Source organism: Prauserella flavalba, from assembly GCF_003202235.1.
GTDB classification, from domain to species: domain Bacteria; phylum Actinomycetota; class Actinomycetes; order Mycobacteriales; family Pseudonocardiaceae; genus Prauserella_A; species Prauserella_A flavalba.
Genome location: NZ_MASU01000015.1, coordinates 115,343 through 172,122, shown reverse-complemented (window position 1 = coordinate 172,122; position 56,780 = coordinate 115,343). Strand labels below are relative to the sequence as shown.

Sequence of the window (56,780 nt, the reverse complement as noted above, 5' to 3'; positions counted from 1 at the left end):
GGGCAGCGGTTCCCTGGGCAGGTCCAGTGCGTCGAGCAGCAGCCAGCACGTCCTGCGCTCGGCGTCGGTCACCGGCACCCGGTGCCGCGCCAGCAGCTCGAGCGTGCCCCGCACGACGTCCGGTAGCCGTCCAGCACGCCGTGTTCCCGCGTGGACACCGGCGCGGCGAGTGCGGCCACCGCACCGGCGCCTCGACGCTCACGGACCACTCGGCAGTACCTCCTCGACCTCCAGCGCGCGGATGCTCTCGCCGCCCCGCATGATGAAGTCGGCCTTCCGGTCGGCGATCATGAGTGTTGCGTCCACGGCCAGGCCGAACCTAGGGTGCGATGTAAGACGTTACATTTTCCCTGGAGGTCGTGGTGGGCACGCGCGGACGGGTCACGAAGGTCAGCGTCGCCGACCTCGCCGCCGAGCTGGACGTGTCGACCGCGACGGTGTCGAGGGCGCTCAACGGCAGTCCCGCCGTGCGGCCCGAGCTCGCGCAGCGGATCCGGGAGCACGCCGAGGCGCGCGGCTACGTGGCGAACCGGATGGCGAGGGCGCTCAGCGCGAACGTGAGCCGAGCGTTCGTCGGCTTCGTCATCCCCTACGTCGACACACCCGCCTACTCGTCGGTCGCCGCCGAATGCGCGCGGCTGCTGTCCGCCGACGGCACGCAGCTGATCCTCACGATCACGGAGAACGACCCGGAGCGGGAGCTGCACCAGCTCAAGGACCTGGTCGCCAGCCGGGTCGCCGGGCTGATCATCTCGCCGAGCACCCACATCCTGGAGGCGAGCAAACAGCTGCTGTCGAACCTGCCCGTCGTGGAGTTCCACCGCGCGTGCGGGATCGCCGCCCCCGGTGTGTTCAGCGAGGACGAGCAGGCGATGTCCGAGGCCGTGCTGCACCTCGCGGCGCTCGGCCACACCAGGATCGGCTACCTCGGCACGCCGGAGGCGCTGTCGAACGGCGCCGCCCGGCTGCGCGGCCTGCACCGCGGGCTGGAGCTCGCCGGCCTGGACCGCGGAGCGGTCGCGATGCGGCTGCTGGAACCGACGACGGACAACGGCAAGCGTGGCGTGCGGGACCTGCTCGACGGCTCGCGCCCGCCCACGGCGCTGATCGTCGGCGGCGGCGCGCTCTCGATCGGCGCGGCACAGGCCGTGCACGAGAGCGGACGCCGGCTGCCCGACGAGCTGTCACTGGTGGTCTACGGGCATCCGAGCTGGTTCGCGTTGAGCGATCCCCCACTCACGCGGATCACCGTCGACTACCAGGACCTCGCCCTGCGCGCCGCCCGCCTCCTCAACACCGTGCTCGACAGCGGGCCCGCCCGTGGCGGCGAACCCGAGCCGCAGTTCGTCACGGCCCAGCTGCACCTCGCCGGATCGACCGGGCCTCCACCGAAGAGGGCTCACGCGAGCGACCGGAAGTCCCGCCGGTAGTAGACGGCGGGGGTGGCCGGGCGCAGGTGCGCGCGCTCGACCTCGCCGACCAGGATCGTGTGGTCGCCGCCCGGGTGACGTGCGTGCGTCGTGCAGTCCAGCCGGACGCAGGCCCGGTCGAGCGCGGGCAGCCCACGGTCGTCCACGGTGAACCCGGCGTCGGCGAACTTGTCCGCGCCCTTGCTCGCGAAGCGCAGCGCGAGGCCGGCGTCGGCGGGATCGATCACGTGCACCAGCCAGTGCGTGGCGCACTCGAAGACGGGATGGCACCGCGCCGACCGGGAGAGGCACACGAGCACGAGCGGCGGGTCCATCGACACCGAGCAGAAGGACGTCGCCGTGAAGCCCCACCACCGGCCGTCGCCGTCGGCGGTGGTCACGATGGTGACCCCGCTCGGGAAGCTCGCCATGGCCTCCCTGAACAACCGGGCAGGCTCACGTCGTCCCGGACTCGCGTCCACGCTCATGGCGTACGTCCCTTCGTCGGCTTGTCCGTCCTTTGTGGTCTTTCGAGGTAAGGTGTTTCAGCAACGCGATGTAATCGATTACATCCACGGCTCTGCTCGATGGAACACGACGGCCACCGGCGCCGTCAAGGGGCTTGACAGTGGGGCACCTCGTCGGGTTCGCTGAGGAACGAAGCCGATGTAATCGATTACATTCTTGATGTAAAGGATTACACAGCAGCCTGAGAAGGGACATCGATGTCCGCACGAGCACTGTCCGGTATCCGGGTCGTCGACGCGGCGACCCTCGCGGCCGGGCCGCTGGTGGCGACCTGGCTCGGCGAGTTCGGCGCCGAGGTGATCAAGGTCGAGCAACCCGGCGGCGGCGATCCGCTGCGCCAATGGGGCGCGCAACGAGACGGCGTCGGCCTGATGTGGAAAAGCCTGGGCCGCAACAAGAAGTCGGTGACCCTCGACCTACGGCAGGAGGCGGGGCGGGAGCTGCTGCGCGAGCTCGCCCGAGGAGCCGACGTGCTCGTGGTCAACTTCCGGCCCTCGACGCTGGCGAAGTGGAAGTTCGACTACGAGAGCCTCGCGGCCGAGAACCCGGGCCTGGTCCTGGTGCACGTCACCGGCTTCGGCGCGGGCGGGCCGAAGAGCGACCGGCCCGGCTTCGGCACGCTCGGCGAGGCCATGAGCGGGTTCGCGCACCTCACCGGCGAGCCGGACGGTCCGCCGACGCTGCCCTCGTTCATGCTCGCCGACGGCGTGGCGGCGCTCAACGCGACGTACGCGGTGATGATGGCGCTCTACCACCGGGACGTGCACGGCGGCGGCGGGCAGCTGATCGACGTCAACCTCATCGAACCGCTCGCGCGGCTCATCGAGCAGCCCGTGCTGACCTACGACCAGCTGGGCACCATCCCCGGCCGTACCGGCAACCGGTGGGAGATCAGCGCGCCACGCAACACCTACCGCACCAAGGACGGGCGCTGGCTCGCGATGTCGGGCAGCGCGCCGACGATCGCGAAGCGCGCGCTGCGGGCCATCGGCCGTCCCGAGCTCACCGAGGACCCCCGCTTCGCCGAGGCACAGCAACGGCTTCGCAACGCCGCGGAGATCGACCGGCTCATGGCCGAGTGGATCGCCGAGCGCACACTGGAGGACGCGATGGCGGTGTTCGAGCGGGCCGAGGTCGCCGCCGCGCCCGTGTACGACGCCGAACAGCTGCTCGCCGATCCGCAGCTGCGGGCCCGGGAGACCTATGTGGACGTTCCCGATCCCGACCTGGGCTCGATGCGGGTCCAGGGTCCGGTCCCCCGCATGTCGGCGACGCCGGGTCGCGTCGAGCATCTCGGCGCCGCGGTCGGCGAGCACAACGACGAGGTCTACGGCGAACTGCTCGGCCTGAGCGAGGACCGGCTCCGGCGGCTGCGCGCCGAGGGGGTGATCTGAGATGTCCCGTCCCGTCAGGGCCCGCCGTTCCGAGCTCGCGACGCCCGCCAGCAACGACTGGATGTTCGAGAAGGCCGCAAGGTCGGGTGCCGACCTCGTGTTCCTCGACCTGGAGGACGCGTGCGCGCCCGCCGAGCGCGAAGCGGCACGAGGCAAGGCGGTCACCGCGCTGCGCGAACTGGACTGGGGCCGCACCACCCGCGCGATCCGGATGAACGCGATCGACACGTGGTGGGCGCACGGCGACGTGATCGAGGTGGTGACCGGTGCGCGCGAGGCGCTCGACGTGATCATCGTGCCGAAGGTCCGCCGCGCACGCGACGTGTGGTGGGTCGACGTTCTCCTGACACAGCTGGAACAGCGGCTCGAGCTGGAGAGGCGGATCGGGCTGGAGGTGCTCATCGAGGAGGTCGAGGGCCTGCAGTACGTCGACGAGATCGCGCGCTCCAGCGACCGGCTCGAGGCGATCATCTTCGGCGCCGGGGACTTCTCGGCCTCGCAGGGCGCCCGCGTGGACACCAACTTCGATCCCGTCCTGCCCTACCCGGGCGACCTGTGGCACTACGCCCGCTCCCGGGTGGTGGTCGCCGCGCGCGCCGCCGGGATCGACGCGATCGACGCACCGTTCCCGAACTACCGCGCGCCGGAGGACTACCGCGTCGCCTGCGAGCGCGCGAGCGTCCTCGGCTACGTCGGGAAATGGGCCATCCACCCCAGCCAGGTCGAGATCGCCAACGACTGTTTCGCACCGACACCCAACGAGATCGCTCACGCCGAGAAGGTGGTCGCCGCCTATCGCGAGAGCGAAGCGGGCGGACGCGGCGCCACGGGCCTCGACGGGATGCTCGTCGACGCCGCCCACCTTCGCCACGCCGAGACGGTCGCCCGCAAGGCCGCCCTGCTTGGCATCAACGGACAGCACACCGAAAGGACACACCCATGACCCGTCAGATGACCCTCGTCGGCTTCATGCAGGCCGGCAACGTCACCGTCTACTCCGGATCGTGGCGCTACCCCTCCGCCGACCTCTCGTTCCTCACGATGGACTACTACCAGCGCATCGCGCGGACGCTGGAGCAGGGCAAGTTCGACCTCGTCTTCTTCGACGACCGGCTCGCGATGCCCGGGATCTACGGCGACTCCGTGGCTGAGGCGGTGCGGCGCGGCGCGCGGCCCATCAAGCTCGACCTCACCGCGGTGCTCGGCGGGATCATCGGCGCCACCAGCCGGATCGGGGTCGGCGCCACCTACTCGACGACCTACTACGAGCCGTTCCACGTCGCGCGGACGTTCGCCACGCTCGACCACCTCTCCGGCGGCAGGGCGGCGTGGAACGTCGTCACCTCGGTGAACGACTCGGAAGGGCAGAACTTCGGCCGCGACACCCACTTCGGACACGACGAGCGCTACGACCGGGCCCAGGAGTTCCTCGAAGCCACCACCGCCCTGTGGGACTCGTGGGACGACGACGCGCTGATCATGGACCAGGAGTCCGGCGAGTTCGCCGACCCGGCCAAGGTGCGCGAGATCAACTTCGAGGGCAAGTGGTTCAGGGTGCGGGGTCCGCTGACCGTGCCGCGCACGCCGCAGGGGCGGCCGACGATCCTGCAGGCGGGCTCGTCCGGCCGCGGCCGCGAGTTCGCCGCCGAATGGGCCGACCTCGTCTTCACCGCCGACCCCGGCCTTTCCGTGGCGCAGCAGCACTACGGCGACCAGAAGCAGCGCGTCGCCGACTTCGGGCGCGACCCCGACGACGTCAAGATCCTGCCGATGGCCTACGCGGTGGTCGGTGAGACCCAGTCGATCGCGGAGGAGAAGGAGCGGCTGTTCCTCGACGCCTACGTGCATCCGGCCGCCTCGCTGGCGCTGCTGTCCGAGGTGATGAACTACGACTTCGGCAAGCACGACCTCGACGACCCGGTCACCGCCGAGATGACCGAGGCCAGCTCGGGGATCCGCGGGCTCGCCGAAGGGGTCAAGCGGCACCTCAACCGCGATGACCTGACCGTGCGCGACCTCGCCGCGCACCGGGCGACCCTGCTGCAGGGTCCCCGGTTCGTCGGCACCCCCGAACGCGTCGCCGACCAGATGCAGGAGTGGTTCGAAAGCGGCGCCTGTGACGGGTTCGTGCTCGCGGCGACGCACCTGCCCGGCGCGTTCGAGGAGTTCGTGCGCATGGTGGTGCCGATCCTGCAGGAGCGCGGCCTGTTCCGGCGGGAGTACGAGGGCCCGACCCTGCGCGATCAGCTGGGCATCAAGCGCCCCGGCACCGTCCGCTGACGCGGCCGGACTGAACAACGTCGTTCAGCACTGGAGCACAAGGTGGTTTCCGGCCCATGACACTGCAGATCGTCTCGCTCGTCGTCCTCGTCGTCGCCTTCGTTCTCGGCACGACCCGTCCCCTCAACCTCGGCGTCATCGCCCTGGGTGCCACGTTCGCCGTGGGCATCCTCGCCGCAGGACTGTCCACTGAGGATGCGCTCGCCGGGTTCCCGGTGGAGCTGATGCTGATTCTGGTGGGCGTCACCTACCTGTTCAACGTGGCCAACGCCAACGGCACGGTCGACTGGCTGATCGCCAGCGCGGTGCGCATGGTCCGCGGCCGCACTGTGTTCATCCCGTGGATCATGTTCGGGGTGACCGCGCTGCTGTCGGCGATCGGCGCGGTGTTCTCCCCACCGATCGTCGCGCCGATCGCGCTGGCCTTCGCCGCGAGGAACCGCATCCCCCAGCCGATGATGGGCATCCTGGTCGTGCACGGCGCGGCCGCCGGGTCGCTGTCGCCGATCAGCGTCTACGGCGTCACCGTCGCGGGCGTGCTCGACCAGAGCGGCCTGCCGAGCGATCCGTGGGGACTGTTCGCTCTCGCCTTCGTCGCGAGCGTCATCCCGGCGATGATCGTCTTCGTGGCCTACGGCGGGTTGCGGCTCGGCCGCACCGGAACCGAGCCCGACGAGCCGACCGAGTCCGCCGAACCCGACGGCTCCGGCGGCGGGGTGCTGACGAGGACGCGGACCGCGGCGCCCGTGCTCACCCTGGACATCGCGCTCACGACGCTGGCGATCGCCGGGCTGTTCGTCGGCGCGGTGCTGGAACTGGACGTGGGACTGCTGGCGATCACGCTCGCCACGCTGCTCGGCCTGTACAAGCACCAGCACCACGCCGAGGCCGTGCGCAAGATCCCGTGGTCGGTGGTGCTGCTGGTCACCGGCACGATCACCTACATCGGGGTCATGCAGGAGATCGGGGCGATCGAGCTGCTGGGCGACGTCGCGCTCGGCGTGGGCGCGCCGATGCTCACGGTGCTGCTGCTCGGTTACGTGGCAGGCATCGTGTCGGCGTTCGCCAGCTCGGCGGGCACCATCGCGGCGCTTACCCCGCTCGCGGTGCCGTTGCTGCAGAACTCGACCATGTCGGTGCTCGCGGTGGTGGCGGTGATCGCGATCTCGGCGACGATCGTCGACGTGAGCCCCTTCTCCGGCAACGGAGCCGCCGTGATCGCCAACGCGACGGAGGACGCACGTGACCGCGTGTACCGCACGCAGCTCGTGTACGGCGGGATCGTGGTGCTGCTCGCGCCCGCCCTGCTGTGGCTGACGATCATCCTCCCGTCGTCGGGATGAGCCCCGCCCAACCGGCACGCGCGGAACCGGCCCGCCATTCCCGATCGGAGCGGCGGGCCGGCCGTCTCACGCCGCGGAACCGGCCCCGGCCCGCAGCCGCGCCAGCGCCTCGTCGGCGGTGAGGCACCCGGCGGTGGTGAGGTCGAGGTTCGCCAGCGAGGCCGCGTGCACCGTCTCGTCGGCCGCGGCCACGCAGTCGCTGACCACGTGCACGGTGAACCCGAGATCGGTGCCGTGGCGTGCCGTCTGCTCGACCGTGAGGTTGGTGGCGACGCCGGTGACGAACAGCGTGTCGATGCCGCGCCCGGTCAGCAGGGCGGCGAGCTCGTTGCCGGCCAGACCGGACAGCTTCTGGTTGTCGACGGTCCGCGCGCCGTCGGCCAGCTCGGGAACGAGCTGCGAGCCCGGCGCGTCCGGCCGGAACGCCTCCTGCGCCTCACCGACCGCGCGCATGAAGCCGGTGTTGCGCACCAGCCCGCCCTCGCCCTCGGGGATCGTGAACCGCGTGAAGAAGACCGGCACCTCGGCCGCCCGGTGAAAGGCAGCCGCCCGCTCGACCACGCCGCTGCGGGCCACCGGTTCACTCAGCATGCCTCCGAAGAAACCCTCCGGCTTGATCACGTTCACCTGCCAATGCAGGGCCAGCACGGCAGCGCGCCCTGAAGTGCTCGTCATTCCCCCACACTGCACCAGAAAACGCGCGGGCGTCCACCACGGTGCCGGTCCCGGCCCGTACCCGCTCACGGTCCGCGCAGCGCCGAGGGCGGCACGCCGAAGGTCCGGGTGAACGCCGCGGTGAACGCGGCCGGGGAGGCGTAGCCGAGGTCCCCGGCGACGCGGGCGATCGCGTGCTCGCGCAGCAGCGGCACGGCCGCGATGAGCCGGGCACGGACGCGCCAGGCCGAGGGGCTCGTGCCGAGCTCGGCACGGAAGCGGCGCACGAGCCCGCGTTCGCTCAGCGCCAGCCGCCGGGCCCAGTCCGCGTTGGTGACGCCCGGCTCCGGGTGCGCGAGGTAGTCCCGGCACAGCGCGGCGAGTTCCGGCTCCGAGGGCAGCCCGACGTGCAAAGGCAGCGGAGTCAGGGCCGCGATCTCGAACAGCAGCAGGCTCGCGATCGCGCCCTCGCGACCGGCGAGATCGTAGTTCGGTCCGAAGTCGACGGCCACCAGCAGCAGTTCGCGCAACAGCGGCGTGACCTCGACGACCGTGCACACCGCTGGCCACCACGGCACCGCGGCGGGCTCGAGGTAGAGGCTGCGCGTGCTCGCCTCCAGCATCCGGATGCGGTGCCGGGTTCCGGCGGGGATCAGCACGGCGCGCTCACTCGGGACCGTCCACGTGCCATCGTCGGTTTCGGCGATCATGCTCCCTGTGGCGCTGTAGAGGAACTGCGCCCTGCGGTGGGTGTGCCACTCCAGCACGTGCCCGGGCTCGTAGTCGGTGCCGATGGGCAGCACGTCACGCGGCACCCGGTCGTAACGCTCGTAGGGCACGTTCCGCACCCGGCGAGCATACTGGCCGGGTCTCGAAAGAACGTGGCGGATCATCGATTGTCGGCCAGCGCCGGACCGGCTGGAATGGACCCCCGTGGACGTGGCTCTCCTGCTGTTCGGCGTCGGGATCCTCACCGGAACGACGACCGTCCTGTTCGGCTTCGGCGGCGGGTTCGTGACGGTGCCCGTGATCGTCGGGGTGGACACGGCGCTCGGTGCCGACGCCGCGCACGTCGCCGTCGCCACGTCGAGCGTGGTCATGGTCGTCAACGCGCTGGTCGCCACCGCCGCGACCGACCGGGGCGTGCTCGGCCTGCTGCGGGGAAGGGCCGGGCTCGTCGGGCTGCTCGCCCTCGGCGGGGCGGCGGGCGCCGTCGCCGCGCACTTCGCGCCGTCGGCGCTGATCACCTGGGGCTTCGTCGGCTACGTCACGGGCACGATCGTCGACGTTCTCGCCCGGCCGGGGTTCCTGCGCCCGGCCGCCGCCGGGGCGGCACCGGGCCGGGCGACGGTCACGACCGGCGCGGGTCTGCCGATCGGTGCGGTGGCGTCGTTCCTCGGCGTCGGCGGCAGCGTGCTGACCGTCCCGCTGCTGCGCCGCGCCGGTCATCCGATGCGGGTCGCGACGTCGCTCGCCAACCCACTCACACTCGCGATCGCCACCCCGGCGCTGGCGGTGTTTCTCGCGCAGCACACCGCGATCGGCGGTGCAGGAGGCGTCGCGCTTGTCGGCGCGGTCGACGTCGGCGCCGCCGCGGCCCTGCTCACCGGTGCCCTGCCGGTGATCGTGGCCCTGCGCCGACGCCCGCCACGGCTTCCCGACCACGGGTACGCGTGGACCTACGTGGGTCTGCTCGCGCTCGTCGCCGTCGCGATGGTCGTGACCACGGTGTGAATGCGATTGCGCCAATTTCCGCCCCGGAAGTCGCCAGGAGCGGAGACGACGAACATGCGGCAGCACACGGCGCGGCCCGGAATCCGGCCGTGGTGAGCGCTGTCGCGCGCCTGTCGAGCGGCAGCCGCGGCCGCCGCCCATCGGGAACCGATCCGGGCGGCTTTCGCCACTTGGCACACCGGGTTTGCCGACAGCTGAACCGCATCCTGGCGGGAAACACGATCACGGAGGGCTGGCCGAGTCGGCCGCGGCGGCGGCACGGGTTCACTCCAGCCGCAGCGGACCCGCCCCGTGGAGCTGGATCTCGGGAACGAAGCAGGCGGCCGAAGTACGGAGCAGGAATCGCACGGTCTCGGCGACGTCCTCCGCGGGGAGTTTGCCGTCGGACTCCGCCCAGGACGCACCCGGAGTGTCGACGAGGGCGGGACAGATGGCGGTGAACTGGACGCCGTGCTGGGCGCACTCGCGATGGGCGCCGGCACAGAAGGCGCGCTGGGCCGCCTTGGTCATGCCGTAGGGCACCACGCCCGGCTGCGGCTCCACGCCGACCAGGGAGGAGATCACGGCCACGAGGGCCTTCCCGTGTTCCCGCCCCGCCTTCTCGAGGTGCGGCACGGCGGGCGAGACCAACCGGGTGAGCGCACGGACGTTGAGGTCGATCTGCAGGTCGAGCTGCCGCCCGGTCTGCTCGCCGACCGCACCGAAGAGGCCCACGCCCGCGCTGTGCACGAGGACGTCGAGCCTGCCGTGGCGTTCGAGGTGAGCCTCGAGGACGGCGTGCGCCGCGCCGTCCTCGGCGAGGTCCGCGGGAGCGGCGTGGGTTCGGTGCGTGCCGAGCGTGTCGCGGGCGACGGCGATCCGGTCGGGGTCGCGTGCCACGAGGGTGAGGTCGTAGCCGAGTTCGGCGAGTGCGGTGGCGACGGCGAGACCAATCCCGCTGCTGGCACCGGTGACGAGGGCTGCTCGAGAGTCGCCGGTCACGGCGCGGTCACCTCCGGTGAGTTCGGCGGGGCGGCCTCGTTGGCGGTTCGAGCGCGCCGCGCCCGGGGCACGAGCGTCACGAGCACGGCTCCGAGCAGCGCCGGGGCGGCGAACGCGTAGAACAGCCAGGCGGTGGGCAACTGGGCGGAGAGCAGCATGCCGCCGTAGAGCGGACCGAGGATGCCCCCGAGGCGCCCCACCGAGAGGGCCGTGCCGATCGCGGTGGCTCGCACGTGGACCGGATACCGGCTCGCGACGAACACGTTGATCAGGATCTGGGTTCCCACGGTCCCGACGCCGGCCAGCACGACCGCGGCGTACAGGAGCACGATCGGCAGTGGAGAGCTGAGGACGACGATCCCCGCAACGGCGAGCAGGAACGAGCCTGCGATGGCGCGCTGCGACCCGATGCGATCGGCGAGACGTCCCACGAACAGCGGCCCCACCGCGGTGCCGAGGTTGAGCACGATGAGGAACGTCAGCGCGGATCCGAGCTCGTAGCCGGCGGACCGCATGAGTTGCGGAAGCCACGTGTACAGCCCGAACAGGACCAGCAGCGACGCGAACGTCGTCAGGCAGAACAGCACGGTGGCCACGGCGTGGTCGCGGGAGAAGAGCACGGAGAGCCGCCCGGCCCCCGTGGCGGGTTCGTCCGAGGCCTTCGCCGGGGCCACCACGCCCGCATCGAGCCGCAGCCGCGTGGTCCAGCGGCGAAGGGCGTCGTGGCGGCCGGTGGCGTGCAGGAAGACCAGCGACTCGGGCAGGTAGCGCACCGCGAGGGGTAGCACGACCAGTGCGGCGAGCCCGCCGATCAGGTACTCGGCCCGGAAACCGGCCGCGGGAACGACGACGGCGGCGACCACCGCGGCCAGCGCGCCTCCGGTGCCGACGCCGGCGAACGCCAGCGCCGTGTTGAGGTTGCGCCGCCGCGGCGGGGAGAACTCGTAGACCAGTGCCGCGATGGAGGGCAGCACGCCGCCGACGCCGAGCCCCACGAGGATCCTCCCCAGCGCGAACAGCGGGACACCGGGCGCGAGAGCACACAGCAGCATCGCCGCCGAGAACACCGTGACACTGGCGATGATGAGCCTGCGGCGGCCGACGAGGTCGGTCAGCAGTCCGACGAGGATCGCACCGGCGAGCATTCCGATCGGGGTGAGAGTGCCGAGCAGACTCGCCTGCGCGACGGTGAGCTGCCAGGAACCGTCGGCGAGCATGAAGGGCAGGGCCGCACCATAGGCGATGACGTCATAGCCTTCGAGGGTCATGCAGGCGAGGCACAGCAGGAGCACGCTCCGTGGTGTGCGGGCGATTCCGGACGGGGGCGGGGACACGAACATGGCGACGTTGCCTTTCGAACGGTCCTGAAGGGATCTTTTCCGGCCCGGACGTCCTCGCGGAGCGAGGTCGGCCGGGCGTTGCCGCGCAACGGGTTCAGGGCCGCGCGAGCTCGTAACGCTCTGCCAGCCAGCCCGCGATCTCGGCGGCGGCCAGTTCGTTGCCGGTGGGCTGTCCCTCGGCGATGGCGCCGCCGAAGTGCAGCCCGCGCACGGCGGTGGTGGTGAGGTCGTCGGCACCGAGCGCGCCGATCATCCGGCGGGAGTCGGCGGGGAAAGCCGCCTGGTCACCGGTCAGTTCGAGGAACAGGGTGGGAACGGTGACGCCGGGAGCGCAGCGGACGAAGTCGGCGTTGGAGGACAGTCCCGACCACGTCGACAGCCACGCTTCCGGAGTCGTCAGCCTGCCGAAGCCCACCTGGCCGTAGTTGATGAGATCGGGGCGCTTGCCGAACAGGGATCCGTACGGGCGTTCGCTCGGGTCGAGCGAAAGGTCGACGGTGCGGGGGTCGGCGTCGGTGCGGTACACGGTGATGATCCGTGGCGCGAGCGACCGGCGGCGGTCCTCGGCCCGGCCGCCTGCCTTGAACGCCGCGCGTGCCTCGGCGGTGCGGGCGAGGTGCCCGCGGGCGACCGCGTCGATGCGGGCGACGCGGTCGCGCTGGGCCGCTCGGTACCGCGGGAGGAACTCCTCGCTGTAGGACGAGCTGGCCGGTGGCTCGGCGAATCCGTTGGCGGGGTTGAACGGATCCAGCTCTGCCACGACGGAGAGCGGGTCGGACTCGTCGGCGACCGAGGGGTCGATGCAGGCCAGCAGGAGCTGGCCCTGCCCGGGGTGCGGGGCGAGAAAGACGGCGCCGTCGGCGAGCGGCATGTCCGCGTCGGCGAGCCTGGTGGGGCGGCCGCCGGGAGTGGTGACGATGCGCGCGCCCGGTTCGCGTGCCGCCTGTTCGAGGTAGAAGGCGTAGAGAGTGCCGCCGCCGGAGTGTCCGAGTAGGACGATCGAGTCGAATCCGCGTTCCCGCAGGAAGACCAGGCCCGCGGCGACGTCGTGCAGCGCCTGCTCGTGAACCAGGGTGAGGTCGTTGTTGACGGAGCGGGTGTGCTGGGTCCACACCGCGGTTCCGGCTCGCAGCAATAGCGGCACGAGTGGGTGGTGCGTGACGTCCTGCCGCGGATGCATGAGACAGACGACGGTGCGCGCGCCCGGTACCGTCGCGAGAATTCCGCGCACGGTGGCGCCGTCCGCGGTGGTCAGCTCGTGCACCGTGGTGACTGTCGAGGCGGGCCGTTCCCCCTCTGCGAGGTAGCGGTCCGCACCGAGCCGGGCCGTCGAGTCGTTGCCGGTCACGCCGGTTCCACCCGCAGTGCGTCCTTGTCGTGCTGGGTGATGTGGCTGTCGCGGGCGACCCCGCCGACGGCGGAGTACCAGACGGCGTGGCGGCAGCCGGTGGCGCGGCGGTCGATCACGATGGGGCCGGCCGCGCTGATCTCGAAGTAGGGGCCGACGCGGCCGACGGTCACCTCGGGGTCCTCGCCGGCGACCTTGGCCAGCGGGGTGTTCTCCGGAACGTCGAGAACGTAGAGGGTGGTCACCGCCCCGCCTCCTGCTCGCTGCGGGTCAGCTCCCAGTCGGCGGCCCGCTCCACGATCAGCTCCGCCTTCCGGGCCAGCAGCTTGCCGAACGTCGGCTCGGGCTCGCTCACGACGTCGAGCAGTGCGTCGATGGTGAGGTTCGCGTCCAGGTCCTCCTGTGGCGTCACCGGTCGCATCGCGCGCGTGATCTCGAACATGTAGCCGTTGGGGTCGTGGGTGTAGATCGACTCGATGGTCTCGTGCTGGATCTGCATCTCCACCGGCCAGTCGCTGGCGTCGAGGCGGCGCCGGTACTCCAGCAGGTCCTCGTCGCTGTCGACGTGGATCGCGAGGTGGCGCGACCGCACGAAGAACTCCGGTACCTCCGCGCCGAAGCGGGCGTAGACGTCGCCCTTCGCGCCGGGTGCGCCGCCGATCTCCGTGCCGGTGCCGAAGTAGTAGAAGAAGGCGATCCGGTCGCCGTTGCCGATGTCGAAGAAGAAGTGGATGAAGTCCGGGTGGTCCTCCGGTCCCCAGCCCGCCGCGCAGATCGAGTGCACGACCGGGAAGCCCAGCACGTCCCGGTAGAAGCGCACCGTGGCGGCGGGGTCGAACGTCGGGAAGGCGACGTGGTCGACCCCCTGTACCCGGTGGTCCAACTCCGTCATGGCCAACCTCCTGCAGACAAGGATTTGCGACTTGTTCCGCCAACGGTACGCGTCAGTCTACGAGTGAGTCAACAGTTTGACGCGAGCGACGATTCGGTGGGCGGGTCCGACGAAAAAAGCCGGGCCCGAACGGTGCGGGCCCGGCTGTGACGGTCGGGGGTCAGTTCTTGAGGATGCGTTCGAGGTGGTCGAGGTCCTGGCGCAGCATCTTCAGCGCGGCCTCCGGCCCCTCGCCGTCGAGGGTGTGGTGGTCGGCTCGCCGCAGTGCGGCGATCGCCATGTCGGCGAGCTGTTCGGTCACGTCGTCCGCGTTGTCGCGGCCGTCGGGGTGGAACCACCACGCCACCCAGTTGCACATGCCCAGCACGCCCAGCGCGGCCACCCGGGCGTCGACCGGCCGGAACAGCCCCGCCCTGATGCCGTCCTCGATGACCTCGGCGATCGTCTTGAGCACGGCGCGGCGGCTGTCGTCGTAGGCCGAAGTCAGCTCCTCCGGCAACTCGGCCTCCGAGCGGATGAGCAGCCGGAACCTCGCGGGCTGCGTCGCGCGGCGCCGCACGATGATCTCCACGATGGCGCGAAGCTGCGCCACCGGGTCGAGGTCACCTCCCGCGATCAGCTTCCTCAGCTCGTCCAGCGGGCCGTTGGTGACCTCCGTGACGAGCTTGGCGAGCAGTTCGTCCTTGCTTTTGACGTAGTAGTACAGAGCCGGGCGGGTGATGCCGATCGCGTCGGCGATGTCCTGCAGGCTGGTTCCGGCGAAACCGCGCTCGGCGAAGAGCCGGGTGGCCTGTTCGTACATCTCGTTCTCGACGAGCTCGCGGCGAGCGGTGGTGGCGCGCGCCGGCTTCTCGCCGCCGCGCTCACCGTTGCCGTCCGCGCGTGCGGCCGGCGCCTCGGCCTTCTTCCGCGCGGACGTCCGCCGTGAGCTACTGGTCATGGCGTCATCTTAGGGGAGACAGGGCGGCCGTCCGTGTCATCGTGCCGCCGAAGCCGGTTGCGGGGCCGCCAGCAGCGTGCCCGCGCCGGGCAGCACGGTCGGCAGGCCGAGGTGCCGCAGCAGGGTGAACGCACCGGCCGTGGCGGCGGAGAGGACGGGGATCCCGAACTCCGCCTCGGCCGGTTCGACCAGGTCCAGCGACGGCATCTGCACGCACGCTGAGATGACGAGGGCATCGGCGCCGGAGAGATCCAACGCGCGCGCGGCGTCCAGGACCCGGTCGCCGGGAATGCAGCCGACCTCGGCGTTGTCGCCCACCTCGAGCGCGGCCCAGTCGAGTACCTCGAGCCCCTCGGCCTCCAGATAGGCGACCACCTGCTCGGCGAGGGGGCGCAGATAGGGCGTGACCAGCGCGATGCGGCGAGCACCGAGCGCGGCGAGACCCTCGACCAGTGCCCCGGCACTGGAGAGCACCGCCGGCCGCTGCCCGCCTGCCGCGAGCTGCTCGGTGACCGCCGCCTCGGTGCGCCGGTGTTCCCCCGGCCCCTGCGCCATGAGGGCCACCAGGCAGGCGTACAGCACGGCGTCCACACCCGCGTCGGCCAGTTCGCTCACGCACCGCTCCCGCTGCGCGTTCATCGCCCGCAGCTCCTCCGGGGAGACCTGGTGCATCCTCATCCGGCTGGAGTGGAAGGAGAACCGTGCCTCGGCATGGCGACCGAGCAACGCGGGGACCTCGGTTTCGACGGTGACGTTGGAGCTGGGCACGACGAGCCCGATCCGGCGGGTGGTCACAGGTTTCGTCCTGAGGTTGTCGCGGGCGCCGTGCCGACGGGATCAGCGCCCGCGGCGAGTTCAGCGTCGACCTTCCTGGTGATGTCGGCGTGCAGGCGCTTCTTGTCCATCTTTCCGACGAGGGTGCGCGGGATCTCCGGGATGTGCTCGACGCGTTCCGGCCATTTGAACTTGGCCACCTGGAGGTCCGCGAAGTGCTGCTGGATCTCCGGCAGGCTCAGCGGTTCGCCCTGCACGACGACGTAGGCGCAGGTGCGCTCGCCGAGCCGGGGGTCGGGCATGGCGACCACGGCCGCTCCGGTGATCCGAGGGTGCCGGAGCAGCAGCGACTCCACCTCCTCGGCGTTGATCTTCTCCCCGCCCCGGTTGATGAGGTCCTTGATCCGCCCCTCGATCGTGATGTACCGCTCTCCGCCGATCTCCCGGATCGAGGCGAGGTCGCCGGTCCGGTAGAAACCGTCGGAGGTGAACGCGGTCGCGTTGTGCGGCGCGGCGTCGAAGTACCCGCGCAGCGTGTACGGACCCCGGCAGCAGAGCTCCCCGATCTCCCCGTCGGCGACCTCGGTCTCGGTACCAGGACTCAGAATCCGAACTTCGTCCATTGGGGACAGTGGGGTTCCGACGGTGGTCGCGCGCGCCTCCCGTGGGGAGCCCGGCCGGGTGGTGATGAACAGCCCCTCCCCCATCCCGAACAACTGTCCCGACCAGAGCCCGAGTCGCTCCAGTTCCTCGAAGAGAGCGACCGGCACCTTCGTTCCCGACAGCACCACTTCCCTGGCCGACCTGGTGGCCTCACGGAAACCGGGAGCCCCGACCGCCTTGAAGTGCCCGTGGCCGAGCAGCACGTGTGTGGCGCCCTCCGTGGCCAGCAAGGGCAGCGAGGCGTCGAGGTCCGCGGTCCCGAGGACGAGGCACGCTCCCACACTGTGCGGACCGTGGACAGCGCACACGATGCCCGCGTTGTGGATGATCGGAATCAGGTGGGCCACGCGGGTGTCCGGGCTCCAGCCCCACGACCGCGCGTACTCCAGCGCGTTGTACCAGTACTCGGCGTGCAGCCGCGGAATCACCTTGGGCACACCGGTGGTGCCGCCGGAGAGCTGGAAGGCCGCGACGTCATCGGGATCGATGCCACGCTGGATGTCCTCGACGGTCTCGCGCGCGGTTCGCGGTTCCAGATCGGCGCCCAGCGACTCGATCGGCACGCCCGCGGTGTTCCCGGTCCCGCCCACCACCAGCACGTGGCGCAGCGTCGGGTGGTCCCGCCGCTGTTCGACGGCGAAGGCGACCAGGTCGAAGCCGCGCGTGCCCGCCTCCACCAGGTGGGCGACGGCGCCGACCCTGCGGCTGATCTCGCCGATCTCGTGGCCACGATGGGCGGCCAGGGTGCACACGGGCACCAGACCGGCCTTGAGCACGCCGTACCAGGCGAGGATCGCCCCGAGCCGGTTCGTGACCTGGAACAGCACCGGGTCACCGGGCACCAGCCCGAGCCCGGCGAGACCGGCCGCGAGGAGATCCGTCCGCTCGTCGAGTTCGCGGAAGGTCAGCCGCCCGTCGAGCGCGACGACGGCGTCGCGGTCAGGGTGGGCGAGCGCCACGGCGTGCAGTTCCTGCGCGATCGTGCGCGTACCCCACAGGCCCGCTTCCCGGTACCGGCGCGCCATCTCGCCGGGATAGGTGACGAGCCGTTCGCCCCACCGTCCTGTCCTCATGCCTCCTCCTCGGTGAACGAGACCAGGTCACAGCGCGCGCTGACCAGGCCCGCGGCGAGGTCGGCACGCAGCTCTGCGGGGCCCTCCACGACGATAAGCCCGCCCACTTCGGCACGAACCCGTTCGGCCAGGTCGAGTCTGGTCAGCACGGCCGGGCGATCGTCGGGGCCGGCGAACCGGAAGCCGTCCGCGCCCTCCTGCCGGGCCCGGCGAGCCCGCTCGACGACGGCGTCTCCGGCCCCGCCCCAGGGGTCGGAGACGGCATCGGTGAACGTCGGCATCGCGAGCCCGTCGGGACGGCTCGCGAGAACCCGGCGGGGGAACGTCGTGTCCCCGTGCCGCAACGGCTGCTCCAGCACCCAGTCGACGAGGTCGCGTCCCGGGGGTGTCGCGTGCGCGTACTGCTCGGCCGCGGCGGTGACGACCTCAGGGCTGGTGGCGGCGAAGCGGGCGAGAGGGACGTTGCCCGCCCTGGTCATGTAGGCGACCATCAGGCGCTCGACGGGGAGGTCGAGCCGGGAAGGGAAGGACTCCCACCACAGCTGGCTCCGCCGGGCGAGTTCCTGCAGCCGTTCGACGGCCGGGCGGCGGGTCGCCTCGTACCGCGCGAACGCGGCGTTCGCGTCCGGCTCCCCGGCCAGGGCTTCGACCAGGCTGATGGCGTCCTCCATCGCGAGCTTCGTGCCCGAGCCGACGGAGAAATGGGCGGTGTGCGCGGCGTCGCCGAGCAGCACGGTCCGTCCCGAGGACCAGCGCTCGCACCGCACGGTCCTGAACCGGGTCCAGCGAGTCCGGTTGCCGATCAGCGGATGTCCCCGCAGCCGCTCCGCGAACACCGTCTCCAGGTAGCGCAGCGAGGTGATGTCGGAGTCATCTGGCGGCGTCGCGTCAGTGGATGCGTCGAACCCGGCGCGTCGCCACGTCTCCTCGTCCGTTTCGATCAGGAACGTGCTGCGCCCGCCCGAGTACGGGTAGGCGTGGGTCACGAAGACCCCGTGCTCGGTCTCCACGGGTGCGAACACCGCGTCCGGCAACGCGAACCCCGCGCCACACCACAGATAAAGCCCACGCCCTACTTCGATGTGCTCGCCGAAGTCGCCTGCGCTCCGGGTGGCGCTGCTGACCCCGTCGGCGGCGACCACGAGGTCGGCGTCGAGCTCGTCGGCCGCGCGCCGGGTGCCGTACTCGATGCGCACCCCGGCCTTCTCGGCGTGCCGTTGCAGTACGGCGAGCAGTTCCGTCCGGGCCACCCCGATCAGCCGGTCGTTGCGGACCCGGACGCTCCGGTTCCCCACGCTCATGGTCATGTCGTGCCGGCATCCCGCGGCCACGAGGTCGCGCAGCGTGTCCGCGTCGGCGGCCTCGAGCTTGCGTTGCGTCCCGGCCGCCAGCCCGACCCCGAAACCGAACGTCGTGTCCGGGTCACCCTGCTCGTGGACCACCACGTCGCACGACGGCTGCGCCAGCTTCAGCAGGCGTGCGGCATAGAGGCCACCCGGGCCCCCGCCGAGCACCGCGGCGCGGCGTATTTGCATCCCGACCTCCAGGTTGACGGCGGATCCGCCCGTTGACTTGAACGTAGAGTATTCGACGCTAACGACGACAAGTCAAGGGTGACTCTCTTGACTACCGACATGAGCGTTTAATAGTCTACGTATTCGTAACCAGTCGTGGAGCCTGGGCGTGCCCACCTCGTTGGTGCCCCTGCGGCCTCCTTCCACGCAAAGGAGCGTGAGTCATGGCGTATGTCATCGGCGTGGACGTGGGCGGCACGTTCACCGACGCCGTTCTCGACGACGACGCGGGGACCGTTCTCGCGGCCAAGTCGCCGTCAACCCCGCCTGACTACTCCCGGGGTGTCCTGGACGTGCTGGAGCTGCTCGCCGAGCAACTCGGCAAGCCGCTGCCGGACATGCTCGCCGAAACGCACCACATCGCGCACGGCACGACGTCCTCGCTCAACGCGCTCGTGATGGGCAACGTGCCTCCGGTCGGCTTCCTGACCACCAAGGGCCACCGCGACTCGATCTTCATCATGAACGTGGAGGGCCGCTATCTCGGCCGCTCACCGCACGAACTGCAGAACGTGCTCGGCCAGGCCAAGGACCACGGCCTGCTGCCCAAACGCCACGCGCTCGAGGTGACCGAGCGGATCGACCGCGACGGCAACGTGGTCGTCGGCCTGGACGAGGACGAGGCGCGCGCCGCGATCCGCGCGCTACTCGACGACGGGGTGCGCGCGATCGCGGTGTCACTGCTGTGGTCCTTCCGCAACCCCGTCCACGAACGCAGGCTGCGCGAGCTGGTCGCCGAGCAGGACCCGGACGTCTTCGTCGCGCTCTCCAGCGAGGTCAGCCCGCGCATCCGCGAGTTCGCCCGCAACGCCACCACGATCATGAGCACCCAGATCGGACCGGGGCTGCGCGACTACCTGAACACGCTGGAGGAAACGCTCCGCCAGGACAAGCTCGCCGGCCCGTTGCTCGTGATGCAGAGCAACGGCGGCGCCGTGGCCGCCAAGGAGGCACCGGCATCGGCGATCAGCACGGTCGGCTCCGTCCTCACCGGCGGTGTCGTCGGCTCGGTCGCGCTGGGCCGCCAGCTCGGCCACCGCAACATCATCTCGACCGACGTCGGCGGAACCACGTTCCTCGCCGGGCTCGTCGTCGACGGCGAACCGGTCCGCGACACGACGACGGTGATCAACCACCACCCGATCAACGTGCCCACCCTGCGGGTCGACGCGATCGGGTCCGGCGGGGGCGCGATCGCCTGGCTCGACGCGGGCGGGAACCTGCGCATCGGCCCACGCAGCGCACAGGCCGTGCCCGGCCCCGCCTGCTACGGCAACGGCGGCACCGAGCCGACCAACACCGACGCCAACCTCGTGCTCGGCATCCTGCCCGAGCGCGGCCTGCTCGGCGGCCGCAAGCCGCTGTCCGTCGAGCTGGCGCGGCAGGCCATCGACACCCAGATCGCCAAGCCGCTCGGGCTGACGGTCGAGGAAGCCGCCGCCGCGATCTACACCGTGCAGAACGCGCAGACCGGTGACCTGCTGCGCAAGACCGTCGTCGAGGCCGGACACGATCCGCGCGACTTCGTGCTCTACGCCTTCGGCGGTGCCGGACCCGCGCACTGCGCGGGATACGCCGCCGAAGTCGGGGTCGACGAGGTGGTGGTTCCGCTCGGGCCGGTCGCCTCCGCGTTCTCCGCGTTCGGCCTCGCCTCCTCCGACATCGCGCTGGCGGCCGAACTGTCGGACCCCACCCTCGTTCCCTTCGACCCGGCACGCGCCGAGCGGAACTTCCACGAGCTCGAGCGGCGGGTTCGCGAAGGGCTCGACCGGCAGGGCGTGCGATTCGAGACCGTCGAGCTGCACCGCGAGGTGGACATGCGCTACAGCATGCAGCTCGCGGAGGTGACCGCCCCGGTGGTGAGCGGCCCGCTCGACCAGGCGGCGATCGACGAAGCGGCCGCGGCGTTCGAGGAGCGTTACGCCGCGCTGTACGGCAAGGACGCGGGTTTCCGGGAGGCGGGCATCCAGGCCATCACCTTCCGCGTCCGCGGAATCGGGGTGCTGCCGTTCTCGCCCGAACTGCCCGGGGTTGCGGCCGCCGGGTCGGCGGACCCGGCGGAGGCCCGGTCAGGCAGCCGTCCGGTGTGCCTCGACGCCACGAACGGTTACGTCGACACCTCGGTCTACGACTACCGGAAGCTGCGCGCCGGGCACGTGCTCGATGGCCCGGCCATCATCGAAGTTCCCACGACGACCGTCGTCGTCCCGGGCGGCACCACCGGCACGGTGGACGCGCTCGGCAACGTGACCATCCGCCGCACCGCCGCTAGGAGTGCCTCATGAGCATGCCAATCCTCGGATCCGAGGTCTTCTCGAGCCGTCCGGTCAATCCGGACGAGCTGCAGCGCTCACTACCGTCCACAGTGGAAACCCACACCGTGACCCAGGAGCAGATCGACCGGCTCGACCCGCTCACCTACGAGGTGGTGCGCCATCGCCTGTGGTCGGTCACCGACGAGATGGGCGAGGCGCTCAAGCGCATGTCCGGCTCGCCCATCGTGACCGACGCCAACGACTTCGACTTCGCGATCTCCGACGAGCTGGGCCAGGAGGTGCAGGTCGGCCTCTACAACACGATGCTCGTCGGCGCGGTCGACCTCGCCATCTACTGGACGCTGCGCCACCGCGCGGTCAATCCCGGCATCGCCGAAGGGGACATGTTCCTCACCAACGATCCCTGGGTCGGCGGAGGGCTGCACCAGAACGACGTCATGGTCTACCAACCCGTCTTCCACGACGGGAAGCTGTTCGGCTGGACCAGCGCGCTGTGCCACGAACCGGACCTCGGCGGTGTCGGGCTCGGGTCCTTCTCCCCCGCGGCGGAGGACGTCTTCTCCGAGTCACTGCCCACCCCGCCGGTGAAGGTCGTACGGGACTTCCAACTGCAGCGCGACGTCGCCGACGTGTGGATCCGGCGCTCCCGGGTGCCGATGCTCGTCGGTCTCGACCTGCGCGCCAAGATCGGCGCCAACAACGTCGGCCGGGAACGGCTGCTCGCCCTGATCGAGCAGTACGGGGCCGACACGGTCAAGGCCGTGATGAAGCGGATGATGTCCGACGCCGAGTCCCGGCTGCGGGCCAAGCTGTCGAGCCTGCCCGACGGCAGCTGGTCGGCCACCGGCTACCAGGACCAGTCCCACGAGGGCGACCGGAACCTCCACAAGATCACCGTCACCACCACGAAGACCGGCGACCACCTGACGTTCGACTTCACCGGCACCGACCCGCAGTCAGGCGTCATCAACTGCACCTACGCCGGCATGCGCGGTGGGGTCATGCTCGCCCTCCTGCCGATACTGGCCGGCGACATCCCCTGGTCGGCAGGCGGGCTCATGCGCTGCTTCGACCTCGTCACCGAGGAGGGCACGCTCAACAACGCCACCTACCCCGCCGCCGTCGGCCGCGGCCCGATCGGACCCGCGTGGCTCACCGGCAGCCTGATCGCCGAATGCCTGTCGCAGATGCTCGACCGCGACCTCGAACTGGGCAAGAACGTGCAGGCGACCTGTTGCGGCACCTGGGACACGGCGGTGATGGCCGGGCTCGACGAGCGCGGCGAGCAACCCGCACCGTTCCTCAACATCATCATGGAGCCGATGGCCGGCGGATACGGCGCGCGGCCGCACGCCGACGGCATCGACACCGGCGGGCTGTTCTGCATTCCCATGGGCCGCGTGCCCGACGTCGAGATGACCGAGTTCCTCTACCCGGTGCTCGCGCTGTGGCGGCGGGAGGTACCCGACTCGGGCGGGCCGGGCCGACACCGCGGCGGGCTCGGTGCGTCAATAGCCATCACCCCGCACGGCACGAGTGTCCCGATGGGACTCGTGCTCGCCTCGGCGGGCAAGGCCGTCGCGCAGAACGCCGGGCTCGCGGGCGGCCATCCGGGCAACAGCGGCCTGGACGTGCTCGCCCGGCGCAGCCGCGTCGCCGACCTGCTCGCGTCCGGCCGCATCCCCAGCGAACTGGAGGAGCTCAGCGACACCCTGGAGCCCGGCCAGAACTACGCCTCCAGCTACCTGGCTCCCGGCGAGGTGTTCGTGATGACCTGGCAGGGCGGCGGAGGTTACGGCGATCCGCTGACAAGGGATCCCGAGGCGGTCGCCAGGGATCTTCGGGAACAGAAGATCTCCGCCGACAGCGCTCGGGCCGTGTACGGAGTGATCGTCGAGAACGGCGTGGTGAACCGACCCGCGACCACCGCCGAACGGGAGCGGCAGCGCTCCGTGCGCCGGGACCGCTCCCGCGTCCTGCGGCCGACCACGGGCCGCCGGATCAACCCCGACTCCGCCAGGCGACTCGACGACAACCTCGTCGAAGGCACGGACGCCGGAACGGCGGTCGTGGCGTGCCGCCATTGCGGCGACGTCCTCGGTGAGACCGGAGTGCCAGCTGCCGAACTCTCACTCGCCGCCTACGAGGGCTCCCCTGCCGAGGCGGGACCACAGATCATCGCCGACGCGGCCGACTACGTCGACGCGCCCGTGGTCTTCCGACAGTATTGCTGCCCGACCTGCTGGACGGCGCTCTACTCGGCGGTCGTACCCGCCGACCACCCGATGCCTCCGCTCGCAGGGCTGGCCGCGACCTCGGCAGTGTGAGCGGTTCGGCCGGGTGGGCGGGCGGCGCCGTCCACCCGGCCAGGCCCGCGGGGCGGTCGACCGCAGATCCGGCGGGGCGGCGCTCGTCGCCGTCGCGATGGTCGTCCGTCGCACTGCCTGAACCCCGATAGAGGGGTTCGTCACAGAAGAACGCGGAACGCGCAGACGGAGCCGACCGTCGCAAAGGCGACAAAGACGATCACCGACACCGGTGCCGACCAAAGGCAAGAACCTATGCGCAGACCACGTATCGCGATCGCGACCGTTGCGGCCACACTGGGGCTCACTCTCGCCGCGTGCGGCGGCGAGGAGGACACCACCGGGGACGCGGCGGCCCAAACCCCCTCGTCCTCGTCGTCCGAGCAGTCCGCTCCCAGCGAGACCGCGAGCTCCTCACCCGCCGCCGACGACGCCGCCTCCGCCGAGGTCACTCCACCCGGGACAGAGCTCAGCGTGGGTGAGACCGCTACCGTCCCGTTCACCTACGGGACCGAGAAGAGCGGGACGATCGCGATCACCGTCACGGCGATCGAGCAGGGCGATCCCGCCGACCTCGCGGCGTTCGGAGAACGCGCGAACGGCCTCGTTCCGTACTTCATCCGGATCAAGGTCGAGAACGTCGGCGGCACCGACCTCTCCTACAGTTCGGTGAGTCTGCGAGCGCTCGGCGAGGACGGCCGGGGCACCGGCGTGGTGATCACCGGTGACGTCGAGGGCAAGTGCGAGAGCACCAGTGCGGACGACACCTTCTCCGCCGCGGGTGCCACGTTCGAATCGTGCACCCTGCAGGCGGCTCAGGAAGGCGTGGCCGTGACCGGCGCCGAGTTCGGCGACTCAGAGGAGTACTCCGACAACCCGATCGTCTGGACGGCCTGATCCGGCAGGGTGTCCGGGACCACGAGCCTTCGAGCCCGGTCCCGGATACCGAACCGGAGGGACTCCCCGGCCCGGCCTGCGGCCCCGCACCGTTCCCGGTGCGGGGCCGCGGGCCGTGACCGGTCACCACACCTGGTCGAGCACCCGCAGGATGTTGCCGCCGAGGACCTTCGCGATCTCGTCGTCGGAGTAGTCGTGGGCGACGAGCCAGCCGGTGATGTGGTGGAACTCCTCGGCCAGGTTCTCGATGCCGTCCACGTACTCGACCTTGGTGAACTCGGGGCCGTCGTGCGCGGCCGAGATCGACAGGTGCTTGGCGAACGTGTCGTGCAGCCCCACGTGATCGCCGAAGAGGGTGTCCGGGCCGAACGCCACGTGGTCGATGCCCACCAGCTCGACGCAGTAGGTGAAGTGCTCCATGAACGCGTCGAGGTTGTGGGCCGGGTGGTTGGGGCTCATCGTGGTGTGCGGTGCGGCCTCGATGCCGATCACCCCGCCCCGCTCGGCACAGGCGATGATCACGTCGTCCGGCTTCATCCGCTTGGTGGGCCACACCGAGCGCGCACCCGCGTGCGTGATGAAGATCGGCTTCTCGGACGCCTTGATCGTGTCCATGCTCGTGCGGTCACCGGAGTGCGAGACGTCGATGGCGATGCCGAGCTTGTTCATCCGGCGCACCGCCTTCTCCCCGAAGTAGGTCAGGCCGCCGTCGTGGCGCTCCCGCAGTCCGGAACCCAGCGTGTTCGACTCGCTGTAGGCGATGCCCAGCTGCCGGACCCCGAAGCCGTACAGCACGTCGATCCGGTCGACCTCGTTCTGGATCGGGGTGGACGCCTCCAGCGCGGGCACCAGCGCGATCTGGCCGTTCGCGCGGGCGTTCGCGATGTCGGCGACGCTCTCCGCGCGGATCACGAAATCCTGCTTGGCGATGTCGGAGTAACGCATCCCGAGGTCGACGAGGACGTCCTCCCACTTCCACCCCATCTGGGAGGTGATGCAGCAGGTGCCGTCCATGAAGTTCTCGAAGACCGCGTCGATGCCGGACAGCGAGAGCCCCTCGTAGCCGGTGTGGTGGCGGCCGGTGCGGTTGTAGTCGAAGGTCTCGGTGATGTCCTCGGGGAAGATACTGGTGTGATCGTGCAACGAGATCACCGTGTTGTCGGCGAGCAGCTTGTTCACCCTCGCCCGCTGCACGTCGGTCAGCTCCGGCCCCCGCGAAGGCACCCTGCCGATCTCCTTGGCCAGTGCGAACTCGACGTAGTCCTCACCGGCCTCGAGCGCGTCGAAGGAGCGGTATCCCTGGTAGCGCAACGGCTGCGCGCCGGTCTTCTGTGTCATGGTCGGCACTCTTTCCTTTCTCTGCGGTCGTCTCAGGACGCGGCGGGGGCGGGTTCGGTCGCGGCCCCGGCCTGCCGGGTGCGCGGGGTGAAGAACAGGGTCAGCTCCTCCGGCGGCATCGGACGGCTGAACAGCGAGCCGATGATCATCCCGGCGAACCCGGCCAGCACCCCGGGCACGACGGGCTCCACCAGTGGACCATCGAGCGCGTACCACAGCAGGCACACGCCGAAGCCCGCGATCATCGAGCACACCGCGCCGATCTTGGTCGCCCGCCGCCAGTACAGGCCGAGCAGCACGGGCGCGGTGATCGTGCTGCCGAGCAGCGCGGCGTAGCTGAGCACCACGAACTGCACGATGTCCAGTTCCTGCAGCGTGAGCAGCACTGGCAGGACACCGATCACGAGCGTCGCCCACCGGTTGAGCCGGGTCCGCGTGCGTTCCGTGCTGTCCGGCCGGATCAGCGACGCGTAGAGGTCGTGCGAGATGGCGGGTCCCGCGACCAGCAGCACCGAGTCCACTGTGCTCAGTACCGCCATGATGATCGCCGTCAGCAGCAGTGCGCCCACGAACGGCGGCAGCACCTCGGAGGCCAGGATGGTCGAGGCGGCGTCGGACACCGACAGGTTCGGGTAGAGCACGCGCATCACCATGCCGGCCACACCGATGCAGATCCCCGTCAGCAGCACGAAGAACATCGCGACACCGGAGGCCCGGCGGCATGTGCGGTCGTCGGGCATCGCGTAGAAGCGCAGCAGCAGGTAGGGCGCGCAGAGCGCGGCGAACCCGAAGCCGAGCCAGAAGCCGCTGATCTCCGACCAGCCGAAGCCCCAGCCGACGAAGTGCGGCGCGATCTCCGGCAGTGACTGGGCCAGGGACGAGAGCCCGCCGGCGTGGCTGATCAGCAGCGGCAGCCCGATCACCACGCCGAGCGCCATCGCGATCTGCTGCAGGAAGTCGGTGCGGATCACCGCGGTCATGCCGCCGATCACCGTGTAGCCGACCACGAGCACCATCAGGATCACCGCGCCCCAGAAGAAGGGGATGCCGAACGCGGCCTCCAGGATCACGCCGCCCGCCTGGTACTGCGCCGACATGAACACCAGGTACGACAGCACGAGCAGCACCGAGATGACCGCGCGCGGAACCTTGCCGCCGAAGCGGTCGGCGATGAAGTCGGGGAAGGTCAGCGCGTTGCGCTCGTGCGCGTAACGCCGCAGCCGGGGCGCGATCACGTAGGCGGCGATGAGGAACGCCACCCAGATCCCGGCCCAGCCCCACATGAACGAGGCCCCGGTGAGGTAGTGGATGCCGACGGTGCCGACGAACGTTCCCGCGCTCATCTGGGTCGCGGCGATGCTCGCGCCACCCGCCCACGCGCCGACCTTGCGGCCAGCCACGAAGTAATCCTCTTCGCCGCTGTTGCTCTTGTAGGAGCGCCAGCCCTCGAAGACCAGCACGATGAGGAAGCCGCCCAGCAGCAACAGGAACATGGTCTGGAAGTTCACCACTGCTCACCGCTTTCCGGCTCGGCCTCGGAGCGGTCCTTCCGCCCGGCGAGCACAATGGACAGTACGGTCAGGACGAGACCGGCGAGCACGGCCGTGTCGAAGGGAAGCCCGAACGGGGTGATCATGCGCGGGGACGCTCCTTCCGGAGAGAGGTGACCAGCCACACGGCCACGACGGCGACGATGAGCACCAGGCCGGTGTAGGACGTCACGGTGCCGAGCGACGCCGAGGACGTCGTCCCGTACTCGGCGACCACCATCGAGGGCAGCGACCGGCTGTCGTGCCGGAGCACCACGCGGTCGCCTTCCTGGTGCTGCTGCTCGAAGACCGGCATGCTGTCGCCGACGAGCCGCTGGCCCTCGGGAAGCGTCACGGTGATCGCCACCCGCAGGCCCCGGTCGGCGGCGAGGTCGGGCACCGCGAGGGGAACGCCCCGTGCCTCGCCGGTGCGCTGGATCCGTTGCTCCACCGTGTATTCCGTGGTGCCCTCGGGCAGCGTCGCGGCGGCGCGGATGCCGCGCACCGGGCCGATGCCGGTGATGCCGGAGACGGCGGTGAGCTCGGTGACCTCCGTGCCCGCGCGGGGTGCGACCAGCAGCCGCACCGATACCGGGGCGGTGGTGGGCTCGGTGAGCCGGTAGGTGGCGCGCACCAGGTCCTCGCCGGATTCGTCGAGGGTGATCGCGACATCGGCGTGGGCGAGCACCGGGTCGGCGGCCTCCTGGGCCGTGGCGGTCGGTGCCGGTCCGCCCAGGACCACGGCGGCCAGCACGCCGGTGACCGTCAGCATCCCCTTCACGGCGTGACCTCCAGCGGGCCGGACGCGTGGTGCAGGAGCGCCGCGTCGTCGGCACCCCTGGCGATCGCGGTGGGCACGGGGTAGGCGCGACGGCTGTGGCACAGGCCCATGCGGTGCAGGGCCTGCGCGTGGTGCAGGGCCGCGCGGATGGGGTTGACCACCGGCACGCCCAGTTCCGCGGTGAGCCGTTCGGCGGCGCCGAGAAAGCCCATGCTCATGCAGCCGAGCACGAGCGTGTCGGCCGTGCCGTCGGCGAGCGCCGCCTCGCACTCGCCGCGCAACGCGACGTAGGCCGCGTCGTGGTCGGTGTTGATGGCGAGTACCGACAGCTCCACCGAGCGCACCTCGTGCAGCGCCTGGAGAACGCCGGTCTCCCAGGCGATGCGGCGCAGCAGCGGCCGCACGCCCGCGGTGACGGTGACGACCGAGAACCGGTGGCCGAGCGTCACGGCCAACGCCATCGCCGCCGCGGCAGGCCCGACCACCGGCCTGGTGGCGATCTCGCGCAGGCCGTCGAGGCCGGGGTCGCCGAAGCAGCCCAGGATCGTCGCGTCGGTCCCGGCCCGCTCGGCGGCACGCAACCCCGTGCCCATCGCCGGGATCGCGAGGTACTCCTCGAAGGCGGACTCGATCGAGGCCGGGCCCCGGTCCACCGCGGTGACAGTGATCTCGGTGTCCGGATCGGACCATTCGCCGAGCAGGCCGGCACGGCGGCGCATCTCGGTCTCGCCGAGCGCCGTGACGTGCATCGGCGCGGGCAGCAGGTAGGTCAGGCGCATGGGCTCTCCGTGTGGGGTGAGGGGGCTACTCGGCGAGGTGGAAGGGCCGGTAGGCGCGCTTGTGGTTCTCCAGCTCCAGTCCGATGTCGACGGAGCGGACACCGGGCAGCGCGCCGAGGACCCTGGTGGTGAAGGCGTAGATGTCCGAGGCGTCGGGCAGGATCACCTCGCACACCAGGTCCGCGGAGCCCGCGGTGGCCGAGACGTAACGGACCTCGGGGCGTCCCGCGAGCAGGTGCGCGATCTCGTCGAGCCTGCCGAGGTCGACCTTGAGCCACGCCAGCAGCTCCACGTGGAATCCGAGCGCGGCCGGGGTCACCAGCGTGCTGAACACCAGTGCGCGCGCGGCGACCAGCCGCTCCACCCGCCTGCGCACCCCGGTCTCGCCGAGCGTCAGGTGCTTGGCGACGTCGCGGTACGGGCGCCTGCCGTCGTCGGCCAGCGCGGCCAGCAGGTGCTGGTCGTTCTCGTCGAGGGTGATGCGGGCCGGTGGGCTCGGCCGCACCGGTGGCCGCTGCACCGCGTCGCCCAGCAGCCGCCTGCTCCAGTCGTGCCGCATGGTGAACGTCTTGGTGATCAGCGCCGACGACGAGCTGTGCACGCCAGGCAGCGCGCCGAGATCGTCCACGAGCGCGCTCGTCAGCTGGCGCTGCGACGGCACGATGATCTCGGTGATGACGTCCCACGTGCCGGTGCTCAGTGTGAGGAACCGGGTGTCGGGCCTGGCCGCGAGCACGTCGATGACCTTCCGCACCGAGCCCGGCGCACAGCCCAGCTGTACGAGCACCGGCTGGCCGAGACCGCAGATCAGCGGATCGGCGACGCCGATGACCCGCACCGTCCCGTCCTCGAGGAGCCTGCCGCCGCGCCGCGACGCCGTGCTCTCCGTGGTGCCCGCGAGCCGGGCGACCTCGGACCACGAGCTGCGCCCGTCGAGTTGCAGGGCCGCGACGATGCGGCGGTCCAGGTCACTGAGTTCGTGCACGTTCGGTCCCTCGCGAATGACATCCTGTGACGCCCGTGTTGAGCGAATCAGGCTTGAGTTCCCGGAAATCTACGTGGGAGAGGCGAAGATGTATAGATACTTGCATGAAATCGGCCGAGTCCTGGTAACAGCGCTGTTGCCGCTGTTACCTGTGGATCAACACCCCGGGGACGGGGAGGATCGGAGGCAGCCGTGATCGTCACGTTCGACCTGTTCAGTGCGCTGACCGATTCGCGCGGGGGCGGCTCGGCCGTTTTCGCCCGGATCGCCGCGGAACGCGGCTGGCCCTTCACCGGGACACTGCTGTACGACGAGTGGGACCGGCGCAACAAGCAGGCCCAGCAGCGGGTCGATCTCACGGGCGGCTGGACGAGCTTCCGGGAGCTCTCGCGGAGCGCGCTCGCGGACACGTACACCGCGCTCGGACTAACGGCGGACGCCGACGCCGACCTCACCCGCGTCCAGGACGGCGTCGGCGGCTGGCCGCTGTGGCCGGACGTCCCCGGCGGGTTGCCCGCCGTGGCGGAGCACGCCCGGCTCGGGATCCTCTCGAACGTCGACGACGACCTCGCCGCCGCGACGCTCGCCTACCCGCTCGTGGAACCGGATCTGGTGCTCACCTCACAGCGGCTCGGCGCCTACAAGCCAGATCCCGCCCTCTACCTGCGCGCCCGCGAGCTGCTCGGCGAGGACTTCGTCCACGTGGCCGCGTCGGCCCGCGACGTGCGGGGCGCGCTCGAGGCCGGAATCCGCACCGTGCGCATCGTCCGGCCGGGCCACCACCTCGACCCGCACGGTCCGGCGCCGACGGTGTCGATCCACGCCGTGCCGGAGCTGGTCAGCGCGCTGGGAGGGTAGCCGCGTCAGTCGCCCGGCGGGGCGTGCCGGTGTCCTTCGATGGCGATGCGCGCGGCGGCGACGGACTTGCGGATCACCTGCTCCGGCGTGTAGCCGTGGCGGGCGAAGACGCCGTCGAGCCAGAACATGCCGTAGCCGTGTGCCTGGGTGAACAGCTGCTCCATGAGTTCGAGTGCGTTCTCGGGCCGGTCGGACACGGTGAGGCACAGCATCAGGAACTGGTCGCTCATGCGGCGGGTCTGCTCGTGCAGCTCGGTGTCGTCGCGGCCCTGGAGCCCGTCGGCGTAGACGACGTTCATGCCCGCGCGCCGTTCGATGAGGTACCCGGTGTAGGCCCCGCAGGCGGCGGCGAGCGCCTCCACGGGGTCGGGCAGGCCCTCCGCGGCGGCGCGGACGCGGTCGGCGAGCTGGCTCGCGACCGTGGCCGCGACGGCCGCGAGCAGGCTCTCGCGCTCGGGGAAGTGCCGGTAGGGCGCGCCGGGGCTGACCTTGGCGCGCCGGGCGACCTCGGCGACCGAGAACGCGCCGAGGCCCTGCTCGGCGATCAGGTCCAGGGAGACGCGCACGAGCTCGGCTCGCAGGTTGCCGTGATGGTACTTCTCGCCCATGGCCTGGATCACATCTCTCGATCGGAATAGGTAAGAGCCTTCTTACGTCGCTATGTGAGAGCCCCCTTACATCGGGGCTCGCGATCCATCATCCCAGGAGGTCTGATGAGCACGACGACGCACGCCATCGCAGCGCCCGCACCCGGCGCCCCGCTCGAGCAGACCACGATCCAGCGGCGCGACCTGCGCCCTGACGACGTACTGATCGACATCGCCTACGCCGGCATCTGCCACAGCGACATCCACCAGGCGCAGGAGGACTGGGGCACCGCCATCTTCCCGATGGTCCCCGGCCACGAGATCGCCGGCGTGGTCGCCGCGGTCGGCTCGAACGTGACCAGGTACCAGGTGGGCGACCGCGTCGGCGTCGGCTGCATGGTCGACTCGTGCGGCGAGTGCGAGTACTGCCTGGCCGGAACCGAGCAGTTCTGCGTCAAGGGCAACGTCCAGACGTACAACGGCGTGGGCTTCGACGGCGAGAACACCTACGGCGGCTACAGCCGCCAGATCGTGGTGAAGGACGCCTTCGTGTGCCGCATCCCGGAGGGCATCGAGCTCGACGTCGCCGCTCCCCTGCTCTGCGCCGGCATCACGACGTACTCGCCGCTGCGCCAGTGGGGCGCCGGCCCCGGCAAGAAGGTCGCGGTCGTCGGCCTCGGCGGCCTCGGCCACATGGCCGTGAAGCTGGCCGTCGCGATGGGCGCCGAGGTGACGGTGCTGAGCCAGAGCCTCAAGAAGCAGGAGGACGGCAAGCGGCTCGGCGCCACCCACTACTACGCCACCGGCGACGAGTCGACCTTCGACGTGCTGCGCGGCCGCTTCGACCTGATCCTCAACACCGTGTCGGCGAAGCTGCCGGTGGACGCCTACCTCGGCCTGCTGCGCGTCGGCGGGGCGATGGTCAACGTCGGCGCGCCCGGCGAACCGCTGTCGTACAACGCGTTCTCCCTCATCGGGGGCAACAAGACGCTGGCGGGCTCCATGATCGGCGGCATCGCGGAAACCCAGGAGATGCTGGACTTCTGCGCCGAGCACGGCATCGGCGCCGAGATCGAGACGATCTCCGCCGATCAGGTCAACACCGCCTACGAGCGCGTGGCCAACAGCGACGTCCGCTACCGCTTCGTCATCGACACGGCGACGATCGGTTCCTGACGACGCACCCGAGGGCCTGGCGACCACGACCGGCCGCCAGGCCCTCGCGCGGGGCGCCCGCACGACACATCGGATCCCCGCATCAGCACGGTCACCGCAAGGATCACCGCGCGGCGGCGTTCGCGTTCAGCGGGCTTCTTCTTCCGTCGCGGCGAAGAGGCCGCGGGGTCCCTTCAGCGCGTTGAGCGCGGCGAGTATGTGGGCGCGGGTGATCGACTCCGCCCAGTCGCCGTCGCCGGCCTCGAGCGCGGCGATGATCGTGTGGTGTTCCTGGCAGGTGGAGGCGACCTGTTCCGGGGTGAACGCCGTGAAGACGCGGTGCAGGAGAGGAATGTGGACCACCGTGGTGAGGGTGGCCACGAGCCGGTCGCTGCCCGCGGACGACCGCACGGCCTCGTGGAACTCGATGTTGAGCTCGGCGATGCGCTCGTGATCCAGCGGTTCGGCCTTCGCCAGCTCTGACATCTCGTCGGCCAGCGCGCGCAGTCGCGGCAGGTCGAGCAGATCCGGTCGCCCCGCGGCGAGCCGGGCGGCCCAGGCCTCCAGGTTGGCCCGGAGCCGGTAGGTGTCCTCGAGATCGCGCCGCGTCCATCGGGACACCTCGACGCCGCGGCGTCCGCGCGGTTCGATCAGGCCGTCGGCACGGAGCCGCTGTATGGCATGGCTGACCGGGGTGCGCGAGACACCGAACTCGGCTGCGATCTGGACCTCGCGCAGCGCGGTGCCGGGAGGAAGCTGCCACGTCATGATCTGTCGACGGAGTTCGTCGTAGACGCGTGTGGCGGCGGGGTTTCCCTCGCTCAACGTGTCCTCCTCACGATCATTCTCGCTGCCGGCGACGGCCAGACTAGGCCACGCCGGCCGCTCGAGGGCGGCCGGCGTGGAGTGCCGTCGTGTCGCATCAGGTGCCGCTGACGGCGTCGCGTTCGGACACGCCCAGGTCGTGTCTGACAATCCTCTGCCGTGTGAGCGGGGATCAGCGTGGTGGCTCGCAAGACATCCCAGGAGCTTGAATGTCAAGCGGCGATGTTGTTGGCGTGGTGCGACCAGGCGGTGGTCTCGTTGTAGAGGGTGCGGGTTTTCAGGCAGCCGTGCAGGATGCCGACGAGCCGGTTGGCCAGTTGGCGCAGCGCGGGGTTGTGCCCGACACCGCGGGCTCGTTGCTGGTCGTAGTAGGTTCGCGCACCGGGTGAGGTGTTGAGCGCGGCGAAGGCCTGGGTCATCAACGCGTCGATCAGCCGGTCGTTGTGCACGAAGCGGGCCAGTACGACCTTCTTCTTGCCCGAGGCGCGGGTGATCGGACTGGTCGCCGCGTAGTTCTTGCGTGCTTTCGCGCTGGCGTAACGGTTGGGGTCGTCGCCGAACTCGGCCAGCACCCGGGCGCCCAGGATCGGTCCCAGCCCAGGCTGGGACAGCACGATCTCAGCGTCCGGGTGCTGGCCAAAAAACGTCTCGACCTGGCCCTGCAGGGTGCTGACCTGCGCGCGCAGGGTGGCCAGCACCGTGACCGCGGCGCGGGTGGTGGCTGCATAGGCCGCGGTGACCACCGCGGGCTGCCCCAGCTGCTGGGCGCGCAGCAGCGACTGGATCCGGGTGGCTTTGCCCTCGATGTCGCGGCGGCGAGCACGTCGCAGCGCGGCCCGGATCTGGCTCAGCGACAGCCGCGCTGCGCTGTCCGGGTCGGGTGCCTTCCCCAGCAGTTCCAGCGCCTCGGGTGCATCCAGGTCCTCGAATGCCTCCAGTGCGGCGGGGAAGTACTCGCGCAGGCTGTGGCGCAGCCGCTGGGTGTGGCGGGTGCGTTCCCAAATCAACGTCTTGTGCGCCCGGGTGATGACCTTGACCGCCTCGGCCTCGGGGCTGTCACCGGCGATCGGGCGCAACTCGTGGGCGTCGGTACGTACCATGTTGGCCAGCATGTGCGCGTCCGCAGCGTCGCTTTTCGCCCCGGACACACCATGCCGCCGCCGGTATCCGACCGCCTGCAACGGGTTGACCGCGAACACGGCGTACCCCGCGGCGACCAGGGCAGCCACCCAGGGCCCGCGATCGGTCTCGATCCCGATCACCACCCGCGCCTGATCGGGATCGGTGTCCGGGCCCAGGTGCTCGGCGATCATCGCGTGCAACCGGGCGATCCCAGCCACCCCCTCCGGCAGCCGGGCTCTCGCCAGCCGCCGGCCCGCCGTGTCCATCAACTCGACATCGTGATGGTCTTCGGCCCAGTCATCTCCCACGAACAGCACCGTGTCCGTCTCCCTCCACAACGCTCGTCATACCCCGGTCACGCGCGGGAGAACACTCAGCGGCCTAATGAACCAGTGCTCACACCACACTCGGTGGGCACGACATCCCATCAGCGATCCGTTCTCCCGGGCTACCGGCAGGGGCACGATCTTGCGACAGAACTCCCCACACAAGGGGTTCAGGCGGAGAGAGTGCTCACCCACCGATGGTCACCGACCACGAGTCTGCCCAATGACCAACCCGCAACTCTCATTAGGCGGAGGGAAGCCCTCGTACCGGGTCGTACTCGGGCCTTCCGCCAACGCATGCCCCGGGCGCGGGTGCCCCGCACGAACCGAGCGCCGCGTTGGCCCCGCGCAGCCGGCAATGGGATTGTCAGACGCGGCCTAGCCGCTGTCCCTCCACGATCTCGTCGCCGTGGATGTCGCCGGAGCGCAGGAAGAGCGCCGCGACGAGGCCGATGAGCGCTGTCCCGAGGAGGTACATGGCGGGCGCGACGGTCCAGCCGGTCAGGTCGATGAGGTACGTCGCCACGAACGGCGCACCGCCCCCGAACACCGCCGCCGGGATGTTGAAGCCGACGGCGACGCCGGTGGAGCGGACCGATGCGGGGAACAGTTCCGGCATCGCGGCGGCCGAGGCGGACAGGTAGGTCGCGGTGAGGACGCCGAGAGCGACCTGGCTTGCCATCGCGAGTGCCGGGTTGCCGACGGTGATGCCACCGAAGACCGGGAACACGAGCGCCGCGAACCCGAGTGCTCCGGCGATCAGCACGGGACGGCGGCCGACACGGTCCGACACTGTCGCGAGCACCGGTAGCACGATCATCGTGACGGCGGCGGAGACCAGCGTCGAGATGAGCGCGAACGTCGCGCCGTAGGAGTTGACCGTGCCGATGTAGGTCGGCATGTAGGTGAACACCGCGTAGAAGCACGTCGCGTGCATGGCGCCGATCCCGACGATCAGTGCGAGGCCGCGCTTGCGTTTGACGACCTCGCGGACCGGTGCCGCGCTGATCTGCTCGGTGCGGGCGAGCGCCTGGAACTCGGGGGTGTCCTCGATCTTCGCGCGGATGTAGAGGGCGATCGCCGCGAGGGGGGCGGCCATGAGGAACGGGATGCGCCAGCCCCACTCGGCCATGTCGTCCTCGCTCAGGACCGCCGTGACGCCGGTGACGGTGAGCAGGCCCGCGGTGAGGCCGACCGTGGTGCCGAACGTCAGCCAGCTGACGCCGAACGCGCGCCGGCCCGGTCCGGCGAACTCGAGCAGGAACGCGGAACCGGAGCTGTACTCACCACCGGCGGAGAACCCCTGGAGCAGCCGCAGGAACACCAGGATGACCGGCGCGGCGATGCCCCAGCTCTCGTAGGTCGGCAGGAGGCCGATCAGCAGGGAGCAACCGGACATCAGGCTGAGCACCAGAACCAGGACCTGCTTCCGCCCGATCCGGTCGGCGAGCGGTCCGAAGATGAGCCCGCCGAGCGGTCGCGCGAAGAAGGCCAGCCCGAAGACCGCGAAGCTGCTCAGCAGTTCGGCCGTCGGGTCTCCGGACGGGAAGAAGTTGTGGCCTATGTGGACGGCCAGGAAGCCGAACACGGTGAAGTCGAAGAACTCGATGGCGTGGCCGGCGGTCGCGCCCGTGATGGCGCGGGCCCGGCCCATCGGGGCCGACGCCGCCCCCGTGGGTGTGGTGGTCATGTTCGTCCTCTCGAGCCGACGCTGGCCCGGCGGTTCGCTGAGGCTCGCCGGCTGACGAGCCCTGTGATCGGCCCACAGGGTCACTACTGCATGCAGTGATTGTCAAGCCGCTTCGCCGACGGCCGTAGATGCACAACGCCGCACGGGAGAAGCCCGGACCAGAGGTGCCGGTCTCGGCATCGATGCTGTTCATGGCGGGTTTCCACGACTTCCACCGTCGACGGCCCGAGACAACCTCTCACTCTGATTGCATGCCGTAATGGGGTCGTTGTTCACAACTTCCAGGCAAAATATCGAGACATGCGCATTTTCTGCACACATTCGACAGCGAACGACGGTTGACACCAACGCCCCCGGATCGCAATATTGCATGCACTAATCGCCGACGACGACGAGGAACGCGATGCCAGACGATGCGAAACCCGGTGTGCTTCCCGGACCTCCGGCCCTGCGGACCACAGCCTGGCCGCTCCCCCTCGTCGTGGGCGGTCACGCCATCCTGGACGGCCCCGTCACGCACGTGGCGTCGCCGGCGTCGCGGACGGGCGGCCGCGGCGCGGTTCACGCCGACGCGGCGGTCGTGGCGGAGGCGGCCTCGGCCGCGGACGGTGCGCGCGGCGCGTGCGCGGCGATGTCACGGCGTGAGCGCGCACAGGTCCTGCGCGGCGCGGCCGGGTACCTCGGGACGCACCTCGAGGAACTCGCGATGTCGCTCTCGCTGGAGGTCGGGAAGTCGCTGCGGGACAGCCGCGGTGAGGTGGAGCGCTGTGTCGCGACGCTGGAGACCGCGGCGGATGCCGTCGCCGAGCTCGGCGGTCACGAGGTGCCCGTGGACGCGGTGCCCGCCGGCGCGGGGCGGCTCGCGTTCACCGTGTGGGAGCCGGTCGGGGTCGTGGCCGCGATCGCCGGCTTCAACTTCCCGCTCCTGCTGGCCGTGCACAAGGTCGCGGCCGCCGTCGGAGCGGGCTGCCCGGTGCTGCTCAAGCCCAGCGAGCGGACGCCGTTCACCACACTCGTGCTCGCCGAGGCCGTCGTCGCGAGCGGCTGGCCGCCCGCCGCGATCAGCATCCTCAACGGCGGCCCCGACGTCGCGATCGCCCTGTGCGAGGACCCCCGGGTGCGCCTGGTGAGCTTCACCGGGAGCTCGGCGGTCGGCGCGAAGATCGCCGAGCGAGCGGGGCGGCACCTCAAGCGCGTGGTGCTGGAGCTGGGTTCCAACGCGGCGACGATCGTCGCCCCCGACGGCGACCTCGCTCTCGCGGCACGGGCCTGCGCGGCCGGCGGCATGGCATCGACCGGGCAGTCGTGCATCTCCGTGCAGCGGGTCATCGCCCACCGCTCCATCGCGGACGACCTCGCCCGCCGCATCGGCACGGAGGTCGAGGCACTGACCACAGGTGACCCGCTCGACCCCGGCACCGCCGTCGGCACCCTGGTCGCCCCCGAGGAGACCCGCCGGGTCGCCGCACTCGTGGAGGACGCCGTCGCACACGGCGCCGAGGTGATCACCGGAGGTGTCACGGGCGGTGAGCTCCGGCCGACCGTGCTGCTCGACGTCCGGGAACCGGCGCGGCTCTGCCAGGAGGAGGCTTTCGGACCGGTCGTCACCGTCCTGCCCTACGACGACCTCGACGAGGCCGTCGACCTCGCCAACTCCACCCCGTACGGCCTGATGGCCGGTGTGTTCACCGCCTCGATCGACACCGCCCTGCGCGTCGCGCGCGGCGTCGAGAGCGGCGGGGTGCACGTCAACGACACGTCGAACTTCCGCGCCGACAACATGCCGTACGGCGGGGTGAAGGCCAGCGGCATCGGCAAGGAGGGGCCCGCCTCCGCGATGCGTGAGATGTCCGTCGAGAAGGTCATCACCTTCCGGCTCCCCGGCTGAGCCGACCACACAAGGGAAACGAACCAGATGAGCACCGACCAGGCCGATGTGGTGATCGTCGGCGCAGGCCTCGCGGGAGGCATCACCGCTGCCACGCTGACCGCGGCAGGACTTCACGTTGTCTGTCTCGAACAGGGCGGCTGGCCCGACTACGACAAGGCCCGCGCCGACTTCCCCGACTACGAGGTCACCGCCGACCGCTACTGGGCGCGCGATCCGAACACCCGCCGCGCGGAAGCCGACTACCCGGTCGACGACACCGACTCCGACATCTCCGCCCTGATGTGGAACGGCGTCGGCGGAGGGACGGTACTGTACTCGGCGAAGTGGCACCGGATGACGCCCGGCGACTTCCGGGTGCGCAGCCATGACGGGGTCGCCGACGACTGGCCACTATCCTATGAGGACCTCGAACCGTACTATGTGGAGGCCGAACGGCAGCTGGGCGTTTCCGGGCTCGCGGGCAACCCCGCCTATCCCGCAGGAGAGGGACCGCCCAACCCGCCGGTCCCCATCCGCGCCGCAGGGCGCCGCATGGCGAAGGCCCTCAACGAGCTCGGCTGGCACTGGTGGCCGGGCGGCAACGCGATCTCCACCCGCGACTACCGCATGCTGAGCCCCTGCCGCCAGCACGGCACCTGCATGTCCGGATGCCCCGAAGGCGCCAAGGCCTCCACCGATCTCACCCACTGGCCGGCGGCCATCGACCGTGGCGCGGACCTGCGCACGGGCGCCAGGGTCACCAGGGTGCTCGTCCGGGGCGACCGGGCCACCGGCGTGGAGTACGTCGACCGCGAGGGCAGGCTGCACAAGGTCGAGGCGCGCGCCGTGATCATGTGCGCCAACGGGATCGGCACCCCGCGCATCCTGCTCCTGTCCGCGACCTCCGAGCACCCCGACGGGCTGGCCAACTCCTCCGGGCTGCTCGGCAAGCGGCTGATGATGCATCCCTTCGGCGCCGTCGCCGGTATCTTCGACGAGGACCTGGCCACCCATTCCGGGTCCTGGGGCCAGCAGATCCAGACCATGCACTTCTACGAGTCCGACCCCGCACGCGGCTTCGTGCGCGGCGCCAAATGGGGGCTCCAGCCCACCGGCGGCCCGCTCGGCCTCACCCGCTCCTACCCGTGGGGCCAGTCACCGGAACCGATGTGGTTCGAGAACTTCCACGACACGCTCGCGAGCCGCCTCGGGCACGCTCCGATGTGGAGCCTCATCGCCGAGGACCTCCCCCACGAGCACAACACCGTCACGCTGTCGTCCGACCTCGCCGACTCCGACGGCCTGCCGGGCGCCCGGCTCGCCTACACGGTCGACGAGAACAGCAAGCGCCTCATGGACTTCCACGTCGCCCGTGCGGTCGAGTCCTTCGAGGTCGCCGGAGCCAGGGAGACGATCGTCGGTCCGCACGTGCGTGCCAGCGGCTGGCACCTCATGGGCACCGCGGTGATGGGCGACGACCCCGCCCGCTCCGTGACCGACCGCTTCGGCCGCGCGCACGACATCCCCAACCTGTTCATCTTCGACTCCAGCACCTGGGTCACCTCCGGTGGCGTGAACCCGGCCGCGACACAGGCGGCACTGGCCCTGTGGTCCAGCGACGCCTTCCTGCGCCAGGGGCAGCTCTCCAGGCGCGACCTGCGGACAGGAGCCGCCGCATGACCACCTCGCCAGAGTCCAGCGGACTCGACCAGACCGTCCTCACCGACGAGGAACGCGAGGCCGTCTACCTCATCGGGGAGACCCTGATCCCCGAGGGCGGGTCCGGCCCCTCCGCCGACCAGGCGGCCGTCGCGACCCAGTTCATCGACCGGTTCTTCGAACTCCGGCCCGACCTGCACAGCGGTTTCCGCGAGCTGCTCGCCGAGGCCGACCTGAAACGTCCCCGGGAGTGGTGCGAGCGACTGGAACGACAGCGGCCGGCGGACTTCTCCACGCTGACGTTCGTGATCGCCGGCGCCTACCTCCTCAGCCCCAAGGCGCGCGGCTGGCTCAAGTACGAGGGGCAGGTGGGCGAGTACCAGGACGGCTCCCCTCAGCCCGAGTACGCCGAAGGCGGCCTGCTCGACCCGGTCATCGCCCGCGGCCCGATCTACCGCGCCACCACGTGGACCCGGGACGGCACGGGCGGGGCGGCGGCCACCGGGTGACTCATCGCGGGCAGAATGACACGCCATGCGGACCGTCGGGGTCGACCTCGCGGCGGAGCCCCCGTCCACGGCGGTGGCCGTGCTCGACTGGGGTCCAGGCGGCGCGCGCGTGACCGACACGGAGCTGCCCGCCGACGACGACGCGGTACTGCGCCACGCCGAGCACGCCGACAAGGTGGGGATCGACTGCCCGCTCGGCTGGCCGGACACCTTCGCCGGCTTCCTCCAGGCACAGCGGGAGGACCCCGCCGGACTCGACTGCGGGCCGCCGGGTGCGGCGTGGCGCCGGTCGCTGGCCTACCGGCACACCGACGAACGGGTACGCGAGCTGACCGGGCTCGTCCCGCTCAGCGTCGCCACCGACCGGATCGGCCTCACCGCGATGCGCGCGGTACGCCTGCAGGCCCTGCTGGCCCAGCGCGGTCACCCGGTCGACCGGACCGGGAGCGGGCTGGTCGTCGAGGTCTACCCCGCCGCCGGCCTGCGGCACTGGCGTCTTCCCCACCGCCGTTACAAGGGCGGCCGGAACCGCGCGGCACTCGACGCCCTCGTGTCCGCGCTGCAGCAGGCGGCGCCGTGGCTCGATCTCGCCGGCCACGCGGACCTGTGCCGGCGCCACGACCACGTGCTCGACGCGGTGATCGCCGCCCTGCTCGCCCGCGCCGCCGCCCTGGGCCTCACCACCACGCCCACCGAAGCCGAGACACCGCGGGCGCGTACGGAGGGCTGGATCGCCCTGCCCACCTGCGCTCTCGACCGGCTCCGGTCCTGACGAGCCGCACCGGGGACGACGCCGATCGGAGCAACGCCCCGGACGTCCGGCCGGTACTCTGCCCGGATGGCGGAGGAACCCGGCAGGAACGTGCGGCGGTCCCTCAACGCGGGGCCGAAGGCCGCTGCCCGCAATCGCGCCGCCCTGATCGGCGCCGCCCGGGAGATCTATGCCGAGTCCGGTTTGGCTGCACCGCTCTCGGCGATCGCGCGCAGAGCCGGTGTCAGCCAGGGGGTGCTGTACCGGCATTTTCCCGACCGGGACACGGTGGCGGCGGCGGTTCTCGAGGAGAACGTGCGCCAGATCGAGGACGCCGCCGGGAAGGAGGACGCGTCCCTGGCCGGGGTTCTTGGCGTGGTCACCTGGCACCTGACCGAGTCGGCGGCCTTCATCAGCCTGCTGCACCCCGACGGGCGGCACCGGGGCGACCGGACTCACGCACTCGCCGAGGACCTGTCCAGGCGGGTCGAGCGCGCCCTGCGGGTACACCTTCCGGAAGGTCACCGGTTGAGCGCCGCGGACGATCTGATGCTCGCCGTCGCGATGGTCTCCGGTGCCGTGACCGGCCCCACGCGCGCGGAGCGGGAACGCCGGGCGCTGGACGCCTGGCGGCTGCTCGGCATCGAGGTGGGACCGGTACGGCCCTTCGGCGGGTGACCACGAGGAAGTGTCAGCCCCCGTTGGACTGCCGGATGCCCTTCGCCGGCGCCTCGAAGGCGTACAGGTAGCCTCCGGCCGGTCCGCTGACGGTCAGGTAGGCCGTCCGCTCGCCGGGCCTGATGGCGACATTGGTCGCCGATTCCAGGCCTTTCGCGCCCGCGGGGACCTCGATCGTCGCCAGGTGCCCGCCGTTCCGGTCGTACACCACCATCGCGGGCCTGCCGTGCAGCGCCTGGTAGATGTTGCCCGCCGCGTCCACGGCGATGGAGTCGGTCTGGGCGATCCCGCCGTCGACGTGGACCGCGGTGTGCCGGGAGGCCGTCTCGCCCGCGTCGCCGAGGCGGAGGTAGGAGATCCGGTTCCGCGTCAGTTCGCTGATCCACAGCCCGCGGAAGTCCTCGTCGAAGGAGATCCCGTTCGTCGCGCCCAGGCCGTCGGCCAGAACGGTGGCCTCCCTGCCCTCCCGGTCGATCCGCACCACCCGGCCCCGGTCCTGCCCCTCGGTCAGACCGCGTGAGTCGCTGACGTACAGGTTGCCGTCCTCGTCGAAGGCGAGGTCGTCGGGATTCATCGGCGAGCCGTCGACGGCTCCGGAGAAGAAGGTCCGCGGATCGCCGCCGTCCGGCGCCAGGCTCACGATCTCGCCGTGGGCGAAGTCGGTGAGGTAGAGCCGGCCGTCGTACGGACTGAACTGGGCGGAGGTGTAGGCCCCTCGCCCATCGGTGTGGAGCGCCCGCGACGTCTTCTTCCGGACGTCGACGCTCAGCACCTTCGGCTCGCCGGCGGGGGCGGTGACGTCCACGACGATCAGCTGTCCGTCCTCGTCGAACACCGGCCCTTCCAGCAGGGTCATCCCGGTCTCCTCGTGCACCTCGGTCAGCCGCATGACCTCGTGCGCGCGGATGACCTTGCCCGGGTTCGCGGAGTGCGCCCCGCTTCCGGTCTCATGCGCGGGCAGGCCGCATCCGGTGAGGGCCAGCGTGCCGATCGTGGCGATCAGGGCGAGCGGCCTCATCGGGCTTCGTCGCATCGGGGATCCCTTCCGTCGTCGTACAACCGGACAACGTTGTCCGGTTTGCTGTTAGAGTACTGGAGGAAGGCTTGCGTGCGGGGGGACGGACTTCTCAGGCCGGTTCCCCGCACGTCCGCGAACCGGCAGAACCGACAGGATTGAGACCCCGTATGACAGCTCTTCAGCCTCGGTCCACGGACGGTCTGGCCGCACTCCGGGAGCGCTATCGCCGCGAGCGCGAACGCCGCGTGCGCCCCGACGGCCACAACCAGTACCGCGCCGCCGACGCCGAATTCGGCTACTACGCCGCCGATCCGTACGCGGAAGCGCCGGTCGAGCGCGAGCCGGCGCACGACGCGGTCGACGTCGCGGTCGTCGGCGGCGGATTCGGCGGCATCCTCGCCGGAGCACGGCTGCGGCAGCAGGGCGTGCGACGCGTCCGCATCATCGAGACGGGTTCCGACTTCGGCGGCACCTGGTACTGGAACCGGTACCCGGGCGTCCACTGCGACATCGAGTCGCACGTCTACCTGCCGATGCTCGACGAGACCGGATACGTGCCCGAGTGGAAGTACGCACCGGGCGAGGAGATCCGGCTCCACGCGGTCCGCATCGCGCAGAAGTTCGACCTCTACGCCGACGCCCTGTTCGCCACCACGGCCACCTCGCTGACCTGGAACGAGGCGGCGGAGACCTGGACCGTCACCACGGACCGGGGTGACGCCTTCGAGGCCACCTACGTCATCACCGCCACCGGCACCCTGTCCGAGCCGAAGCTGCCCGGGATACCGGGCATCGAGTCCTTCGAGGGCCACACCTTCCACACCTCGCGCTGGGACTACGCCTACACAGGGGGCACCCCCGAAGGCGGTCTGACCGGACTCGCCGGCAAGCGCGTCGGGGTCGTCGGCACAGGCGCGACCGGTATCCAGGTCATCCCGGTGCTGGCCGAGGATGCCGGACACGTCTACGTCTTCCAGCGCACTCCCTCCACAGTGGACGTGCGGGCCAACCGGCGCACCACTGCCCGCGACGTCGGCGCCGACCACGAAGGCTGGGCACGCGAGCGCCGCGACAACTTCCTGCGCATCGTGTCGGGCGAGCCGAGCGCCGAGGACCTCGTCGCCGACGCGTGGACCTCGTCCGCGGGCCTGCTGGAGAAGCTGCTGCCGAGCTTCCGCCGCGAGGGCGACCGGGCGGAGTTCGAAGCCGCCTACGAGGCGGCCGACGCGGCCAAGATGGACGAACTCCGCGCCCGCGTCGAGCAGCTGGTCAACGATCCCGGCACGGCCGAGAAACTGAAGCCGTGGTATCGGTACGCCTGCAAGCGACCCACGTTCTCGGACCTGTACTACCCGGCGTTCAACCGCGACAACGTCACCCTCGTCGACACCGCGGACACCCACGGCATCACCCGCATCACCGCGCGCGGAGCCGTCGTCGACGACACCACGTACGAACTGGACTGCCTGATCTTCGCCACCGGCTTCTCCGTCGGCTCGTCCGGCGTCCTCTCCGGCAGGCTCCCCGTCCACGGCCGCGGCGGCATCCAGCTGCTGCACGCCTGGGCCCAGCAGGGTCCGCGCACCCTGCACGGTTTCACCAGCCACGGCTTCCCGAACCTGATCCAGCTGGGGGCCGTGCAGAACGCCAACAGCGTCAACTTCACGCACATCCTGGACGAGCAGGCCGGCCATGCCGCCGCCCTCGTCGCGGCGGCCGAGACCGCGAACGCCCTGCTCGAACCCTCCCGGCAGGCGGAGGACGACTGGCTCGCCACCCTGGCAGAGGACGCCCCCGACCACGAGTGGTTCCACGCCGAATGCACCCCCGGGTACTACAACCGCGAGGGACGGGGCCGCCCCAACGGCCCCATCTCCTACCCGCACAGCGCGTTCGCCTTCCACGAGCTCCTGCGCCGCTGGCGGGAGAGGTCCATGAACGACGTGCTCCAGCCCAGAGCCGCCCCGCCACGCACACGCCACTGACGGCCCGGCACGGGCCTGCACGGGCGCATGGTGCCGATCGCGACGAACGACGACCGACGCCGCGAGGAGTTGCACCGCCGGCACCAGTCGGGCGGACCGGCCACGCGAACCGGACGAACCGGCTAATCTCCCGGCTGTGACACGTAGCCGATGGATGTACCTCGCGATCGGGTTGGTCGCCGTGCTGGTCGCCGGCCTGCTGGTCTGGCGGCCGTGGACCGCGGGCGCCGATCCGTGCTCGGCCGCGGTCACCAGCACCGGCAGGCTGCCGGCCGCCACCTCGTTGGCGGAGCTGGCCAGCCCTGGGGAGCGGGAGATCGTCACCTCGGTTCAGCCGCCGTTCGGTCAGCAGCGGGCCGCCGTCCCCCGGTCCGGGTACCCACGGCCGGGCGTGGGCGGGACGGTCGTTCTGGAGTCGGCGGACGGGGCCGTCGGCGCGGTCGACGCGCGGACCGGCGAGCGGGTCTGGGCGTTCGAGCAGAACGGGACCGTCTTTGGCGCCGCCAAGGCCGGCGGCGGCATGGTGCTGCTCCAGCAGGCGGACGGCTCGCCCGCCACCGCCATCAGCATCGGCATCGAGGACGGCCAGGTCCGCGGCTGCACCACTTTCCCCGAGGGCGAGCCCGCGGCCACCGGCGCCACCGTGGTCGCCGTCGCCGAGCGGACCGTCGCACTCCTGCGCCGGGACGACACCGGCGGCGCCACGCTGTCACTCGTCGACCCCGCCCGCGCCGAGCCCGTGTGGACGCGTGAGGTCGACCTTCCTGACAACGTCGAGTACGCGTCGGCAGCGGGCGACACGATCGTGTTCGGCGCCGCGGGTACCGACCCGACCAGCGCGTGGCAGCTGGCCGTCGACGAGCGGGGCACCGTCACGCCCGAGGACCTGCGGCTGTACGCGTTCTCCGCCACCGACGGCGCACCGCTGTGGGACTACGCGCACGAGGACTTCGCATCGCAGGTCGTCGGCATGGCCTTCGGCACGGTGGTGGTACGGGCGAGCCGGTTCGACGAGCACGGCGGCCGCTTCGCCAACCGGCTGATCGCGCTGGACGCGCGGACCGGTGAAGAGCTGTGGTCGGCCGAGCAGCCCGCCAGCTCGGCGACCTACTACGAGCAGAGCACCGTGTTCGGCGACGTCGTGGTCAGCTCGGAGTCCGATCCGCAGCGCGGCACGTTCGTCCACCTCGCCGCCCGCGACCTCACGACCGGCGAGGAGCTGTGGCGGATCCCCAACCGGATCACGAAACTGGAACGCGCAGGCCTGGTCGGCGACCTCGCCATGATCCCCGGCAAGACGGGCCGGGGGATGGAGCTGGTGAACGTGCGCACCGGCGAGTCCCGCACCGCGTTCGACGGCCTCTCGGTCAACAGCACCTCCGCCGACGGCACGAGCATCGGCGTCGAGTTCCACCTCAGCGGCGAACAGGTGCTGGTCACCTACGAACGGCTCGGGTAGCGCGCTGGCCCTCAACGGCCGGGAGGACTGACCGGGCGGCCCTCCAGCGGGGTGGACAGCACCATCGTGCTGGAGGGCTGGCCGTAGGGGGCGAGCCGGTCGATGAGGTTCTCGAACGCGGGCATCGACTCGGCCGCGACCTTGAGCAGGCTGCACGCGTCCCCGGTGACCCGGTGGATCTCCAGGACCTCGGGCCACCGCGGCAGCTCCGGATCGCGCAGGACGCATTGCGGGCCGTAGCAGGACATCCGGATGAAGGCGATCACCGGCCTGCCCGCCTTGGCCAGGTCCACGTGCGCGCGGTAAGCGGTGATCACCCCGCTCTCCTCCAGCCTGCGGACCCGTTCGGCGACCGCGGGCGAGGACAGGTGCACCCGGCGGGACAGCTCGCTGAAGGACAGCCGTGAGTTGGCCTGAAGCTCGTTCAGCAGCACCCAGTCCAGGTCGTCCATGCCGTTTTCCAATCCGAAAGCAATCCAGGGTGATCTCCTTCAGATAGTAGGCACAGTGCCTCGTCGGCCTTCGATCGAGCCTTCAGTTGATGCAGCCGCCTTGAGAGCATGGATCCAGCCAGTGAGGAGGAGATCCGTGCAACGCGCCTCAGACATCCCGGCCGTCGCGGCGTCGAACGAGCCCGAGCGCACGCGCAGGGCCGCGGCCAACGCGGGCGATCCCACGCTCGACTTCGAGCGCGTCCCCTACGACGAATACGTGCACGCCAGCACGCTGCATCGACTGCAGCGCACGCTGAGCGACGACCCTGGCGAGATGTCGTTCCTGATGATCAGCCAGGTCATGGAGCTCTACTTCGGACTCGTCCACTTCGAACTCGGCGTGGCCGGGGAGCGGCTGCGCGCCGACGACGTGTGGGGGTCGTTGCTCCCGCTGCGTCGCGCCGCACTGCACCTGGAAGGGCTCAACGCCGGCTGGCAGACCCTGCGCTGGATGACCCCGGGTGACTTCAACCGCTTCCGCGACCTGCTCGGCGAGGGATCCGGGTTCCAGTCGGCGATGTACCGCAAACTCGAGTTCCGGCTCGGGCTCAGGACCGCGTCGCTGATCCGGCCGTTCCGCAACCAGCCCGCCGTCCACGCCGACCTGGAGGCCTCGCTCGCGGCGCCGAGCCTGTGGGACGACGTGATCGGCGTGCTCGCCCGCCACGGCCACGACATTCCCGGCTCCGTGCTCGACCGGGACTTCGCCGAGGAACACACACCGCATCCGGCGGTGGAGCAGGCATGGGTGCGCACCTACCGCGACCAGGGGCCGGGCAACCACCTGAGGATGCTCGGCGAGTCGCTGACCGAGGTTGCCGAGCAGTTCGGCGACTGGCGCTACCGCCACCTCCAGGCGGTGCAGCGCTCGATGGGCGCCCGCGTCGGCACGGGCGGATCGAGCGGACTGGCGTGGCTGCGGCGCAGCATGGAGCGGACGGTGTTTCCCGAGCTCTTCTCCGCCAGGACGGTGATGGACTGATGGACACGACGGAGGCAGGCGCCCGCGAGCTGGACCTCGGCGACCCCGGCTACCGCGACCGCTTCGCGGTTCCGCCCGCCGAGGGCGGCGGCTACCCCGAGACGGCCTACTTCGCCGGGAACTCGCTGGGGTTGCAGCCGCGCGCGGTGCGGGCCGAACTGCTGGAGGACCTCGACGACTGGGCCCGGCTCGGCGTGGAGGGACACCTGGAGGCGCGGCGGCCGTGGCTGCCCTACCACTCGCTGCTGACCGAGACCGCGGCGCGGCTGGTCGGGGCGCTGCCGAGCGAAACCGTGATCATGAACTCGCTGACGGTGAACCTGCACCTGCTGATGGTGTCGTTCTACCGGCCGCGCGGACGGCGCACGAAGATCCTCATCGAGGACTCGGCGTTCCCCTCCGACAGCTACGCCGTGCGCAGCCAGGCCCGCTTCCACGGCCTGGACCCGGACACCACGGTGGTCCGGCTCGACGGCGGCGAGGTGCTCGACTTCCTCGCGCGCGAGGGCGACACGGTCGCGCTGGTGCTGCTCGGCGGGGTCAACTACCTCACCGGCGAGCTGCTGGACATCCCCGCGATCACCGCCGCGGGGCACGCGGCAGGCGCCGTCGTGGGCTGGGACCTCGCGCACGCCGCGGGCAACGTGCCGCTGCGGCTGCACGACTGGGGCCCCGACTTCGCGGCCTGGTGCTCGTACAAGTACCTCAACTCAGGCCCGGGAGCCGTCGCGGGCGCGTTCGTGCACGAGCGGCACCACGACAACCCGGAGCTGCCGCGGTTCGAGGGCTGGTGGAGCACCGAGGAGGCCACCCGCTTCGAGATGGCACCGGTGTCCCGCCCACCGTCCACCGTGGAGGCCTGGCAGATCTCCAACCCGCCGATCCTGGCGATGAGCCCGGTGCGCACCTCGCTGCGGATCTTCGACGAGATCGGCATGGACACCCTCAGGGCGCGCAGTCTCCGCCTCACCGGCTACCTGGAGATGCTGCTGGAGGAAACTCTCGCGACGCGGCCGGTCACCCTGCTCACCCCGCGCGAGGCCGAGCGGCGCGGGTGCCAGCTGTCGCTGCGCGTCGACGACGCCGCCACGATCGCCCGGCGCCTGCGCACCGAGCACGGCGTCTGTGCCGACGTGCGCAACCCGGACGTGGTGCGGATCGCGCCGGTCCCCCTGTACTCGACCTACCACGACTGCTGGCGGGCCGCGACCGCGCTCGCGGCCGTGATCGGAGGACGACCATGAGCGACATCGCCGTCGTCGGCGGCGGCCTCGCCGGCAGCCTGCTGGCGTGTGTACTCGCCCAGCGCGGCGAGCGCGTCGTCCTGTACGAACGGCGTCCCGACCCTCGTGGCGGCGCCGCCGAGCGGGGCCGTTCGATCAACCTGGCGCTGTCCGAGCGCGGGCTGAGCGCGCTACGCGGCGTCGGACTCGACAAGCAGGTGCTGGCCGACGCGCTGCCGATGCGCGGGCGCATGATCCACCCGGTCGCCGGGGAGCTGGATTTCCAGCCCTACAGCGCGGACGGCGAGCGGGCGATCAACTCGATCAGCCGGGGTGCCCTCAACAACGTCCTGCTGGACGCCGCCGATCCCGCGGTGGAGATCCGTTTCGAGCACCGGCTGTCCGCACTGGACCCGGTCAGCGGCGAGCTGACGTTCGAGACGCCGGATGGCGAGATCCGCGCGCGAGCGGACGTGATCCTCGGTGCCGACGGTGCCGGCTCCGCCGTCCGCGGTCAGCTGGTCGCGCACGGCGTGACCACCGAAACGCTCGACTTCCTCGACTACGGCTACAAGGAGCTGACGATCCCTCCCCGCGAAGGGGAGTTCGCGCTCGACCCCGGGGCACTGCACATCTGGCCGCGCGGGCGGTCGATGATGATCGCGCTGCCGAACCCCGACAGATCGTTCACCTGCACGCTGTTCTGGCCCACCAGCGGCACGTCCGCGTTCGCCTCGCTATCCAGCCCGGCCGCGATCGAGCGGTTCTTCGCCGAGCACTACCCCGACGTGCCGCCACTGGCTCCCGGGCTGGTGGACGACTACCAGCACAACCCGGTCGGCCTGCTCGGCACCGTGCGATGCGCGCCGTGGCAGTACGGGCGGGTCTGCCTCGTGGGCGACGCCGCCCACGCGATCGTGCCCTTCTACGGGCAGGGCGCGAACTGCGCCTTCGAGGACGTCGTGGTGCTCGGCCGGTGCCTGGACCGCGCCGGCGGCGACTGGGCGCGGGCACTGCCGCTGTTCGAGTCCTCGCGGCGCGCCGACACCGAGGCGATCGCCCAGATGGCGCTGGCGAACTTCGTCGAGATGCGCGACAAGGTGGCCTCTCCCCTGTTCCGGCTCGGCAAGCGCGTCGAGCACGCGCTCGAACGCCTGGCGCCAGGGCACTACGTCTCGCGGTACGAGCTGGTGTCGTTCTCCACCACCCCCTACGACCGCGTCCGGCGGCGCGTCCGTGCCCAGCACCGCGCACTCGCGGCGGCGGGGCTCGGGCTCTCCGCGGCGATCGCGGGGGGAATCGTCAAGGCGAGGAGGAAGCCGTGATCGTCCGCAACCACATCGACGGCGAGTTCACCGGCTCCGCCCGCACCTTCGCCAACACCAGCCCGGTCACCGGGAAGGTCCTGGGCGAGGTCGCCGAAGCCGGCCGCGCCGATGTCGACGCCGCGGTGGCCGCCGCCAGGGCCGCCCTGCGCGGCCCGTGGGGCCGCACCACCGAGCTGGACCGTGCGGCCGTCCTGCGCCGGGTCGCCGACGAGATCGAGCGACGTTTCGACGACCTGGTCATGGCCGAGGTGTCGGACACCGGCAAACCGGTGAGCCAGGCCCGCACCCTCGACATTCCCCGTGGGGCGGCGAACTTCCGGGCGTTCGCCGACCTGGTGAGCACCGCCGCCGGCGAATCGTTCCTCACCCCGGCGCCGGGTGGCGGGAAGGCGCTCAACTACGCCGTGCGCAAGCCCGTCGGCGTGGTCGCCGTGATCGTGCCGTGGAACCTGCCGTTCCTGCTGCTGACCTGGAAGGTCGCTCCGGCGCTGGCCTGCGGCAACGCGGTGGTGGTCAAGCCGTCGGAGGAAACCCCGTCATCGGCGGCCCTGCTCGCGGAGATCATGACCGCTGCCGGGGTGCCGCGGGGCGTCTACAACGTCGTGCACGGGTTCGGTCCGGACTCCGCGGGCGAGTTCCTCACCACCCACCCCGGCGTCGACGCGATCACCTTCACGGGCGAGTCCGGCACGGGCAGCACGATCATGAAGGCGGCCGCCGACGGCGTGAAGGCGGTGTCGTTCGAGCTGGGCGGCAAGAACGCGGGCCTCGTGTTCGCCGACGCCGACCTGGACGCCGCCGTGGCGGGCAGCGCGCGGTCGTCGTTCACCAACGGCGGACAGGTGTGCCTGTGCACCGAACGGCTCTACGTGCAACGGCCGGTGTTCGAGGAGTTCACCGAGCGGCTCACCGCGCACGCCTCCGAGCTGCGGTTCGGCCTGCCCGCCGACGACGGCGTGACCACCATGCCGCTCATCTCGCGCGCCCACCGCGACAAGGTGCTGGGCTACTACGAGCTGGCGAAGACCGAGGGCGCCACGGTGCACACCGGTGGTGGCCTGCCCGTGTTCGGCGACGAACGCGACGGCGGCGCCTACGTTCAGCCCACCGTGCTCACCGGGCTCCCACCCGGCGCGCGGACGAACCGGGAGGAGATCTTCGGGCCGGTGTGCCACGTGGCTCCCTTCGACGACGAGGAGGAGGCCTACGCACTCGCCAACGACAGCGACTACGGGCTGGCGGCCGCGGTCTGGACGCGCGACGTCGGCCGCGCGCACCGCGCCGGAACCGCTCTCGACGTGGGGCTGGTGTGGGTCAACACGTGGTTCCTGCGCGACCTGCGCAGCCCCTTCGGCGGGATGAAGGCCTCCGGGATCGGCCGCGAGGGCGGGCACCGCTCGCTGGACTTCTACACCGAGACCACCAACGTGTGCGTCGGCTTCCAGGAGGGACGATCGTGAGCCAGGCCAGAACCGTCACGGGCAAGGCGACACCACGCGGCAGGTTCCCCCACGTCAAGGTGTCCGGCGGGTTCGCCTACGTGTCCGGCACCAGCAGCCGCAGGCCCGACAACACCATCGCCGGCGCGAGTGTCGACGAGCTGGGCACCACCACCCTCGACATCCGGGTACAGACCCGGGCGGTGCTGGAGAACATCCGCGACATCCTCGCCGAAGTGGGCGCCGGCCTCGGCGACCTGGTGTCGGTGACGACGTACCTGGTGTCGATGAACGACTTCGGCGGCTACAACGAGGTCTACGGCCAGTTCTTCGACGAGGAGGGCCCGGCCCGCACCACGGTGGCCGTGCACCAGCTTCCCCACCCGCACCTGCTGATCGAGATCTCCGCCATCGCACGGATCCCCGAGGAGGACGAACGATGACCAGCTTCCCCGAGCCGATCGACTTTTCCGGCTGGCTCAAGGAGAACGAGGACCAGCTGCGCCCGCCCGTGAACAACAAGCAGATGTTCCCGGCCGGGAAGGACTTCATCGTGCAGGTGGTGGGCGGCCCCAACCAGCGCACCGACTTCCACGTCGACTCGTACGAGGAGTACTTCTACCAGGTCAAGGGCAACATGCACGTCGACGTCGTCACCGACGACGGAGTGCGGTCGGTGCACGTTCGCGAGGGCGAGATGTGGCTGCTGCCCGGCAACCTCCCCCACTCCCCGCAGCGGCCCGAACCCGGCTCGATCGGCGTGGTCATCGAACGGGTCCGGGAGGAGGGCACGCTGGAGAAGTTCCAGTGGTACTGCCCGGAGTGCTCCGCGCTGCTGCACGAGGTCGAGCTGCAGGTCCGCGACATCGTGGCCGACCTGCCGCCGGTGTTCGCGAAGTTCTACGCCGACGAGCGGGCCCGCACGTGCGAGGCCTGCGGCACCCTGCACCCGGGGAAGGGCTAGCCGGGGATGACCGACCTCGTCGACATCCACACCCACCTGGTGCCCCACGGCTGGCCCGACCTCGGGGCGGGCTGGCCGTGGCTGCGGATCGACTCCGAACGCGACGCGATGATCATGGTCGGGCAAACGGAGTTCCGCCCCGTCGGGCCGCAGGCCTGGGACCCCGCGACCCGGCTCGCCGACATGGACGACGACGGGGTGAGCCTGCAGGTCGTCTCCCCCACGCCGGTGTTCTTCGGCTACGACCGGCCTGCCGCCGAGGCGGTCAAGGCGGCCCGTGTCCTCAACGACGTCACGTTGGAGACACTGGCCGGGCACGACCGGTTTCTCCCGTTCTGCCAGGTGCCGCTGCAGGACCCGGACGCGGCGTGTGAGGAGGTGGACCGGTGCCTGGCGGCCGGGCACGCGGGGGTCGAGATCGGCAACCACGTGGGCGAGAAGGACCTCGACGACGCGGGCATCGTCACGTTCCTCCAGCACTGCGCCGCGGTAGGGGCGCCGGTGTTCGTGCACCCCTGGGACATGCCCGGCGGGGCCCGGCTGGACCGCTGGATGGCGCGGTGGCTGACGGGGATGCCTGCCGAGACGCACTTGTCGGTGCTCGCGCTGATCCTCGGCGGCGTCTTCGACCGGGTCCCTGACACGCTGCGGCTGTGCTTCGCCCACGGTGCCGGGAGCTTCCCGTTCTGGCTCGGCCGCGCCGACAATGCCTGGCACCGCAGGGGCGATCTCGTGCGAGGACGTTCCGAGCGTCCGCCGAGTGAGTACACGCACCGGTTCTTCGCCGACTCGGTGGTGTTCGACCCGGCGGCGCTGCGGCTGCTGGTGGACACCCTCGGCGAGGACCAGGTGCTCGTCGGCAGCGACTACCCGTACCCGCTCGGCGAACGGCCGGTGGGGCGGGTGGTGCACGATGCCGGGTTCCTCACCGGCGAGCAGCGGGAGAAGCTCCTGTCGGGCAACGCGCTCAGGTTCCTCGGTCGAGCGTGATGGGCCGCTCGATCCTGACGCGGCCGGCGCCGGAGCCCGACGAGGAGCTGCGTTACGGAGGACAGGTCGCGGACGTGTGGCTGCCGGTGACGACCGGGAAGCCACTGATCGTGCTCGTCCACGGCGGGTTCTGGCGCGCGGAGCACGACCGGACGCACATCCGCGTGCTGTGCCGGGCGTTGCGGGACGCGGGCTGGCCGGTCGCCGCATCCGAATACCGCCGCGTGGCCGGAAACCCCGGCCAGACCGTGGCCGACATCCGCACCGCGCTGTCGGTGCTGCCGGAACGGCTCCCCGCCAACGGGGTCGTCCTCATGGGACATTCCGCCGGTGGTCACCTCGCGCTGTGGGCCGCGTCCACGTACCCGCCACGCGGACTGCTCGGCGTGATCGCCCTCGCGCCGGTGGCGGATCTGGCGGCGGCACACGAGGCACACCTGGACGACGGCGCGGTCGCCGACTTCCTCGGCGGCGCGCCCTCGGCCCGTCCGGACCTCGACCCGCGGCTGCTCGACGCACCGCCCTGCCCGGTCGTGCTGGTGCACGGCCGCGACGACACCCTGGTGCCGGTCGCGCAGAGCCGCTCCTACGCCGCCGCGCACCCCGGGGCACGCCTCGTCGTCCTGCCGGGAATCCAGCACTTCGAACCCATCGACCCCAGCAGCACCGCGTGGCCGGTCGTCCTCGCGGAGTTGAAAGGACTCAGCCGTTGACACACTGGACCGTCGACCACGCCGCACAGGTTCTCGCCGAAGCCGAGCGAGCACGCACCGACCGGCCACCCCTCACCGCCGAATGGCCGGAACTCGATCTGGACACGGCATACCAGGTCCAGCACCGGCTCGTGGGCCACAAGACGGCGAACGGTGAGCGGGTCGCCGGAGTCAAGCTCGGCCTCACCTCCCGCGCGAAGCAGCGGCGCATGAACATCGACTCGCCCCTGACCGCATGGCTCACCGACCGGATGTCACTCGGCCCCGGACTGCCCCTCGACACGACCACGCTGATCCACCCCAGGGTCGAGCCCGAGATCGTGTTCGTGCTCGGCCGGCGGCTCTCCGGCCCCGGCGTGACGGCCGGACAGGCGCTGGAGGCCGTCGCCGAGGTCCGCGCAGGCCTGGAAGTCATCGACAGCCGATATGTCGACTACAAGTTCGCCCTTCCCGACGTGGTCGCCGACAACGCCTCGTCCGCGCGGTTCGTCGTCGGCGCGCACGTGTGCCGCCCCGAGGAGCTGGCCCTCGACCTGGAAGGCTGCGTCCTCGACGTCGACGGCGAGGTCGCCGATACGGCGACCGGCGCGGCGGTCCAGGGCCACCCCGCGGAGGCGCTCGCACTCGCGGCGAACTCCCTGTGGGAGCGGGGTATCGCCCTCGAACCGGGCTGGATCGTGCTGACCGGCGGCCTGACCGACGCCGTACCCGCTCGAACGGGCTCGTCGATCACCGCACGGTTCACCCACCTCGGCGACCTCACGCTCGACTGCCGGTGAGCCGGGAGGCGCGGTGCTGTATCTCCTGCTGGCGGGGGCGCGTGCGGCGTGAGCCGAACGATAGGGATTCCGTGTGGTTGGTGACGGACCGGATCGTCTTCGGCGAGCGGCGTTCTGCTTCCAGTACGTGGTGGACTTCTACGCCGACATGATCTCCTCGCGCACGACGAGCCCTACGACTGGTCTCATCGGCCACTCGTGACCGTGTTCGAGGACGCCGTGGAACACATTGGTTCGCGACTTCGATGCAAGCCACGACGCAAACACTGGAAATCGGCGGCGACACGGGAGCGCGACTGGAATTGGCCGTTGTCTGATCGCCATGATGAGCACCGTGGGGAAAGCAGGATGCGCGTGGACGTGGGCGTCCTGGTCCTTGCCGTACTGGTCATCGGCGCGGCCACAGAGTTGCGCCGAGGGTGTTTGTGGCGGCTCCGCGCGTGCTCGCCGCCGTGGGGATCGGCCTCCGTATGGTGTGGGTCGCGAGGCCGGTGGTTCCGGCGCCGCGACCTGCCGTTCGTCGTCGCGGCGGGCTGCTCGGCGCGGGCGGCCTTAGTGCGACGGGACCCGGCGGGGCGCTCAGGGCAGGTAGAGGTCGCGCGGTCCCGTGTCCACCGCCTCGACCTCGCCGCCGGAACGTTCGGCCAGCCAGTGCTCGAAGGCGTTGACGTCGGCGTCGGTGACGGCCACGGTGAGCGTGACGTCCGCGCCGTACTCGACGTCGCACAGCAGGTACGGCGAGTTGCGCAGGTCGTGTTCGAGCCGCCCGGCACGGTCGTGCGGCACGGCGACCAGCAGCTCGCGATGGCGGACCCGCCGCAACTGGCCGACGAGGTCCAGCGTCTCGGCCAGCGCTCCGGAGTAGGCCCGAACGAGACCTCCCGCCCCGAGCTTGACGCCACCGAACCAGCGCGACACGACGGCGACCACGTCGGTCAGCTCGCGGCGGGCCAGCACCTCCAGCATGGGGAGCCCCGCGGTGCCGGCGGGCTCACCGTCGTCGTTGCCGCGTGCGATCAGCCTGCCCGAGCCGGGATCGCCGATCCGCAGCGCGGTGCAGTGATGATTGGCGCCGGGCCCCGCCTTCCGGACCCGAGCGATCATTGCGGCCGCTGCCTCGAGGTCGGTGATCCGTGCCACGACGCACCGAAACCGGGACCGTTGGATCTCGATCTCGTGCTCACCGTCCCGAGCGATCACGCGCATGGCGGTGTCCCGGCTTTCCAGCGCACACCCACGCAAGCGAGTCTAGCCTCCAGCCGTGATCACCCGCTGGCGCAGCTGCTCCCTGAACCGCGTGCGACACACGCCGCGAGGTGCTTCCTTCGCGGGGGCGCGATCGGCGACTATCCACAGTGGAAGGAACAGCCGTGTTCGGCTGTGACGACGATGTGCCTACCAGGCCCACGCGGTCACGGTCGGCGATCGCCGGGAAGATCCTGCGTGTCGGTGTCGGCGGGCGACGCGGCGGCGGACTCGCGACGGCGGAGCGTCCTACCCAGCCACCGCAGCGCAGGCCAGCCGACCACCACCGATGCAGGAGAAGTCGCTCGCCGAG

The 56,780-nt window shown here is 70.9% G+C and carries 52 protein-coding genes; 27 read left to right on the top strand and 25 right to left on the bottom strand.

What is annotated here, in order from left to right; all coding sequences use genetic code 11:
- The first annotated feature begins 362 nt into the window (after positions 1-362).
- Positions 363-1,430 (top strand): LacI family DNA-binding transcriptional regulator, encoded by a 1,068-nt coding sequence (locus BA062_RS32970; protein ID WP_146240119.1) that lies wholly within the window; start codon positions 363-365, stop codon positions 1,428-1,430.
- On the opposite strand, the gene BA062_RS32965 is transcribed toward BA062_RS32970, so the two are convergent.
- Entirely contained in the window at positions 1,400-1,840 is a 441-nt protein-coding gene (locus tag BA062_RS32965; RefSeq protein ID WP_210407064.1) for a flavin reductase family protein, read from the bottom strand. The genes BA062_RS32970 and BA062_RS32965 overlap by 31 nt on opposite strands.
- A gap of 294 nt (positions 1,841-2,134) precedes the next feature.
- On the opposite strand from BA062_RS32965, the gene BA062_RS32960 reads away from it, so the two are divergent.
- From BA062_RS32960 to BA062_RS32945, 4 genes are read left to right on the top strand one after another with little or no spacing between them, the layout of a single operon-like run.
- Entirely contained in the window at positions 2,135-3,331 is a 1,197-nt protein-coding gene (locus tag BA062_RS32960) for a CaiB/BaiF CoA transferase family protein (RefSeq protein WP_110343049.1), read from the top strand.
- A 1-nt stretch (position 3,332) separates the two neighbouring features.
- On the top strand, positions 3,333-4,274 hold the full coding sequence (locus tag BA062_RS32955; RefSeq protein WP_110343048.1) for an HpcH/HpaI aldolase/citrate lyase family protein: 942 nt from the start codon (positions 3,333-3,335) through the stop codon (positions 4,272-4,274).
- Positions 4,271-5,611 carry an LLM class flavin-dependent oxidoreductase gene (locus tag BA062_RS32950; RefSeq protein WP_245960121.1) on the top strand — a complete coding sequence of 447 codons (1,341 nt, stop codon included), beginning with the start codon at positions 4,271-4,273 and terminating at the stop codon, positions 5,609-5,611. Before BA062_RS32955 ends, BA062_RS32950 begins: the two co-directional genes overlap by 4 nt.
- 56 nt (positions 5,612-5,667) lie before the next feature.
- Positions 5,668-6,954 (top strand): SLC13 family permease, encoded by a 1,287-nt coding sequence (locus tag BA062_RS32945; RefSeq protein WP_110343046.1) that lies wholly within the window; start codon positions 5,668-5,670, stop codon positions 6,952-6,954.
- 66 nt (positions 6,955-7,020) lie between these two features.
- Here BA062_RS32945 and BA062_RS32940 read toward each other — a convergent pair whose 3' ends face one another.
- Together BA062_RS32940 and BA062_RS32935 are read right to left on the bottom strand one after the other, a co-directional pair.
- Complete coding sequence (locus tag BA062_RS32940) at positions 7,021-7,629, bottom strand: cysteine hydrolase family protein (protein WP_110343045.1); 609 nt, start codon at positions 7,627-7,629, stop codon at positions 7,021-7,023.
- Positions 7,630-7,694: 65 nt separating this feature from the next.
- Positions 7,695-8,456: an AraC family transcriptional regulator gene (locus BA062_RS32935; RefSeq protein ID WP_110343044.1), complete on the bottom strand. Its 762-nt coding sequence runs from the start codon at positions 8,454-8,456 to the stop codon at positions 7,695-7,697.
- Between the two features lie 85 nt (positions 8,457-8,541).
- Between BA062_RS32935 and BA062_RS32930 the strand changes: the two genes are divergently transcribed.
- Positions 8,542-9,342 (top strand): sulfite exporter TauE/SafE family protein, encoded by an 801-nt coding sequence (locus BA062_RS32930; RefSeq protein ID WP_110343043.1) that lies wholly within the window; start codon positions 8,542-8,544, stop codon positions 9,340-9,342.
- A gap of 264 nt (positions 9,343-9,606) precedes the next feature.
- Here the strand turns inward: BA062_RS32930 and BA062_RS32925 are convergent, their stop codons facing one another.
- The 9 genes from BA062_RS32925 to BA062_RS32885 form a co-directional block, all read right to left on the bottom strand.
- A complete protein-coding gene (locus BA062_RS32925; protein ID WP_110343042.1) occupies positions 9,607-10,323 on the bottom strand; it encodes an SDR family oxidoreductase in 717 nt (238 codons plus the stop codon).
- Positions 10,320-11,615 (bottom strand): MFS transporter, encoded by a 1,296-nt coding sequence (locus BA062_RS32920; protein WP_168214160.1) that lies wholly within the window; start codon positions 11,613-11,615, stop codon positions 10,320-10,322. The genes BA062_RS32925 and BA062_RS32920 overlap by 4 nt, the downstream gene beginning before the upstream one ends.
- 142 nt (positions 11,616-11,757) lie before the next feature.
- Positions 11,758-13,011 carry an alpha/beta fold hydrolase gene (locus tag BA062_RS32915; RefSeq protein ID WP_110343040.1) on the bottom strand — a complete coding sequence of 418 codons (1,254 nt, stop codon included), beginning with the start codon at positions 13,009-13,011 and terminating at the stop codon, positions 11,758-11,760.
- Positions 13,008-13,256 carry a hypothetical protein gene (locus BA062_RS32910; protein ID WP_110343039.1) on the bottom strand — a complete coding sequence of 83 codons (249 nt, stop codon included), beginning with the start codon at positions 13,254-13,256 and terminating at the stop codon, positions 13,008-13,010. Before BA062_RS32910 ends, BA062_RS32915 begins: the two co-directional genes overlap by 4 nt.
- Entirely contained in the window at positions 13,253-13,903 is a 651-nt protein-coding gene (locus BA062_RS32905; RefSeq protein ID WP_110343038.1) for a VOC family protein, read from the bottom strand. Before BA062_RS32905 ends, BA062_RS32910 begins: the two co-directional genes overlap by 4 nt.
- Positions 13,904-14,063: 160 nt before the next feature.
- Positions 14,064-14,843, bottom strand: coding sequence for a TetR-type transcription factor C-terminal domain-containing protein (locus BA062_RS32900; protein ID WP_110343037.1), 780 nt, complete (start codon positions 14,841-14,843; stop codon positions 14,064-14,066).
- A 36-nt stretch (positions 14,844-14,879) separates the two neighbouring features.
- Positions 14,880-15,638 carry a maleate cis-trans isomerase family protein gene (locus BA062_RS32895; protein WP_110343036.1) on the bottom strand — a complete coding sequence of 253 codons (759 nt, stop codon included), beginning with the start codon at positions 15,636-15,638 and terminating at the stop codon, positions 14,880-14,882.
- Entirely contained in the window at positions 15,635-17,353 is a 1,719-nt protein-coding gene (locus BA062_RS32890; protein WP_110343035.1) for a (2,3-dihydroxybenzoyl)adenylate synthase, read from the bottom strand. The genes BA062_RS32895 and BA062_RS32890 overlap by 4 nt, the downstream gene beginning before the upstream one ends.
- Entirely contained in the window at positions 17,350-18,888 is a 1,539-nt protein-coding gene (locus BA062_RS32885; RefSeq protein WP_110343034.1) for an FAD-dependent monooxygenase, read from the bottom strand. The genes BA062_RS32890 and BA062_RS32885 overlap by 4 nt, the downstream gene beginning before the upstream one ends.
- Before the next feature lie 203 nt (positions 18,889-19,091).
- Between BA062_RS32885 and BA062_RS32880 the strand changes: the two genes are divergently transcribed.
- From BA062_RS32880 to BA062_RS32870, 3 genes are all read left to right on the top strand, one after another.
- Entirely contained in the window at positions 19,092-21,212 is a 2,121-nt protein-coding gene (locus BA062_RS32880) for a hydantoinase/oxoprolinase family protein (protein ID WP_110343033.1), read from the top strand.
- A complete protein-coding gene (locus tag BA062_RS32875; RefSeq protein WP_110343032.1) occupies positions 21,209-23,530 on the top strand; it encodes a hydantoinase B/oxoprolinase family protein in 2,322 nt (773 codons plus the stop codon). Before BA062_RS32880 ends, BA062_RS32875 begins: the two co-directional genes overlap by 4 nt.
- Positions 23,531-23,764: 234 nt before the next feature.
- The gene (locus BA062_RS32870) at positions 23,765-24,406 is read left to right on the top strand and encodes a hypothetical protein (protein ID WP_110343031.1); all 642 of its coding nucleotides are present in this window, start codon (positions 23,765-23,767) and stop codon (positions 24,404-24,406) included.
- A 123-nt stretch (positions 24,407-24,529) separates the two neighbouring features.
- Here the strand turns inward: BA062_RS32870 and BA062_RS32865 are convergent, their stop codons facing one another.
- Genes BA062_RS32865 through BA062_RS32845 form a run of 6 tightly spaced genes read right to left on the bottom strand, consistent with a single transcriptional unit; the run spans position 24,530 to position 29,818 of the window.
- Positions 24,530-25,744, bottom strand: coding sequence for a dipeptidase (locus BA062_RS32865; RefSeq protein ID WP_110343030.1), 1,215 nt, complete (start codon positions 25,742-25,744; stop codon positions 24,530-24,532).
- Positions 25,745-25,776: 32 nt separating this feature from the next.
- A complete protein-coding gene (locus BA062_RS32860) occupies positions 25,777-27,252 on the bottom strand; it encodes a sodium:solute symporter family protein (RefSeq protein ID WP_146240118.1) in 1,476 nt (491 codons plus the stop codon).
- Positions 27,249-27,380: a hypothetical protein gene (locus tag BA062_RS41100; protein ID WP_281271677.1), complete on the bottom strand. Its 132-nt coding sequence runs from the start codon at positions 27,378-27,380 to the stop codon at positions 27,249-27,251. The genes BA062_RS32860 and BA062_RS41100 overlap by 4 nt, the downstream gene beginning before the upstream one ends.
- Positions 27,377-28,054, bottom strand: coding sequence for a hypothetical protein (locus BA062_RS32855; protein WP_110343028.1), 678 nt, complete (start codon positions 28,052-28,054; stop codon positions 27,377-27,379). The genes BA062_RS41100 and BA062_RS32855 overlap by 4 nt, the downstream gene beginning before the upstream one ends.
- The gene (locus BA062_RS32850) at positions 28,051-28,833 is read right to left on the bottom strand and encodes an aspartate/glutamate racemase family protein (protein WP_110343027.1); all 783 of its coding nucleotides are present in this window, start codon (positions 28,831-28,833) and stop codon (positions 28,051-28,053) included. Before BA062_RS32850 ends, BA062_RS32855 begins: the two co-directional genes overlap by 4 nt.
- Before the next feature lie 25 nt (positions 28,834-28,858).
- Positions 28,859-29,818, bottom strand: a complete 960-nt coding sequence (locus BA062_RS32845; RefSeq protein ID WP_110343026.1) for an Lrp/AsnC family transcriptional regulator — start codon at positions 29,816-29,818, stop codon at positions 28,859-28,861.
- Positions 29,819-30,010: 192 nt separating this feature from the next.
- Between BA062_RS32845 and BA062_RS32840 the strand changes: the two genes are divergently transcribed.
- The gene (locus BA062_RS32840; RefSeq protein ID WP_110343025.1) at positions 30,011-30,676 is read left to right on the top strand and encodes an HAD-IA family hydrolase; all 666 of its coding nucleotides are present in this window, start codon (positions 30,011-30,013) and stop codon (positions 30,674-30,676) included.
- 5 nt (positions 30,677-30,681) lie between these two features.
- Here BA062_RS32840 and BA062_RS32835 read toward each other — a convergent pair whose 3' ends face one another.
- Positions 30,682-31,284 carry a TetR/AcrR family transcriptional regulator gene (locus tag BA062_RS32835; RefSeq protein WP_245960120.1) on the bottom strand — a complete coding sequence of 201 codons (603 nt, stop codon included), beginning with the start codon at positions 31,282-31,284 and terminating at the stop codon, positions 30,682-30,684.
- 105 nt (positions 31,285-31,389) lie between these two features.
- On the opposite strand from BA062_RS32835, the gene BA062_RS32830 reads away from it, so the two are divergent.
- Positions 31,390-32,439 carry an NAD(P)-dependent alcohol dehydrogenase gene (locus BA062_RS32830; RefSeq protein ID WP_110343023.1) on the top strand — a complete coding sequence of 350 codons (1,050 nt, stop codon included), beginning with the start codon at positions 31,390-31,392 and terminating at the stop codon, positions 32,437-32,439.
- Between the two features lie 126 nt (positions 32,440-32,565).
- On the opposite strand, the gene BA062_RS32825 is transcribed toward BA062_RS32830, so the two are convergent.
- The 3 genes from BA062_RS32825 to BA062_RS32815 all read right to left on the bottom strand — a co-directional run bounded on the left by BA062_RS32825 (position 32,566) and on the right by BA062_RS32815 (position 36,381).
- Positions 32,566-33,243, bottom strand: coding sequence for a GntR family transcriptional regulator (locus tag BA062_RS32825; protein WP_110343022.1), 678 nt, complete (start codon positions 33,241-33,243; stop codon positions 32,566-32,568).
- A gap of 212 nt (positions 33,244-33,455) precedes the next feature.
- Positions 33,456-34,682: an IS110 family RNA-guided transposase gene (locus BA062_RS32820; protein WP_110342634.1), complete on the bottom strand. Its 1,227-nt coding sequence runs from the start codon at positions 34,680-34,682 to the stop codon at positions 33,456-33,458.
- A gap of 376 nt (positions 34,683-35,058) precedes the next feature.
- A complete protein-coding gene (locus BA062_RS32815) occupies positions 35,059-36,381 on the bottom strand; it encodes an MFS transporter (protein ID WP_245960119.1) in 1,323 nt (440 codons plus the stop codon).
- Between the two features lie 403 nt (positions 36,382-36,784).
- On the opposite strand from BA062_RS32815, the gene BA062_RS32810 reads away from it, so the two are divergent.
- The 5 genes from BA062_RS32810 (at position 36,785) to BA062_RS32790 (ending at position 41,848) form a co-directional block, all read left to right on the top strand.
- Entirely contained in the window at positions 36,785-38,269 is a 1,485-nt protein-coding gene (locus BA062_RS32810; protein WP_110343020.1) for an aldehyde dehydrogenase family protein, read from the top strand.
- Positions 38,270-38,296: 27 nt separating this feature from the next.
- Entirely contained in the window at positions 38,297-39,931 is a 1,635-nt protein-coding gene (locus BA062_RS32805) for a GMC family oxidoreductase (protein ID WP_110343019.1), read from the top strand.
- Complete coding sequence (locus tag BA062_RS32800; protein ID WP_110343018.1) at positions 39,928-40,419, top strand: hypothetical protein; 492 nt, start codon at positions 39,928-39,930, stop codon at positions 40,417-40,419. Before BA062_RS32805 ends, BA062_RS32800 begins: the two co-directional genes overlap by 4 nt.
- A 25-nt stretch (positions 40,420-40,444) precedes the next feature.
- Complete coding sequence (locus tag BA062_RS32795) at positions 40,445-41,191, top strand: DUF429 domain-containing protein (RefSeq protein WP_110343017.1); 747 nt, start codon at positions 40,445-40,447, stop codon at positions 41,189-41,191.
- A gap of 66 nt (positions 41,192-41,257) precedes the next feature.
- Positions 41,258-41,848, top strand: a complete 591-nt coding sequence (locus BA062_RS32790) for a TetR/AcrR family transcriptional regulator (protein ID WP_110343016.1) — start codon at positions 41,258-41,260, stop codon at positions 41,846-41,848.
- Between the two features lie 13 nt (positions 41,849-41,861).
- Here BA062_RS32790 and BA062_RS32785 read toward each other — a convergent pair whose 3' ends face one another.
- Positions 41,862-42,866 carry an SMP-30/gluconolactonase/LRE family protein gene (locus BA062_RS32785; protein WP_210407063.1) on the bottom strand — a complete coding sequence of 335 codons (1,005 nt, stop codon included), beginning with the start codon at positions 42,864-42,866 and terminating at the stop codon, positions 41,862-41,864.
- Positions 42,867-43,033: 167 nt separating this feature from the next.
- Between BA062_RS32785 and BA062_RS32780 the strand changes: the two genes are divergently transcribed.
- Together BA062_RS32780 and BA062_RS32775 are read left to right on the top strand one after the other, a co-directional pair.
- Complete coding sequence (locus BA062_RS32780) at positions 43,034-44,851, top strand: flavin-containing monooxygenase (protein WP_110343014.1); 1,818 nt, start codon at positions 43,034-43,036, stop codon at positions 44,849-44,851.
- A gap of 136 nt (positions 44,852-44,987) precedes the next feature.
- Positions 44,988-46,310: an outer membrane protein assembly factor BamB family protein gene (locus tag BA062_RS32775; RefSeq protein ID WP_146240117.1), complete on the top strand. Its 1,323-nt coding sequence runs from the start codon at positions 44,988-44,990 to the stop codon at positions 46,308-46,310.
- 11 nt (positions 46,311-46,321) lie between these two features.
- Here the strand turns inward: BA062_RS32775 and BA062_RS32770 are convergent, their stop codons facing one another.
- Positions 46,322-46,762 (bottom strand): Lrp/AsnC family transcriptional regulator, encoded by a 441-nt coding sequence (locus tag BA062_RS32770; RefSeq protein ID WP_110343012.1) that lies wholly within the window; start codon positions 46,760-46,762, stop codon positions 46,322-46,324.
- Positions 46,763-46,898: 136 nt separating this feature from the next.
- On the opposite strand from BA062_RS32770, the gene BA062_RS32765 reads away from it, so the two are divergent.
- The 9 genes from BA062_RS32765 to BA062_RS32725 are packed head-to-tail and all read left to right on the top strand — an operon-like array spanning position 46,899 to position 55,222.
- Positions 46,899-47,786 carry a tryptophan 2,3-dioxygenase gene (locus BA062_RS32765; RefSeq protein ID WP_245960118.1) on the top strand — a complete coding sequence of 296 codons (888 nt, stop codon included), beginning with the start codon at positions 46,899-46,901 and terminating at the stop codon, positions 47,784-47,786.
- Positions 47,786-49,030 carry a kynureninase gene (gene kynU, locus BA062_RS32760; RefSeq protein ID WP_110343010.1) on the top strand — a complete coding sequence of 415 codons (1,245 nt, stop codon included), beginning with the start codon at positions 47,786-47,788 and terminating at the stop codon, positions 49,028-49,030. The genes BA062_RS32765 and kynU overlap by 1 nt, the downstream gene beginning before the upstream one ends.
- Complete coding sequence (locus tag BA062_RS40350; protein ID WP_110343009.1) at positions 49,027-50,334, top strand: FAD-dependent oxidoreductase; 1,308 nt, start codon at positions 49,027-49,029, stop codon at positions 50,332-50,334. Before kynU ends, BA062_RS40350 begins: the two co-directional genes overlap by 4 nt.
- Positions 50,331-51,797 (top strand): 2-hydroxymuconic semialdehyde dehydrogenase, encoded by a 1,467-nt coding sequence (locus BA062_RS32750; protein ID WP_210407062.1) that lies wholly within the window; start codon positions 50,331-50,333, stop codon positions 51,795-51,797. The genes BA062_RS40350 and BA062_RS32750 overlap by 4 nt, the downstream gene beginning before the upstream one ends.
- On the top strand, positions 51,794-52,219 hold the full coding sequence (locus tag BA062_RS32745; protein WP_110343007.1) for a RidA family protein: 426 nt from the start codon (positions 51,794-51,796) through the stop codon (positions 52,217-52,219). The genes BA062_RS32750 and BA062_RS32745 overlap by 4 nt, the downstream gene beginning before the upstream one ends.
- A complete protein-coding gene (locus BA062_RS32740) occupies positions 52,216-52,740 on the top strand; it encodes a 3-hydroxyanthranilate 3,4-dioxygenase (protein ID WP_110343006.1) in 525 nt (174 codons plus the stop codon). The genes BA062_RS32745 and BA062_RS32740 overlap by 4 nt, the downstream gene beginning before the upstream one ends.
- A gap of 6 nt (positions 52,741-52,746) precedes the next feature.
- Positions 52,747-53,730: an amidohydrolase family protein gene (locus BA062_RS32735; protein ID WP_110343005.1), complete on the top strand. Its 984-nt coding sequence runs from the start codon at positions 52,747-52,749 to the stop codon at positions 53,728-53,730.
- Entirely contained in the window at positions 53,730-54,443 is a 714-nt protein-coding gene (locus BA062_RS32730; protein WP_110343004.1) for an alpha/beta hydrolase family protein, read from the top strand. Before BA062_RS32735 ends, BA062_RS32730 begins: the two co-directional genes overlap by 1 nt.
- Positions 54,440-55,222 carry a 2-keto-4-pentenoate hydratase gene (locus BA062_RS32725; RefSeq protein WP_110343003.1) on the top strand — a complete coding sequence of 261 codons (783 nt, stop codon included), beginning with the start codon at positions 54,440-54,442 and terminating at the stop codon, positions 55,220-55,222. The genes BA062_RS32730 and BA062_RS32725 overlap by 4 nt, the downstream gene beginning before the upstream one ends.
- 579 nt (positions 55,223-55,801) lie before the next feature.
- Here BA062_RS32725 and BA062_RS32720 read toward each other — a convergent pair.
- Positions 55,802-56,428, bottom strand: a complete 627-nt coding sequence (locus BA062_RS32720; protein ID WP_110343002.1) for an IMPACT family protein — start codon at positions 56,426-56,428, stop codon at positions 55,802-55,804.
- Positions 56,429-56,780 lie beyond the last annotated feature (352 nt).

What these genes read in the sequence shown, in the direction of transcription:
- BA062_RS32965 (WP_210407064.1), bottom strand. Translation starts at nt 1,840, where the DNA reads ATGGCGAGCTTCCCGAGCGGGGTCACCATCGTGACCACCGCCGACGGC.
- BA062_RS32960 (WP_110343049.1), top strand. Translation starts at nt 2,135, where the DNA reads ATGTCCGCACGAGCACTGTCCGGTATCCGGGTCGTCGACGCGGCGACC.
- BA062_RS32955 (WP_110343048.1), top strand. Translation starts at nt 3,333, where the DNA reads ATGTCCCGTCCCGTCAGGGCCCGCCGTTCCGAGCTCGCGACGCCCGCC.
- BA062_RS32950 (WP_245960121.1), top strand. Translation starts at nt 4,271, where the DNA reads ATGACCCGTCAGATGACCCTCGTCGGCTTCATGCAGGCCGGCAACGTC.
- BA062_RS32945 (WP_110343046.1), top strand. Translation starts at nt 5,668, where the DNA reads ATGACACTGCAGATCGTCTCGCTCGTCGTCCTCGTCGTCGCCTTCGTT.
- BA062_RS32940 (WP_110343045.1), bottom strand. Translation starts at nt 7,629, where the DNA reads ATGACGAGCACTTCAGGGCGCGCTGCCGTGCTGGCCCTGCATTGGCAG.
- BA062_RS32905 (WP_110343038.1), bottom strand. Translation starts at nt 13,903, where the DNA reads ATGACGGAGTTGGACCACCGGGTACAGGGGGTCGACCACGTCGCCTTC.
- BA062_RS32900 (WP_110343037.1), bottom strand. Translation starts at nt 14,843, where the DNA reads ATGACCAGTAGCTCACGGCGGACGTCCGCGCGGAAGAAGGCCGAGGCG.
- BA062_RS32890 (WP_110343035.1), bottom strand. Translation starts at nt 17,353, where the DNA reads ATGAGGACAGGACGGTGGGGCGAACGGCTCGTCACCTATCCCGGCGAG.
- BA062_RS32885 (WP_110343034.1), bottom strand. Translation starts at nt 18,888, where the DNA reads ATGCAAATACGCCGCGCCGCGGTGCTCGGCGGGGGCCCGGGTGGCCTC.
- BA062_RS32880 (WP_110343033.1), top strand. Translation starts at nt 19,092, where the DNA reads ATGGCGTATGTCATCGGCGTGGACGTGGGCGGCACGTTCACCGACGCC.
- BA062_RS32875 (WP_110343032.1), top strand. Translation starts at nt 21,209, where the DNA reads ATGAGCATGCCAATCCTCGGATCCGAGGTCTTCTCGAGCCGTCCGGTC.
- BA062_RS32870 (WP_110343031.1), top strand. Translation starts at nt 23,765, where the DNA reads ATGCGCAGACCACGTATCGCGATCGCGACCGTTGCGGCCACACTGGGG.
- BA062_RS32865 (WP_110343030.1), bottom strand. Translation starts at nt 25,744, where the DNA reads ATGACACAGAAGACCGGCGCGCAGCCGTTGCGCTACCAGGGATACCGC.
- BA062_RS41100 (WP_281271677.1), bottom strand. Translation starts at nt 27,380, where the DNA reads ATGATCACCCCGTTCGGGCTTCCCTTCGACACGGCCGTGCTCGCCGGT.
- BA062_RS32850 (WP_110343027.1), bottom strand. Translation starts at nt 28,833, where the DNA reads ATGCGCCTGACCTACCTGCTGCCCGCGCCGATGCACGTCACGGCGCTC.
- BA062_RS32835 (WP_245960120.1), bottom strand. Translation starts at nt 31,284, where the DNA reads ATGGGCGAGAAGTACCATCACGGCAACCTGCGAGCCGAGCTCGTGCGC.
- BA062_RS32830 (WP_110343023.1), top strand. Translation starts at nt 31,390, where the DNA reads ATGAGCACGACGACGCACGCCATCGCAGCGCCCGCACCCGGCGCCCCG.
- BA062_RS32815 (WP_245960119.1), bottom strand. Translation starts at nt 36,381, where the DNA reads ATGACCACCACACCCACGGGGGCGGCGTCGGCCCCGATGGGCCGGGCC.
- BA062_RS32810 (WP_110343020.1), top strand. Translation starts at nt 36,785, where the DNA reads ATGCCAGACGATGCGAAACCCGGTGTGCTTCCCGGACCTCCGGCCCTG.
- BA062_RS32805 (WP_110343019.1), top strand. Translation starts at nt 38,297, where the DNA reads ATGAGCACCGACCAGGCCGATGTGGTGATCGTCGGCGCAGGCCTCGCG.
- BA062_RS32800 (WP_110343018.1), top strand. Translation starts at nt 39,928, where the DNA reads ATGACCACCTCGCCAGAGTCCAGCGGACTCGACCAGACCGTCCTCACC.
- BA062_RS32795 (WP_110343017.1), top strand. Translation starts at nt 40,445, where the DNA reads ATGCGGACCGTCGGGGTCGACCTCGCGGCGGAGCCCCCGTCCACGGCG.
- BA062_RS32790 (WP_110343016.1), top strand. Translation starts at nt 41,258, where the DNA reads ATGGCGGAGGAACCCGGCAGGAACGTGCGGCGGTCCCTCAACGCGGGG.
- BA062_RS32785 (WP_210407063.1), bottom strand. Translation starts at nt 42,866, where the DNA reads ATGAGGCCGCTCGCCCTGATCGCCACGATCGGCACGCTGGCCCTCACC.
- BA062_RS32780 (WP_110343014.1), top strand. Translation starts at nt 43,034, where the DNA reads ATGACAGCTCTTCAGCCTCGGTCCACGGACGGTCTGGCCGCACTCCGG.
- BA062_RS32770 (WP_110343012.1), bottom strand. Translation starts at nt 46,762, where the DNA reads ATGGACGACCTGGACTGGGTGCTGCTGAACGAGCTTCAGGCCAACTCA.
- kynU (WP_110343010.1), top strand. Translation starts at nt 47,786, where the DNA reads ATGGACACGACGGAGGCAGGCGCCCGCGAGCTGGACCTCGGCGACCCC.
- BA062_RS40350 (WP_110343009.1), top strand. Translation starts at nt 49,027, where the DNA reads ATGAGCGACATCGCCGTCGTCGGCGGCGGCCTCGCCGGCAGCCTGCTG.
- BA062_RS32740 (WP_110343006.1), top strand. Translation starts at nt 52,216, where the DNA reads ATGACCAGCTTCCCCGAGCCGATCGACTTTTCCGGCTGGCTCAAGGAG.
- BA062_RS32735 (WP_110343005.1), top strand. Translation starts at nt 52,747, where the DNA reads ATGACCGACCTCGTCGACATCCACACCCACCTGGTGCCCCACGGCTGG.
- BA062_RS32730 (WP_110343004.1), top strand. Translation starts at nt 53,730, where the DNA reads ATGGGCCGCTCGATCCTGACGCGGCCGGCGCCGGAGCCCGACGAGGAG.
- BA062_RS32720 (WP_110343002.1), bottom strand. Translation starts at nt 56,428, where the DNA reads ATGCGCGTGATCGCTCGGGACGGTGAGCACGAGATCGAGATCCAACGG.